Genomic DNA, 57,671 nt, shown 5'->3' with positions numbered 1-57,671 from the left:
TTTCTTTTTGAAACTCTGGCATATAGCGGATACTTATAAGCCGGGCAACGGACACAGGGGCTGGATGGCGCGCATTGCAAGAAATATGTCGATTGATTTTATCCGAAAGCATAAGCGAGAAGAACTGAATGATATGCAGCAGGCGGCAGAGGAAGGCGACAGAGAGGGCGCAGGCAGCCTGTATGAGGGTGATGTGACGAGCCAGATCGAGGATGAGGTGATCTCGCAGATGTCACTGACGGAAGCTCTTTCGTATTTGAATGAAAAGGAGAGGGAGGTCATCAATCTGAAGATCATTGCGGATATGACCTTTAAAGAAATAGCGGAGCTTTTGCAGACGCCGATGGGTACGATCACCTGGCGGTATCAGAGTGCGATCAAAAAGCTTAGGAGATGTGGATATGAGTAAGAAGTTTGAAGAAGCGTATAAAGAGTACTTAAACAGCCAGGCACCGGATCTGTGGGGACGGATCAATGACCGTTTGGATGCGGAACAACAGGATCGTCTGGGAGGAACGGCAGACGATAACGTAATAGAAATGTCACAGCGCAAGCACCGACGCGCAAAAAAGAACCGTAGCAGATACATTCGTCTGTATGGTGCGATTGCAGCCTGTGTGGCAGCCCTCATTCTGGCAGTCCCGGTTCTGCGCATCGTTAAAGGCAGCTCCGGTAGTCAAATGGACAATTACGAGCTGGCAAAGGTAGAAAACGGCGAAATTGAAAATATCACGGAAGCGTCTGCGGAAGAAGAGGCTCCATCTGCTGATGCAACTACACAGATGGCGGCTGCGGATACCGCCGAGGCAGAGACAGACGGAGTCAGTGTTGTAGAAACAAATGAAGTTGCTGCACAGGAAAGTGAGCAGGCGCAGGAGCCTGCGGATGAAGCAGCAGTCACCAGTGAAGAGGATGGCAATCCGGTGGATATGCTTGGAGGTGATGCGCTGGCGGCAGAAGCCGGCGATACAGGTGTTTCTTTTTATAAAGATATCAAGGTGAAGATCCTGACAGCCGATGTACAGGAGGATGGTATTTACTATACGGCGGAGATAACAGCAAGCGCATATGAAGATGTTTTCTCAGTAGGAACAACCTGCAGCCTATATGCAGATACAGATGCACAGCAGCTTGAGGCGGAGCAGGAATACACCCTGACTTTGGCGAAAGGGGAACGTGCAGAAAGTTACAAAATAGTGCAATAAACACGTAATGATCTTGATGAAATTAGTATGAAAAGATACGCGCGATATCATTTTTGCTAATTTTGCATGAAAAGCGACCACTTTTGTAAAAACCCTTTTCAAATTGTATAAAAATGCGTACAATGAAACGCGTAAAGGGGTTAACGAGAATAAAATATACTTGCAACATTTGCAATAAAGTGACCGCGTGTTTGAAATAATAGCAGGCGGTCATTTTATGTTATGGCGATGAGGAAAATGCATGATGTAGCCACAGCTTATAAGGGAAAGGATGATGCAGTGATGGAAAGAAGAAGTTTATTGATCAAAGACACAACAAGAGAAGAACGGATCCGAATCGTACAGGAAGGGCTGAACCAGTGCGGCGGAGCCTGTGATTTCTGCAATGGCTGTGAAAATCTGGGCGGTGGTCCGGTAGATGCTTTTTATGAGCCATATATCAACGGGGAAAAAGAACTGCGGCAGCTGAACGAAGAATACCGGAGCAATACCGGGATGATCAGGTGATCGGCTATGGGTGCACCGGAAATAACAGCCTCAACAGAGGAAGAAAGAAGACAATATATTAAAGAAAAGTATAAATGCATCGCGGACTGCGATATGTGCGGTCTGTGTACGGTATTCAGGGGAAAAGAACCGGAGCTTGCTTACGCAGATTATATCAGCGGTAAGAGAAGTTTTCTGGAGGTATCGGGGGATTATCGGTGAAAAAATTCATTTGACTTTTTGAAAAACGAGAAATATAATAAGGCATTGAACGAGTAGCAAATCTGCGTAAATCCAGTTTGTTACTCGTTTTTGTTATGGCGACGAGGAAAATGCACGCATTTATGCGGTGCATTTGACGACCGCTAATCAGAGCGAAACTCGCAAAGCGTGTTTCGTCTCTGTGTTCATCATATGCCATGAAAAAGTGTGTAGCTTATCAGCGTAAGTCCAACTTGTGTGATAAGTGCACACTTTTTTTGTAGAAAAGGAGGATTCAGTTAAAATGGCAGAGCGTAACAAAATGAAAGATATGCCGGTCAATAAGCTCATGGTGCAGATGGGAATACCGATGATCTTATCGATGGCATTGCAGGCGGTTTACAATATTGTGGACAGTGCCTTTGTCGGAAACATGAAGGTGGGAAGCGAAGCAGCATTGAATGCGCTCACACTGGTATTCCCGGTGCAGATGCTCATGGTGGCGGTCGGAATCGGAACCGGTGTGGGAACCAATGCACTTCTCGCAAGAACGTTAGGGCAGGGTAACTCGAAAAAGGCTGCAAAGGTGGCAGGGAACAGTCTGTTTCTGGGTGCTATTATTTATGTGTTCTGCTTATTGTTTGGCATTTGGGGCGTAAAAGCATATATTTCGTCGCAGACGATTGACCGGGAAGTCTTGACAATGGGTGTCAGTTATCTGCGGATATGCTGTGTATTTTCATTGGGTATCGTATTCTTTTCCCTGTTTGAAAAGCTGCTGCAGGCGACAGGACGTTCCCTGTATTCCACGATCGGACAGGTCACAGGAGCCGTGATCAATATCATTCTTGATCCGATCATGATCTATGGGATTGGCCCTGTACCGGAAATGGGTGTGAAAGGGGCAGCTTATGCGACTGTGATCGGGCAGATCGTATCAGCAGTGCTGCTTTTTGTTTTCCATGTAACATTAAATAAAGAATTTGCGCATGGAGTAAGCTACATGAAACCGGATGCAGCGATCATAAAGGAAATTTATGCGATCGGACTTCCGGCGATCATAGCGCAGGCACTTATGTCTGTGATGGTATATGTGATGAATTTGATCCTGAAATTCAACCCTGCTGCACAGACGGCTTACGGTCTGTTTTATAAGGTGCAGCAGTTTGTATTGTTTCTTGCCTTTGGGCTGCGTGACGCGATCACGCCGATCATTGCATTTGCTTACGGAATGCACAGCAAAAAGAGAATCCGGGATGGTATCCGATATGGCCTTATTGATACGGCGGTTCTTATGGTCATTGGCATGGCGATCACGGAACTTTTTCCAGGCGCGTTTGCGACGTTATTTAATGCCGGACAGTCCAGAATTTATTTTATAGAAGCGATGCGGATAATCTCGCTCAGCTTTATCTTTGCGGGCATCAACGTTGCCTACCAGGGAATTTACCAGGCACTGAACGGCGGATTGGAATCACTTGTGATCTCATTGCTCAGACAGCTTGTTATCATACTGCCGCTGGCAGGCATCTTTTCTGTGATCGTCAAAAACGGACAGGCAGATGTGTCGCTTATCTGGTGGGCATTTCCGATCACAGAACTGATAGCATGTCTGGCAGGCTATGTATTTTTAAAGCGGATCAGAAAGACGAAGGTTGACAGTTTAAAATAGGGAGGAATCAAAATGGCAGTGAAAATTATTACGATCAGCAGAGAGTTTGGAAGTGGCGGACGCTTTATCGGCGAAGAAGTGGCAAAGAAACTCGGGATACAATATTATGATAAAGATATCATCGGACAGATTGCAGAGCAGTCGGGATTTTCGCCGGAGTACATTCGGGAACATGCAGAATTATCTCCGAAGAAAGGGGTATTTGCCTATGCATTTGCGGGGCGCGACAGCATGGGAAAGTCTGTGGAGGATCTGGTATATGAAGCACAGAGAAAAGTCATTCTGGAAATTGCGGAAAAGGAAAGCTGCGTGATCATAGGAAGGAATGCGGATTTTATTCTGCAGGGCAGAGCGGATGTTCTCAATGTTTTTATCCATGGAGATCTGCCTGAAAAAACAGAACGGATCTGCCGGCTGTATCATGTCACAGAAGCTGAGGCAGTAAAAATGATGGCGGATATCGATAAACGCCGTATGACGAATTACAATTTTTATACCGATCAGAAATGGGGCATGGCAGGAAATTATACACTGTCACTGAACAGCTCGCAGCTTGGCTATGACAAATGCCAGAAACTGATCATGGACTGTATACAGTAGTTTTTTTGTTCAAGGTGCGAAAGTGAGAAAGACAAAACGGATTTTTTGAACGGAAAGATTAAACCAATCTATTTGAAATATCTGCTGACGGCGTTTGGCAGTGATATGATCACATCCGTGTATTCGATCGTGGATACAGCGATGGTCAGACAGTATCACGGATCGAGAAATTCTACCAAAAGGAATGCCTTAAATAAATTCTTCACAGATGGAAAGATATTTATCTGTATAAATGCTGCGTTTTTCCCAGATGACATCAAAGTCATGCTGCATTTTAAAATCTGTCAGGGGGATTTCTCTTAAAACACCGGACTGTAATTCATTTTCGACAGCAATTTTATACAGAAAAGATATCCCGCAATCTCTTTTTAACAGACCGATGATCGTATGCATATTTTCCACTTCGGTATAATGGATAAAATCGGAAATCTGTAAGCCACGGGCAACTAAACTCTGTTCCAGAATATTTCTGGTACCGGAGCCTTTTTCACGGACAAGAAGACGCTCCTTTACCAGATCTTTGATCATATGCGGATCGTCTGAAACGAAATGATGTGATGCAGCACAGACAGCAATATAGTCCTCTGTGCTGTATTTTTTATGGGAATAGACTTCTTTCGGATAGTTCCCTTCCACAATAGCCATGCTGATCCGGCCACTGTCAAGCAGCTTCAGAAGCTGGGAAGTATTTCCATAATGCAGGTGGATATTGATTTCGGGATGATGGATCAGAAAGTTAGCAAGTTTATCAACAATAGCATATTCCCCGATCGTCATGGTAACTCCGAGCGACAAAGATTCTATGCCGGTAGAACTGCTTTTTAATTCAGCCATGACAGCTTTTTCATCATTTTTCATTGTCAACAGATGTTTGTGCAATATTTCACCGGAGCGGGTAAGGAAAAGCTGTTTGTTTTGATAGTGAAAGAGTGACGTATGATATTGCTCTTCTAAAAAGCGGATATGCTGGGAAACAGCCGGCTGTGTGATATTTAGTTTTCTGGCGGCTGCAGTAAAATTCATTGTCTGGCATACTGTGAGAAATGTCTCTGTTCTAAAATCAAGCATAGGATCTCCTCGACGATAAAAAATATTTATTGTTCAATAGAATTATATAATTTTACCTTATTGTTGTCCAGTGATACAATCTCTTACAGAAAAGAAAGAGAGGTTATCAACAAATGAATTTTATGAAGAAAAACGGAGCTGGCATTCTGGTCTGCCTTGCTATAGCCATTCCATCGTGGCTGCTTGGAAAGGCATTTCCGGTGGTAGGAGGAGCAGTGATCGCGATCATAGCGGGTATGATCATTGCAATGTTCTGGAATAAGAAGGGAAAAGCTGAGGCGGGGATCAAATGGACTTCCAAGATGATCCTGCAGACGGCGGTTGTACTGCTCGGATTTGGCATGAATCTTGGAGTGATCTTCCAGACAGGAAAACAATCCCTGCCGATCATCCTCTGTACGATCACAACATCACTTGTTATCGCGTGGATCCTGCAAAAAGTGCTCAAAGTACCTGCCAATACATCCATCCTGGTAGGTGTGGGATCTTCTATCTGCGGAGGCTCGGCAATCGCAGCGACCGCACCTGTTATTGATGCGGACGACGATGAAATCGCACAGTCGATCGCGGTCATTTTCTTTTTCAATGTGCTTGCGGCAATTTTCTTCCCGCTACTCGGGAAAGTGATTGGATTTGACACGCTGCATGGAGATGCATTTGGTATTTTTGCGGGAACGGCGATCAACGATACATCATCTGTCACTGCAGCAGCATCTACATGGGACAGTATGTGGAATCTTGGAAGTGAAACGCTGAACAAAGCGGTTACGGTGAAGCTGACAAGAACGCTTGCTATCATACCGATCACACTCGGTTTATCTCTGATACAGGCGAAGAAAAGCGCGAAAGAAGAAAAGCAGACGGCAAAGTTCAGCTTAAAGAGAGCATTTCCGATGTTTATCCTGTATTTTGTGATCGCAGCGATCATTACAACAGTCTGTGTACATATGGGCGTCGATGCAGGTGCATTTCAGCCGCTTAAAGAGCTGTCCAAGTTTATGATCATAATGGCGATGGCAGCGATCGGATTGAACAGTAATGTGATCCGGCTGATCAAAACGGGCGGAAAACCGATCCTGGTAGGTGCTTCCTGCTGGTGCGGCATCACGATCGTAAGTCTTGTTATGCAGCATGCGATGAAAATCTGGTAATTGCTTGTTCCTGAAGAAATAAAAGATAATTTTATATGGCAAAATACGCGGAAATTGCAGAAAATCCATGAAAAAAGAGCCAGAGAATGTTACAATACGTGTGTGCGATCAGAAGAAATATGATTGAAATCTGCACACGGAGGAAACCAATGATAGGATTTGGAACAGTGATTAACAGTGTCAGTATAGTGGCAGGAGGCATTACAGGACATTTTGCAGGAAAATTATTCAGGCAGGAGCAGCAGGAAGCATTAAACAAAGCCTGCGGCGTCAGTGTCCTTTTTATTGCGATCGCCGGTGCAATGGAAGGCATGCTGCAAATAGACGGCTCTACGATCAGCAGTGGAAAATCTATGCTGGTCGTGCTTTGCCTTGCACTTGGTACAATGATCGGAGAACTGATCGGTATTGAAAACGGATTTGAGCAGTTTGGTGAATGGCTGAAAAGAAAAACCGGAAACAGCGGTGATGTCGGCTTTGTCAATGCATTTGTCACAACTTCTCTTACAGTATCGATCGGTGCTATGGCGATCGTCGGTGGGATACAAGATGGACTTCTTGGCGATTATTCCACACTGGCAGTCAAGTCAGTTTTGGATTTTATCATTGTGGCTGTTATGACCTCTTCCATGGGAAAAGGAGCAGCCTTTTCTGCGATTCCGGTCTTTGTTTTTGAGGGTTGTATCACACTGCTTGCAAAGCTGGTTTCACCTGTCATGACAGAAGCGGCGGTGGCTTACTTATCGCTGATCGGATCGGTGCTGATCTTCTGTATCGGTATCAATCTGGTATGGGGCAAGAAATTAAAGGTTGCCAATATGCTTCCGGCGGTTCTGCTGGCGATCGGCGCAGCCTATCTGCCCTGGCATTTTTAAGATTGTGATATGCACGAAAAAAGTGATGAAGGAAGGAACCCAGATATGAAAAAGAAAATCGCGGTGCTGTTTCCGGGGATCGGATATCATACAGACAAGCCATTATTATATTACAGTAAAAAGCTGGCAAGGAAACGGGGATATGAAATCGTAGAAGTGAAATATGGATCATTGCCATCCGGGGTAAAGGGAAATGCCGAAAAGATGCGTAAGGCTTTTGAACTGGCGCTTACTTATACGACGGAGCAACTTTCGGGAATCGATTTTGCAGCTTACGATGAAGTGCTCTTTATTTCCAAAAGCGTTGGAACCGCTGTGGCAGCAGCTTATGCAAATCAGCTTGCAATTTTCCCTGGACAGATTTATTATACGCCGGTTGTGGAATCGTTTGATGCGATCGGACAGACCGGGATCGTATTTCATGGAACGGCAGATCCATGGGCGGAGACGGAGAAGATCAAGGCAGCATGCAGGCAGAGAAATCTGCCACTATATCTGACGGAGCATGCAGATCACTCGATGGAAACGGGAGATGTGGAGCAGGATCTTCTGATCATGAGGGATATCATGCAGAAGACGGCTGCGTATATGGATGAGAGTGAGAGATAGAAAATCTGTTTCACGGGCTTACTTGTTTTGGCTTGTGAACTTTCCGGGCGTGGTATTGTAATACTTGTGAAAAATCTCACAAAAATAGCTGGTATTTGAAAAACCACATGTATATGCGATCTCTGTAACGGACATGGTTGTGTTTTGGAGCAGAAAAACAGATTTTTCCAGACGATACCTGTTTAGATATAGCATAGGGGAAGTATGCAGGTATTTCTGAAAAAGGGAGGTACATTTTGTCTTACAACAATTCCCGGCATATGAAATATCTTTAAGCAGAATTTTGCCGGGATAATTCTTTTGTACATATCCGATCATGGCAGTTAAGGCCAGAATATCTGCAGTATTTTTATGGTAATCAGGAATAAAATTCATATTTTCAAAAAGCAGTCTGAAAATATGAACAGTTTTTTCCAGAATGATATATGGCTGTATGGCATCCGTATTGTTTTCGTAAAGCATTGCAAGATCTTGCAGAACAGAATTCTGCCATTGCACAGCCGGACTTAATTTCTGATAGGGGAAATTTCTGTTCTGTAGTAAAGGATTCAAACAATTCTCTGTAAAATAAGTATTTACGGAAAGTAACTTGGGAGAGAGCAGAATACAGATGAAAAGGCATTCTGTATGGGCATCGGAATAGCCATAATGAAAGCAGTGGCTGTTTACGAAAATCCCTTCTCCTGTCTGCAAAGAAAGCTTTTGCCCATTGACATCATAAGACATATGACCGTTTAAAATCAGAATAAATTCCAGATCATCATGCCAGTGACTGACTGCACGAAAATCAGGATAGCTTGAGAGCTGTCCTTTTTTGATATAGGCGGGAAAATCCGGATTGTTATAGGCAACATTTTCAGATGCGTCTGAATTTAAAACAGTACTTGGACATATTTCCATCAGTTTTTGTCTCCTGTGCGAACGATTGTTATATTATTATGGTTGATTTTGATAGAAATATCAATTAGGATTGTATATTTTTATAATGAATAGAAAAGTTTCCCTTATAACGGAATCGGAGGATCAGAATATATGGATATGAAAAAAAGAAGAGATATGCAGCTTTTATATGTCACCGATGAAGCAATTATGGAAGAACAAAGTGTCTGCCGAAAGAAATTGCAGAAATTAAATTTTGCAGATCGTTCCAATTTTGATGAAATTGCAGAAATAGTAAAAGATCTTCTTGGTAAGTCAGGAAAGGATTGTACCATTAACCCTCCTTTTTACTGTGATTATGGTTCGCATATTGAGGTCGGTGAGAATTTCTTCGCAAACTATAATTGTACCATTATAGATGTGGCAAGGGTAAAGATTGGAAATAACTGCTTTATGGCACCTAATGTAGCGATTTATACAGCCGGGCATCCGGTTCACCCGGATACACGAAATACGATGTTTGAATATGGGAAGGAGGTAACGATTGGAGATAATGTATGGCTGGGAGGAAACACGGTAGTGTGTCCGGGCGTACATATTGGAGATAATGTGGTGATTGGTGCGGGAAGTGTTGTTACAAAAGATATCCCTGACTGGTCGATCGCAGCAGGGAATCCATGCCGTGTGATCCGCAAAATTACAGAAGATGACAGAAAAAAAGTGTTCCATAAGGAAGAAATTGATGAGGAAGCATGGGATTTGATATATGATATGCGTACAGGATCAAATATATTATTATAAAGATCGTGTGATTGATGAACGTGATCTGGAAGAAGAACGCAGATTACGATAAGAAAGAGAAGTGAAGGTTGGGAGATGTCATAATGCGTAAAACAGAGTGGATGAAAAAAATAATGATCATAGTTATCGGTTCGATCATTGCTGCCTATGGCATTACACTTGCAATGTATGCGGGATTCGGTGGTGCAACCTTGGCGGTATTATGGCAGGGAATCTCTAAAACTTTTCACATCAGTATAGGTATGGCATCTTTGATCGTAGCTGTAGTGATGCTCGTATTTGTATTATTTTATGACAGGTCACAGATCCATATTGGTACGGTCCTTTATCAGATCGTATATAGTTTCTGTGTAGATTTATTTGCAAAGGTACATGTATACAGCACACATATGTGGATCAATGCACTGCTTATGCTGCTGGGAATCATGCTTTTTGCGATCGGAACCGGCTTTTACGCAGCAGCTTCTCTGGGACGCGGTTCCTATGAGGCACTGACATTTTCCCTTGCGGAAAAGAACGGCTGGCAGGTAAAAGCAGTACGGATCCTGCTGGATGCAGTAATGGTTATTAGCGGTGTTTTATTAGGTGGAAAGTTTGGAATCTGTACGATCGTAACAATCCTGATTTCCGGACCGATCATTCAGTTTACAGCATCAAAAACAAAAGCTGTATTTCATATTTGAGTGTTTTTCAGGGGTTATTCTGCATGCGGGAAGTGGGCTATATAGCACGCAGCCCCTCCCTGTCAAGAACCTGTATTTTCCTGTATTGCAGGCGGACAAGCCCTCGTTTTGCAAAATCTGCAAGCACTCTTGCGACCGTGGTGCGGTGCAGGTTCAGACAGACGGCCAGTTCTTCTTGTGTATAAGGAAGCGTATGATCGATGATGCCAAGTTCTTCCTGATCCTGCTTTGTCAGGTCAAGCAGATAGCTAGCAACTCTTTTGGCACTGTCATTGATCGTGAGCCTTTTTATCTGATTACATAATTGCGTGTAATTTTCGGTCAACAGTTCAAAAATGATCTGGTTCAGCTCGCTGTGTCTGCAAATATGCGGATAGAGTGACTTGATCGGACAAGTGATCAGGGTGGTGTCTGTGACAGCAGATATGGTTGCCTGCTGCAAATGACTCAGAAAAGCAGCTTCTCCGATCAGTTGGCCTTCTCCGATGATGCGGTATGTGATCTCTTTTCCATTTTCACTGATGTAGAACATCCGCACTCGTCCGGATTTTACGAGATACAGATTGGAAGACTGATCTCCCTGCATATACAGGACATGACCTGACCGAATCACAAATTCTGTGCCCACTTCTTCAAAAAGCGGATAAAATTTACTGGATAATTTTGCCATAGATAGTTCCTCATTGTTTTGTGAAATTGTAGCATGTGCTACAGTTTCTTTTTTTATAGTATACTATACTCTCTCCAAATGATAAACAAGGGAGAATACTTATGAAAAAACAATATTGGCTGGCAGCGTATACAATCTTTTGCTGGGGCACTTTACCGGCGGTGACAAAACTGACACTGACTGATATTTCCAATATGCAGGTGTTGTTTATCAGTTCGCTGATTGCAGCAGGATGTCTTTACACTTATCTTTTTTGCAGCGGACGGATCCGGATGTTTTCCTCATTGTCCTGGGCTGATCTTTGGCAGTTGATCGGTTTGGGATTCCTCGGGAACTTTCTGTATTCAGCGTTTTATTATGCGAGTTTACGGCGGCTTTCAGCAGCCGATGCATGCAGTATCAATTATCTCTGGCCTATTATGGCAACTATTTGTGCGGCTGTAATGCTGCACGAAAAAATCAAAGCGGCAGACTGGCTGGCAATCCTGCTTTCCTTTTCAGGTGTTGTGCTCATTTCAACCAGAGGAAAGGGTCTGGTACTGGAGGATATGGTGGGAGTCCTATTATGTATTGCAGGTGCCGTTTGTTACGGGATCTTTAATGTCCTGAATAAAAAGAAAGGACTGGATCAGATATTATGTACAGCAGTGTATTTTACGGTTACTGCGGTTTGTTCCTTCCCGTTTCTGCTTGCATCCGGTGAGATAGCGCCTATGTCCGGTTGCACATGGGCGGGAATGTTATGGCTGGGGCTGATTATTGATGCACTGGCGACTTTTGCATGGGGCAGGGCGCTTCAGCTGTCCGAGGTTGGTATTCTTTCTAACCTTGCCTACCTGACTCCTGTTGTGGCTGCGCTGCTTTCCTATGTGATCTTGGGTGAAAAGGTTGCGGTGTGTTCGGTGGTGGGAATGCTGCTTGTTCTGGTCGGCATGTGTCCACTGCTTTCTAATTGATCATATTTTATCTATAAGAACCTCGCTCGCTTGTTCCCATACAGGCCGTGTGCTACACTTTATTTCGTAGGCGGAAATGAGATAAAATATGGAGGGACAAAAGACGATGTCTAAAGAGGAAAATAAAACATATCGCGTGGAAAAAGACGGTTTTTTTGGAGAACTGTTCTGCCCGTCAACAGACCGATATCCGGGGAAAGCACTGATCTGTTTCAGCGGCAGTGATGGCGGAATCGAACTGGCTAAAGTGCTGGCAGAAACATTTCGGGCGCAGGGGCTGACAACTTTAGCTCTGGCATATGTACTGGAAGAAGGACTTCCCAAACAGTTTTCCCGTGTACCGGTTGATTGTCTGGAGGCAGCAGCAAAACGGCTGCACGATATGGGCTATGAAAAAATCGGTCTGTGGGGCATTTCCAAAGGAGCGGAGCTGGCACTATTAGCAGGCAGCCTTTTACCGGGACTTGTCAATGCAGTGGTTGCAGTTTCACCGATGAATACCGTATGTCAGGGATTTGTTAAGGAAAAAGGCATCGCTTTTATACCGGGCAGCAGTTGGAGTTTCCACGGGAAAGAAATTCCTTATTCCTCTTATGTAACAGAGAAATTCCCACTTGGACAGATCTTGCGGAAAAGTATCCGGATCAGGGATGTAACAATGACCGATCTTTATCTGCCGCTTGTGCAGAACCCGAACCCTGACGCAGTGATCCGGGCAGAGAAAATCACGGGACCGATTCTGCTGATCTCTTCTAAAATGGACAATATGTGGCCCTCGGAGGAAGCAGCAAAGCAGATCATGAAGCGGTTACAGGAGCATGATTTCCCATATGCATACCAGCATCTGAGTTATGAGTATGGCGGACATATGTTTGTACCGATGGAATTTGGACAGACAAAGATGTTTAAAGGCGACCGCGGTAAGAATAAAGAACCGGGGCTGAAGGCACGACTGGATTCGCTTCAGAAGACACTGGAATTTGTTTCACAGTGGTAAATTATTGTTTATCAGGATAATAAAATGCGGAAGGCTTTTGAACAAGCCTTCCGCCTCTGTTTTTAGTTGAAGCTTTGGGGATCTGCATATTTATCTTCCGACCATGCATATCCATTGTCATATTTGACAGTCAGATAGGAAACATCATTCCCATCTACCAGTTTCACATAACAGATACCCTCATCGTCAAAACGATCCGTGATCTCTATTTTCTGGTCGTGATAATATACCCAGACTGTACCATCTTCTTCATATTCCACTTCCGGTGCATTGAGCTGATCCTGAACTTCTTCCATGAGCTCTTCCTCGGTAAGCGGACGCTCTTTTCCGTTCCATTCGTAAGCAACGCCACCACCGCTCATGACGGAGTTTTCTTTATCTCCTGCCAGATAGATATCATAACTGCCGTCTGAGTTCAGCTCTAAGGTTGCACTTGTCTGATCACCGTTCAGCCAAAGCTGCACTGTCCGCTGGATTCCACCGACATTCATTGCATAGGCAGTTCCTGTGCCACCAAGTAATAACACACTTACGGCTGCTGCGGCTGCCACTATTTTTGTAATATGTTTTTTCTTTGCCATTGCCATCTTTCTGACCTCCAATTCATTAAGCCCGGAGGTCTGTAAACCTGAAAATGCCTGTTTGTATTTTTCTTTATTTGTCATCGTTCCATTCCTCCTGTAACTGACTTTTCAACATTGTTCTTCCGCGTGACAATCGTACTTTCACGTTGCTTTGCGACAACTTTAAAATATCCGCAATTTCTGCAATGGAATAGTCCTCGTAGTAAAACAGATGGATCACGATCCTGTATTTTTCGGGCAGCTTCATGACCGCTTCAAACAGATCCTGTGAATCCCCGGTTTCAAACGGGATCTGCTCCAAATAGTCTTCCCAAGGGACTTTATGGTTTCTCCAAAATGTCAGATTTGCATTTTTTGCTTTATTGATCACGACGCGTAGCAGCCAGGCGCGGATATGCTGTTCACTTTCAAACTCTTTTTTGCTGATATGATATTGAATGAATGTATCCTGCACAGCGTCCTCTGCATCTTCTGCATTTTTACAGACACTAAATGCGGCTGCATACAGATTCTTCTGATAGCACGTGATCAATTCCTGTAACGGTTGTCTCATACGAACTCCTTTGTTGTTGCATTTTCCTGAAAGACCTTTCACTTATCATACATGTGAAAAAGGAAAAAAGTTACATAAAAATATAAATTGTGCGGTTGACTAATACTATTTGTATGAAAAGTGGCCGAATAGACTTTAAAATAATGAAAAACGGACAGAAAGGTGTTGCAAAACACCGGAAATATTAACATAATAAAGAAAAAACGAAAACATAGTGCTGTATACAGCACAAAATGAATGACACATTTATTAAAAGAGAAAATAGGAGGGTATTTTATATGATTTTGTATCACGGAAGTAATGTTATTGTAGACAAGCCGAAGCTCATTAAACAAAATCGTTATCTGGATTTCGGTTTCGGATTCTATACTACAACCAACCGTGATCAGGCAGTGAACTTTGCACAAAAAGTCACAGATCGCCGAAAAACAGGGGAGGCTACTTTAAATGTCTATTCAATAAATGAGAATATAGCATTCAAAGAGTGTAGCCTGCTTTGCTTTGATGAACCGGATGAAGCGTGGCTGGACTTTGTGGCTGCAAACCGTCAAGGGGAATATCAGGGAAAACAGTATGACCTGATTTATGGCGCAGTGGCAAATGATGATGTGTATCGTACAATTGCCCTCTATATGACAGGGGTATTAGACAAAGAGCAAACATTAACGGCACTTAAGATTCGGAAATTGTTTAATCAACTGGTGTTTGCAACAGAAAAGGGATTTCCATACTTACATTTTGAGGGGAGGGAGCTTGTATGAATGAGGATCAATTCAGTGCAATGCTAGCTGTTATTGTGCCACCTATTATTGAACAAATTACAAAAAACAGTAATGTGGATGTTGATAAGGCTATTGCCAGTTTTTATCGTTCCAGACTTTATCAGGAGCTTTCGGACGAAAAGTCCAAGCTATGGCACTATAGTGCATTGACGTTATATACTATGTATCAGGATGAACTTTTAACTGGTTCTTATGATTACCCGGAGGAGGCGTAAGAGATGAGCAAAGAATCCAACTTCGTGATTTATTGCATGGAAAGGTATCGTTATTATAAAAGACTTTCGGGTGCAGAAGTAGCAAAGATCTTTGAAACATATGGTATTTATGGATATATTACAAAATATTTTGAATCACTGCATACAATGGGAGACCGTTATATTGTGCAGGATATTGATGATTATATCAGGGGGCTAGTTATGTAGGTCGGGATTAATACAAACGCAAGATAGTACGATTTGGAGGAAAAAGGGATATGGCAGAGACAGAAAACAGTAAAGATTTGATAAGCGTGTTGTGGAGCGGAGCAGATATATTACGATCCAAAATGGATGCAAATGAGTATAAAGACTATTTGCTTGGAATTGTATTTTATAAGTATCTTTCGGATTCGTTTTTAATCAGAGTATACGATTTGATTTATGATGAAAAACCGGATAGCTTAAGGAGTGCATTAGAGGCATATAAAGAGGCTCTGGAAGATGAAAGTGCTGAAGAATTAAAAGAGCAGATAAAATCAGAATGCCACTATGTAATAGAGCCGGATCTGACATATACATGTTTTGCAGATGCAGCACGGAATAATTCATTTAACCGCGAGCAATTACAAAAGGCATTTAATAATATAGAACAGAGTGATCCTTTGTTTGCCGATTTGTTTACTGATATAGACTTATATTCCAATCGGTTAGGAACAGGGGATCAGAAGCAAAGTGATACGATTTCTAATCTGATAAAAGAGATTGACAAAGCAGACCTGCTTCATTCAGATGCAGAGATACTTGGTAATGCATATGAGTATTTAATTGGGCAATTTGCTTCAGAAACAGGTAAAAAAGCCGGTGAGTTCTATACGCCTCAGGCAGTTTCAAAAATTTTGACAAAGATAGCAATTGCAGGACAGGAGAAGAAAAAAGGATTATCCGTATATGATCCATGTATGGGTTCAGGTTCCCTGTTATTGAATGCAAAGAAATATGCAGTGGAGCCAAATTATATCAAATATTATGGACAGGAATTAAATACCTCTACCTACAATCTTGCGCGCATGAATATGTTTCTGCATGGTGTAGTACCTGAAAATCAGACGCTTCGGAATGGTGATACATTGGATGGAGACTGGCCGACCGGAGAAGAAACAGATTTTAATATGGTACTTATGAATCCGCCATATTCTGCAAAATGGAGTGCAGCAGCAGGATTTTTGCAGGATGAAAGATTTAGCGACTATGGAGTACTTGCCCCGAAATCAAAAGCGGATTATGCCTTCCTGCTTCATGGACTGTATCATTTGAAAAGCGATGGAACAATGGCAATCGTATTACCACATGGAGTCCTTTTCCGTGGTGCAGCAGAAGGAAAAATCAGAGAGAAACTTCTTCGTTCCGGCAATATTTATGCAGTGATCGGTTTGCCTGCTAATCTGTTTTACAACACTTCGATTCCAACATGCATTCTTGTGTTAAAGAAGCATAGAGAGGGAAGGGATGTTTTATTTATTGATGCATCTCAGAAGTTTGAAAAAGGGAAAAAACAGAATGCAATGACGGATGTACATATCGATTCTGTCATGAACCTCTATAATGACAGGAAAACTGTGGAAAAAGAGGCCTATTTGGCAAGTTTTGAGGATATTGAGAAAAATGACTTTAATTTAAATATTCCTCGTTATGTCGATAATTTTGAAAAAGAAGAAGAAATCGATCTGGATGATTTATTGACAAGCATTTCCAACACAGATAACGAAATCGAAAAAACACAGGCAGAGTTTTTATCACTTCTTAAAGAACTGACATCAGATGATGAAAAGATTATGTCATCACTGCATAGCCTTGTTGAAAAGATGGAGGAGTGATGAATATGGGAAAACCGAAAATTAGATTTAAAGGGTTCGATAACGATTGGGAACAGCGTAAGTTTGGAAGCTTGTTAGATGAAACGAAAAATAAGACGTCTGTTGAGGATGAAGACACATTGCTTTCTTGTGCTATAAATGGTATGTATCTTAATTCTGAATTGTTTAGCCATTTTAGAGGGGCATCCAATGTTGGGTATTTAAAAGTTAAAAAAAATGATTTGATTTTGTCAGCACAAAATTTACATCTTGGAAATTGCAATGTAAATTTACGATTTGAACATGGCATAATATCGCCTGCTTACAAGGTTTATGAACTTGTTGATTGCAATCCGTTGTTTATGCAAGCATGGGTAAAAAGGGATAGTACCAAAAATTTTTTCCTGCGGGCATCGACCGAGGGCGCAAGCATTTGTAGAAAAAATATTGTTTGGGAAGAACTGTATAAACAAGAATTGTTGGTTCCAGACATTGAAGAACAGAAGAAGATCGGAGCATATTTTGATTATCTCGATCACCTCATCACTCTTCACCAGCGAAAGTGTGAAGATACAAAAAAACTGAAAAAATACATGTTGCAAAAAATGTTTCCTCAAAATGGGTCAAAAGTTCCAGAGATAAGATTTAAAGGTTTTACTGACGATTGGGAACAGCGTAAGTTAGATGATGTAGCCGAATTTAGTAAGGGCAATGGATATTCTAAGAGCGATTTAATAGAGTCTGGAACCCCGATTATCTTGTATGGTAGACTATATACAAAATATGAAACTAGCATTTCTGATGTGGATACTTATGTAGAGGCAAAAGAGGGAGCTGTATATAGTAAAGGCGGAGAAGTTATTGTACCAGCATCAGGTGAAACAGCAGAAGATATTGCAAGAGCTGCAACCGTTGATAAATCAGGGATTTTGCTTGGCGGAGACTTAAATGTTGTGATGCCGAATAAGGATATTAATTCTGCTTTTATGGCAATTTCTATTTCTAATGGAAATTCGCAACGAGAATTGGCAAAAAAAGCACAGGGAAAGTCAGTAGTTCATATCCATAATGAGGAGATAAAAAATTTGATTGTTCCATTCCCAAACAGGATGGAACAAGACAAAATAGTAGATTATTTTATTAATCTCGATCACCTCATCACTCTTCACCAGAATAAGTGTGAAGAATTGAAAAAAATAAAGAAATACATGCTTCAAAACATGTTTGTTTAGGAGGATATGGAATGGGAAAGATTATATTGTATCATGGTACTCCAAACAAAATAGTAACACCGGTATTTGGCGGTGGAGAGGAAAAGCATGATTATGGAAAAGGCTTTTATTTGACTGAGAATATTGAGCTTGCCAAAGAGTGGGCGGTTTGCAGACCACAGGAGGCAAATGGATGGGTGCATAAGTATGAATTGGATTGCGATTCACTGAAAATATTTGATTATCAAGAGGCTTCTATCATGGCGTGGTTGGCAGAATTGATGAAGCACAGAGCTGCGGCAGAGTCAAAAAGATATAAAATATTGGCTGCAAAATTTATAGACAAATATGGCATAGATACCAGCAATTATGATGTGATTAAGGGCTGGAGAGCAAATGCGTCATATTTTTATATAGCCAAAGAGTTTGTAAGGGATAATATTGACGTCGAGATCCTAGAAGAACTTCTTTCTTTGGGAGGTCTGGGAATTCAGTATTGCATAAAATCGGAGCTGGCATATGAAAATTTACGCGAAATAAGAGATGGATTATTGTCAGTTGCATATAGTGAATTTAATCAGAAATACAACCAAAGAGATGACAGTGCAAGAAAAAGAATGCGTGATTTAGTGAATTCAGATGCTAATAAGGTGACAAATGTGTTTAGCACACTGATTTAAGAGGTGAATGGGTATGGGAGCATATTCGGATGCGTATTTAGGTGAGGTCGTTGAAAACCAAGGCAAGTTATTTGACTATGTGGCAGAGACCTTCCCTGATAAAGATACAGAGGATTTTATTAATGCATACATGGCAAGTAAAACCAGAAGATATATTGATGAAGCACAGGCTTATGTGAACACAATGGATGCAGAAGAACTGTGGAGATATTTTACTGAGAATGAAAATTATCATATGAAATCGGGGAAATCCATGACCGGATTTATGCCGGATTGGATTGGTGAGTTTTATGCATATTATCAGTGGTATTATGATCTTCCTAGTGCAGAAGTCGTTCGGAAGATACCGGTAGATTTTCTGCAAAAAGCATATGCAGGACTTCATGATCTGGATTTAGATCTGGCGGTGCAGAAAGTGGGAGCGGTGTCATGAAAGTTGTGTGTTTTCATAATCCTGATGAAGAAAATGGTTTTTTGAGTAATTGGTATGTATCAAAATTTGAAGTGGATGGAAGGATGTTCTCTTCCATGGAGCAGTTTATGATGTATCGGAAAGCAATCTGTTTTGTGGATGAGGCAGTAGCGGAACAGATACTGAAAACTGATGATGTTGCACATATTAAGGAACTAGGACGCATGGTGTCCGGTTATAATGAAAATGTGTGGAATGGGATGCGGCAATTAATAGTGTATGAAGGATTAGTTGCAAAATTTTCGCAAAATGAGGAACTCAAAGAAAGGCTGTTGCAGACGGGGGGTGCGTTATTGGCTGAGTGTGCGGTGCATGATCGGATATGGGGGATTGGGCTGTCAATGAAGGACGAAAAGAGATTTGATATATCGCAGTGGAGAGGAGAAAATCTTCTGGGATATGCATTGATGATGGTTCGAAATAAGATAAAATAACTTGGATACATCGTAAGTGTGGAAAATTCAAAACTGTCAAATATAAAACTTGGGAACAGCGTAAGTTCTGTGATATCGCTACAAGAGAGTCTTATGTTTGTATATCTGCATCAGATATTCCAAGTGTAGAATATGAGGATGTGGTGACAGAAGAAGGGCGGTTAAATAAAGATATCTGTTCAAAAGAAACGGTAAAATCTGGGATTAAGTTTGATGGCTCCCAGGTGCTTTATGGAAAGCTTCGTCCATACTTGCATAACTGGTTAAACCCAGATTTTAAGGGGGTTGCAGTCGGTGATTGGTGGGTGCTGAAGCCCAATAATATGGACAAAAATTTTCTTTATCGCCTTATTCAAACAAAGCAATTTGATAATATTGCAAACCAGTCATCAGGCTCAAAAATGCCACGAGCAGATTGGAACTTAATATCTAATTCGGAGTTTGTGGTGCCACTTTCAAAAGAGGAACAGAGTAAGATTGGTGGATATTTTGATTGTCTCGACCACCTCATCACTCTTCACCAGCGAGAGTGTTCAACTTGATAAAATGATCGAATGAACGCTTGGGAACAGCGTAAGTTTGGAAGCTTGTTAGATGAAACGAAAAATAAGACGTCTGTTGAGGATGAAGACACATTGCTTTCTTGTGCTATAAATGGTATGTATCTTAATTCTGAATTGTTTAGCCATTTTAGAGGGGCATCCAATGTTGGGTATTTAAAAGTTAAAAAAAATGATTTGATTTTGTCAGCACAAAATTTACATCTTGGAAATTGCAATGTAAATTTACGATTTGAACATGGCATAATATCGCCTGCTTACAAGGTTTATGAACTTGTTGATTGCAATCCGTTGTTTATGCAAGCATGGGTAAAAAGGGATAGTACCAAAAATTTTTTCCTGCGGGCATCGACCGAGGGCGCAAGCATTTGTAGAAAAAATATTGTTTGGGAAGAACTGTATAAACAAGAATTGTTGGTTCCAGACATTGAAGAACAGAAGAAGATCGGAGCATATTTTGATTATCTCGATCACCTCATCACTCTTCACCATCGTAAGCTTATTTACGTGAAAAACACCTCAAAATTCACACAAAATGATATAATAAGAGAAAAAATATAACTATTAATGTACTTTATGACAGGGGGATAACAATTTATGGCAGAACTTGAGTCAGTAATAGAACAGAAATTAATTGATCAGTTGGTTTATGGTGAGTCCCAATGGATCTATCAGCCGGATCTGAAAACAGAGGACGACTTATGGAATAATTTTCGATATATTCTGGAGCAGAATAATAAGGACAGGCTGGACGGAGAGCATCTGACAGATGCAGAGTTTGAACAGGTGAGGAATCAATTGCAGTTTTCATCATTCTATAAAGCCGGGGAATGGCTTGTTGGTGAGAATGGCAAGGTAATGGTTCATGTTCAGCGAGATACTGAGAAACTTCATCTTGTCGTTATGAATCATGAGCATATTGCAGGTGGCAGCAGTGTATATCAGGTTATAAATCAATATAGAGCTTTAAAGGATGATGAAGAAACAAAAGCACAGGATAGAAGATTTGATGTGACATTGATGATCAATGGGTTGCCAATGATCCATATAGAATTGAAAAATAAACAACATTCCTATATGGATGGCTTCTGGCAGATTAAGAAATATATTGGAGAAGGAAAGTTTACAGGTATTTTCTCGGCTGTTCAGATGTTTGTAATCAGTAACGGAGTTGATACAAAATACTTCAGCGCGGCGGGAGACACAGAACTGAATCCTAAATTTGTAAGTGGGTGGCTGGATGAAAAAAACAATCCGGTATCGGATTACTTAGAATTTGCCAAAAGTGTACTCCGTATTCCGGCAGCACATGAAATGATAGCAAGATATACTGTTCTGGACGAGGACGCAAAGCGTCTGATATTACTTCGACCTTATCAGATTCATGCAATAGAAGCAATTAGGGAGGCATCTAAAACAGGGAAGTCGGGATATGTGTGGCATACGACCGGTTCAGGAAAAACGCTGACTTCTTATAAGGCAACCAGAAATCTTTTAATGGATATTCCTACTATTGATAAGGCTATTTTCCTGATTGATAGAAAAGATCTGGACACACAGACAACGATGGCATTTCAGGCATATGCAAATAATGATCTGATTGATGTGGATGAGACAGACAATGTTTCTGATCTTAAGAAAAAGCTGAAATCCGATGACAGACAGGTAATTGTTACTACAATACAAAAACTGCAAAGATTAATTACCAAAAGATTGGAAGAAGGAACACCAGAGTATACAAAGATAAAAAATCTCCGAATTGCATTTGTCGTGGACGAGTGTCATAGAGCTGTAACACCGGGGACGAAGAGGGAACTGGAAAGATTTTTCGGAAAATCCTTGTGGTATGGATTTACGGGAACACCTCGTTTTGCAGAAAATCCATATCCGAAGTTAGGTGATTTGCCTCGGACAACAGAAGAATTATATGGAAAGCGTCTGCATGAGTATACCATTCAAAATGCGATTAAAGACAATGCTGTATTAGGGTTTCAGGTAGAGCATGATGGACCCAAAAACATGGTAGACGAAACGGACAGCCGAATTTACGAGAATGAAACACATATGTTGAAAGTGCTGGATGTGATTTTGAATAAATCTTATCATAAGCTGGGCTTCCAAAATGGTAAAGGAAAAACTTACGAGGGCCTGTTAACAACCAGTTCAATCCAATTAGCGCAGAAGTATTATGAATTACTGAAGAGAGTGAAAAATGGTGAGACATCTCTACAGATAGATGAGAGGATCAGACAGGTATTGCCGGATTTCCCTAAGTTTGCGATTACATATTCTGTAACAGAAAATGACGAAAGTTCCCATTTGAACCAACAGAAAATGCGTGAGTCATTAGATGATTATAATAGCATGTTCAATACGAAATATGATCTGTCACAGATACAGGCTTATAATGGTAATTTAAATAAGCGTTTGGCAAGAAAAGACTCCAAATTTAAAAGTAGAAGCGAGCAACTGGATCTTGTTATTGTGGTAGATCGTCTCCTGACAGGTTTTGATGCACCATGTATGTCGACTATGTTTATTGACAGACAGCCAATGGGGCCGCACGATTTGATACAGGCGTTTTCAAGGACGAATCGTATATTTGATAAAAATAAGGCATATGGACAGATTGTGACTTTTCAGGCACCGAAGCTCTTTAAGGAAAGTGTTGATAATGCTGTGAAATTGTATTCTGCGGGAAGCACGGGAACGGCACTTGTGGCTGAATGGAAAGAAATAGAACCTGCTTTTCGGAAATCATTGAAGGCACTTCGTGCATCTGCAGAAAAGCCATCAGAAATTCCGGGGATGTCACGCAAAGAAAAGATTGTATTTATAAAAATGTTTCAGAATTTTGATAAGCTGTTCGCACAACTGAAGGCGTTTTCCCAGTATGATGACAGTATGTTGGAAAGTTATGGCATTACGGAAGATGAATATGAGGATTATGCGGGACATTATTTTAATGTGAAAGCAGAAATTCAGTCAGAATCAGATGATCCGGCAGATTCGGATACACCGGAGGTGGATCAGGATTATGAGTTAATGGCATACAGTCATACAAAAATAGATTATGAGTATATTATCAATCTGATCCAGAATATCGTAACGCCTGATGATGATTCGGAAGTAACACCGGAACAAAGAAAGAAACAGATTGAAGAAGTGAAGCAATATATTGAGGATCTGCGGAAAGATAATTTTCAGGTTGCTGATATCATGGACAGCCTTGTGTATGAAATAGAGCTTGACAAGGATAAATATAAGGGGCAGTCAATTTTAAATATTGTTGAAAATATGAAACGGGATTGCATTGAGAAAATTGTTAAGGATTTTTGCCTGACATGGTATGCGTCTAAAGATGATGTTATGTACGCGGCAACTCATTACAGAAATGGAGAAATCCCAAATGAAAATGCAATTAAGATAACATCCGATTTTGCCGGATATAAGGCTGCGCAAGAGAAGGCAATACCAAAGTTCAAATATTATACACAGCTCCTTTCAGCATTAAAGAAAACACTGGATGAGGAAATAAAGCCTCTGATCAATAATTAGGCACATTGATTTGCGGGAGAAAATAGTCTTTACTATTCATATCAGCGTAAGCACAAATAAAATGGAGGTAGCTTATGCGAAACGATATGGATGGAACAGAATTATTTTGTAATTATTATAAGCAGTGGATTGAAGTATACAAGAAGGACGCCATAAGAGAAGCGACGATGGCAAAATATCTGATGACGCAGAAATGGGTTGAAAAACTGGTTCCCAGACTGAAGGTATCTGATTTAACAAGGACAGTGTATCAACAACTTCTTAACGATTATGCAAAAGAGCATGAAAGACAGACGACGCTTGATTTTCATCATCAGTTGAAAGGTGCCATTCTTGATGCGGTGGATGAAGGGCTGATAGACAGAGATCCGACCAGAAAAGCCATCATCAAAGGAAAAACACCAAAAGTAAAGAAGATAAAATATTTAAATCAATTTGAGTTACATACGTTAATTGCACATCTGGATATTAGGGAGAACCCCAACTGGGACTGGTTTATATTATTGGTTGCAAAAACAGGAATGAGATTCTCGGAAGCACTTGCAATTACACCGGCGGACTTTGATTTTGCAAGACAGACTTTATCTGTAAGCAAAACATGGGACTATAAAGGAGAGGGAGGATTTCTGCCTACAAAAAATAAATCGTCTGTTAGGAAAATTCAAATAGACTGGCAGATTGTTGTGAAGTTTTCGGAACTGGTTAAAAATTTGCCCGAGGATAAGCCAATATTTGTAGGGGAGGACAAAATATATAATTCAACAGTTAATGATGTCCTTTCAAGGCATTGCAGAGAGTGCGGGATATCCGTGATTTCAATCCATGGTCTCAGACATACACATGCTTCTCTTTTATTATTTGCAGGTGTTTCGATTGCCAGTGTTGCAAGACGACTGGGGCACGCCAGTATGACAACTACACAAAAAACATATCTGCATATTATACAGGAGCTGGAAAATAAGGATGTGGACTTAGTCATGAGAACATTATCCGGTTTGTAAAATTGCTGTTATAAACAAAGCTTACGCTGATTGAGAAAATAAACACTATCACGCACAAAAGATGCACCATACAGGAAAAACGCTCTGAATCGAAAAAAATACTTGCAATCCATTTTTCAGGGTGCTAAAATCTGAACCAAGAAATGCAGAGAAGGAGACTCTTGTCAGGAAAAACGACAGGAAAGTGATGCCACCGACTGAAAGCATCCGCGCGGGAACTGATAAAGGGAACACTCCGGAGCAGATTATTCGAACCTCTATAACGGGATATAGAGCTAGGGTAATACGTGACACGCGTTAAGTGGAAGAGTGGAGAAGATCTAGGAAAAGGTATTCGGCTGAAGTCTTCTCAATGCGGGTGGTACCGCGGATTTAGAATATCCGTCCCGGGACAATGATTTGTCCCGGGACTTTTTAGTTGTGTGATACATCAAGGCCGGGACACTACAGAAGGAAAGACAGGAGGAGCAACATGAAAGCAAACATGTACAGAGATGTTTATTTAAAAGACATCACGGAAGAGCAAATTGGTCAGACCCTGAAGGTCAGCGGATGGGTAGAAAACATCAGAGATCACGGCGGTGTATCCTTTATCGATCTCAGGGATATGTATGGTGTCCTGCAGGTTGTCCTGCGTGATACATCCCTGCTTACCGGTATTGTAAAAGAGGATTGCGTATCCATCACCGGTATTATCGAAAAGCGTGATGAAGAAACTTATAACCCGAAGATCGCGACAGGAACGATCGAGCTGGAAGCAAAGACGATCCAGATCCTTGGCAAGGTATATAAACCACTTCCGTTTGAAGTCATGACATCCAAGGAGATCCGTGAAGATCTTCGTTTAAAATATCGTTATCTGGATCTGAGAAACCAGAAGGTAAAAGACAACATTATTTTCCGTAGTCAGGTGATCAGCTTCCTGCGCCAGAAAATGACAGAAATGGGATTTTTAGAGATCCAGACACCGATCCTGTGTGCTTCCTCACCGGAAGGTGCACGTGATTATATTGTACCGAGCAGAAAGTACAAAGGTAAATTTTATGCACTGCCACAGGCACCACAGCAGTATAAACAGCTTCTGATGGTATCCGGCTTTGATAAATATTTCCAGATCGCACCGTGTTTCAGAGATGAGGATGCAAGAGCAGACCGTTCACCGGGCGAATTTTATCAGCTCGATTTTGAAATGAGCTTTGCAACACAGGAAGACGTATTTGCAGTCGGAGAAGAAGTGCTCTCCGCTACCTTTGAGAAATTTGCACCGGAAGGCTATTCCGTTACACAGGCACCATATCCGATCATCAGCTACAAACAGGCTATGCTGGAGTTTGGTACGGATAAACCGGATCTTCGTAACCCGCTTCGTATTATCGATGTGACAGAGTTCTTCCAGAGATGTACTTTCAAGCCGTTTAAGGGAAGAACCGTCAGAGCCATTAAAGTAAACCAGCAGATGTCCAAGGGCTTCCATGAAAAGCTTCTGAAGTTTGCACAGTCTATCGGAATGGGCGGACTTGGTTACCTTGAGGTAATGGAAGACATGAGCTACAAGGGACCGATCGATAAATTCATTCCGGACGATATGAAGGTAGAAATGAAAGAATTGGCAGGTCTTTCCGCCGGAGATACCATTTTCTTTATCGCTGATAAGGAAGCACGTGCTAACCTTTATGCTGGACAGATCAGAACCGAGCTTGGTGAAAAGCTTGACCTGATCGAGAAGAACGCTTATCGATTCTGCTATATCAACGACTTCCCGATGTTTGAGCTGGATGAAGAAACAAAGCAGATCGGCTTTACCCACAACCCGTTCTCTATGCCACAGGGTGGACTGGAAGCATTAAAAACACAGGATCCGCTTACGATTCTGGCATATCAGTACGATATTGTATGTAACGGTGTGGAGCTTTCTTCCGGTGCTGTCCGTAACCACGATATGGAGATCATGGTAAAGGCATTTGAAATTGCAGGCTATGATGAAGAAACACTGAAAAACAAATTTGGCGCATTGTACAACGCATTCCAGTTCGGCGCACCGCCGCACGCAGGTATGGCACCTGGTGTAGACCGTATGATCATGCTGCTCCGCAATGAAGAAAATATCCGTGAAGTCATTGCATTCCCGATGAGCGGATCTGCACAGGATCTGATGTGTGGTGCACCGAATGATGTCACAGAACAGCAGCTTCGTGAAGTACACATCAAGGTAAGAGATTAAGAGTGGAGGTAATCTGATGGCAAACGTGATCAGTGACGAAACAATCGAATATGTAGGCATTCTGGCAAAGCTTGCCCTTTCCGATGAGGAAAAGGAGCAGGCCAAAAAGGATATGGCAGATATGCTTGATTATATTGATCAGCTCGGTGAACTGGATACAGAAGGCGTAGAGCCGATGAGTCATATTTTTGATACTTGTAATGTATTCCGTGAGGATGTTGTCACAAACGGAGACGACAGTGAGAACATGCTGAAAAATGCACCAGAGGAAAAAGACGGTATGTATCTGGTACCGAGAACATTTTAAGGAGGCTCCGAAATGAACGATATTTTAAAATTAACGGCTGTGGAGCTTTCCACGAAGATCAAAGCAGGCGAGCTCACGGCAGTGGATGCGGTAGAAGCTGTTTTTGCGCAGATCGCAGAAAAGGAAGAAGATCTGCACTGCTATGTGACATTAGATAAAGAAGGCGCACTTGCACAGGCAAAAGAGGTACAGGAGAGGATCGAAAAGGGAGAACTGACAGGACCGCTTGCAGGTGTTCCGGTTGCGATCAAGGATAATATGTGCACAGAAGGTATGCTGACAACCTGTTCTTCCAAGATCCTTGGCAACTTTATCCCGACTTACTCTTCCGAGGCAGTTCTGAATCTGCAGAAAGCAGGGGCAGTTGTGATCGGTAAAACGAACATGGATGAGTTTGCCATGGGTTCCACAACAGAAACTTCTGCTTATGGTGCAACGAAGAATCCATGGAATACAGAGCATGTACCGGGAGGTTCTTCCGGTGGTTCTGCAGCAGCGGTAGCAGCGGATGAATGCTTCTTTGCACTTGGTTCCGATACAGGCGGATCCATCCGTCAGCCGGCTTCCTACTGCGGCGTTGTCGGTATGAAACCAACTTACGGAACCGTATCCCGTTACGGACTGATCGCCTATGGTTCTTCTCTGGATCAGATTGGACCACTGGCAAAGGATGTAACAGACTGTGCGACTATTCTGGAAGCCATTGCAAGCTATGATGAAAAAGATTCTACCAGCCAGAAAAGAGAAGATACAGATTTTACAAAAGCACTGGTAAATGATGTCAAGGGAATGAGGATCGGTATTCCAAAAGATTATTTCAGCGAAGGCCTGGATCCTGAAGTCAAAGAAAAAGTATTAGCAGCAGCTAACCTTTTGAAAGAAAAGGGTGCGATCATCGAGGAGTTTGATCTGGCACTTGTGAAATATGCGATCCCAACCTATTATACGATCGCAGATGCGGAAGCAAGCTCCAATCTGGAACGATTCGACGGCGTGAAATACGGATATCGTACAGAATCCGCAGAGGAACTGCATGCCATGTACAAGCAGACACGTTCGGAAGGTTTCGGAGCGGAAGTCAAGAGAAGAATCATGCTTGGTTCGTTCGTTCTCAGCTCCGGTTATTATGACGCATACTATCTGAAAGCATTAAAGGTAAAAGCACTGATCAAAAAGGCGTTTGATGAGGCCTTTGCAAAATATGACATGATCCTTGGCCCTGTTGCACCAACAACAGCACCAAAGCTCGGACAGAGTCTTTCCGATCCGATCAAGATGTATCTAGGCGATATTTATACGATCTCAGTCAACCTTGCAGGACTGCCGGGCATCAGTGTTCCGTGCGGAACAGATGCACAGGGACTGCCGATCGGTCTGCAGTTGATCGGAGATTGCTTCGCAGAGAAGAAGCTGATCCAGGCTGCCTATACTTATGAGCAGGCAAGAGGTAAATTCGGAAGGGAGGACGCATAAATGGCAAAGCAATATGAAACCGTCATTGGTCTGGAGGTTCATGTAGAGCTGGCGACCAAAACAAAAATTTTCTGTGGCTGTTCCACTGCTTTCGGTGGTGCACCGAATACCCATGTGTGTCCTGTCTGCAGCGGAATGCCGGGTTCTCTGCCCGTTTTAAATAAGCAGGTATTAAAATACGCGGTTGCAGTCGGTATGGCAATGAACTGCGACATCACAAGATATGCCAAATTTGACCGGAAAAACTATTTCTACCCGGATAACCCGCAGAACTATCAGATTTCCCAGTTGTATCTGCCGATCTGCCGTAACGGGTATGTGGAGATTGAAACAGAAGCAGGCAGCAAGAAGGTAGGAATCCATGAGATCCATATGGAGGAGGATGCAGGAAAGCTGATCCATGATGAGTGGGAAGACTGCACACTGGTAGATTATAACCGTTCCGGTGTTCCGTTGATCGAGATCGTATCCGAACCGGATATGCGCAGTGCAGAGGAAGTCATTGCTTACCTGGAAAAGCTGCGTATGCTGATCCAGTATCTCGGTGCTTCCGACTGCAAGCTGCAGGAAGGCAGTATGCGTGCAGATGTCAACCTTTCCGTACGGGAAGTCGGACAGAAGGAATTCGGAACTCGTACAGAAATGAAGAACCTGAACTCCTTTAAAGCGATCGCGCATGCCATTGAAGGTGAGCAGGCAAGACAGATCGACCTGATCGAAGCAGGCAAGGCGGTCGTACAGGAAACAAGACGCTGGGATGATACAAAGGGTGAGTCTTATGCAATGCGAAGCAAAGAAGATGCACAGGATTACCGTTATTTCCCGGATCCAGACCTGACACCGATCGTTGTTTCGGATGAATGGCTTGCACAGATCAAAGCAGAGGAACCGGAATTCAGACCGGAGAAGATGCAGCGTTATAAAGAAGAATTTGATCTGCCGGACTATGATATCGAGATCCTGACAGGCACCAAGAAAATGGCGGATCTGTTTGAAGAAACAACCGCGATCTGCAACCAGCCGAAGAAGGTCAGCAACTGGCTGATGGTACAGACAATGCAGCTTTTGAAGGAGAACAGCATGGATCCTGAGGACATTCGTTTCTCACCGGAGCATTTAGCTTCCCTGATCAAGCTTGTAGATGATAAAGCTATCAACTCCAGCGTGGCAAAGACTGTTTTTGAAAAGATGTTTGCAGAAGACATCGACCCGGAAAAATATGTGGAAGAAAACGGACTGAAAACCGTCAATGATGAAGGCGCACTCCGCAAGACGATCGAAGATGTGATCACAGCTAACCCGCAGTCAGTCGAAGATTATCACAACGGAAAAGAAAAGGCGATCGGATTCCTTGTCGGACAGACGATGAAGGCAATGCACGGCAAAGCCGATCCGGGCATGGTAAATAAGGTCCTGAAGGAACTATTGTAACTTCAAAATAGAAAAATAATAAATATAAATGAAAAATCCCGGGGATGTATCTAAGCAATCGATAGTGTAGACGACCGAGATTTGCTTCGCATTTGCTGGGCGGAGAGACCACCACGCTTTTGGGTAAATGTAACGGATTTACCATGTAAATCCGTTATGCAGCCTCTGTGCATCGGCAAAGCCGATTTTACATGCACAGAGGTTCGAGTGGCTGGAGCCCATGCAAAATATGCGTTAAGCAAATCGCAGGGTAGTCAAACGTGATTGCGTAGATACATTCCCGGGATTTTATATTATACATATTATCATTTACGATTCCGCCAGTTCATACAGATACCGGATAAAATCAATTCCCACATCCAGCGACTTGGAAGACGCCGGCAGTGCGATGATCGGGCGCGAATCTTTTGTATATAGGGATGTGATCGCAGGCAGATCGTCTGCATAAAAGCCGATGGCATATGTTTTACCATTGTCATAGGTAAACTCATAAAGCCGGTCTTTGACCTTTTCGTATAGATCCGCAGGAAGCTGTGCTTTCAGATCGCACAGGTAACCCTGCGAAGCGAAATCATCTATGATCCATGTATTGCCGATCAGCACATCATAATCACCTGTTTCGATATAAGCCTGCAGTGTCTGTGAATTGGCGACGGAGAGTGATCCGGTTGCTTCTTCGGGGATAGACAGCTTGGTGTTGATGGAGACAGGCGTCTGGGAGGTATCCACATTTCTGCTTTCGGCGTAGCCTTCCATAAGCTCCTGACTCTGCTGTGATTTTGTAATATCACAGTTGACGAGCGCGACATAGACATATTCCTCAAATGAATTTTTGTAGAGCGTAAGCCCAAGGTAGCAGAGAAAGGCGATGACTGCAACTGCAAGCGCAACCCATTTCCACTGGTAATACCAGAAATATTTAAATCGTTCCCAGTGGGACATTTGTTTTACCCGTTCCTTCTGGGCGCGGATCTCATCTTTCATCATAAGCTATCGTCTCCTTCTATGCAGCAGGACTTGCTGCGATTTAACCATTTTCATCCTTCTTATGATACTTGCAGCCATTTAAAGTGTCAACGAAGCAGACTGATATTTCACAATCTTTTCATGACTGGAATACAGATTCTTTATAATTTCCTATAGCTTTTCAGTCTTTTTTGTACTAATATAAAAGAGAACGAAAATAAAACAGCAGGTGATAAAAATGAATGATACTTACGTAGAATTACTGATAAGAAGAAAACACAGCATTTTGCCGGTGCTTCTTCGTAATCTTCTGATCGTGGCAGGAGTGCTTGCACTTCTCGCAGCGTTTTTACTGACCGGAAGCATTGTACTGTTTTTAGTCGGTGCAATCTTGTTGGGACTGGCATATCTGGTAAATTTCAACAAAATAATAGAATATGAATATCTGTATCTGGACAAGCATCTGACGATCGACAGGATCCAGAATCAGTCCAGAAGAAAGACAGTGGCAGAATATGACCTGACAACAATGGAACTGTTTGCGCCTGCTTCATCAGGCAGAATGGCTGCATATCAGGGCAGAAATGATATCAAAACAGTAGATTATTCCACAGGGGAAAAGGACAGCAGTCCATACGCCCTGATCATTAAAGTAAATAATCAGCTGCAAAAGGTTTTGCTTGAAGTAAATGATGAACTCTTTGAGCAGATCAGCAAGGTGGCACCCCGTGTTACTTTCCGGGATTGACGAAGCGATTCAAGTTTGATAAACTTGCCGATAAGAAAAAACTAACACAAGATCATGGAGGAAAAGAAAAATGGCACAGATTATTGGTGACGGCATTACATTTGACGATGTTCTTTTAGTACCGGGTTACTCTCAGGTAATCCCAAATCAGGTAGATTTAAGTACGAATCTGACAAAGACGATCAGATTGAACATTCCGATGATGAGTGCAGGTATGGACACAGTAACAGAGCATCGTATGGCAATCGCAATGGCCAGACAGGGTGGTATCGGAATCATCCATAAAAATATGTCGATCGAGGCACAGGCTGAAGAAGTTGACAAGGTAAAACGTTCTGAAAACGGTGTCATTACAGATCCATTTTCTCTGACTCCTGAGCATACATTGAAAGATGCAGACGAGCTGATGGCGAAGTTCCGTATTTCCGGTGTTCCGATCACGGAGGGACGTAAACTTGTTGGTATCATCACAAACCGTGATCTGAAATTTGAAACGGATTTTAGTAAAAAGATCAAAGAATCCATGACTTCCGAAGGGCTGGTTACAGCAAAGGAAGGCATTACATTGGAAGAGGCAAAGGCAATTCTTGCAAAGGCAAGAAAAGAAAAGCTTCCGATCGTAGATGATGATTTTAATCTGAAAGGTCTTATTACAATTAAGGATATTGAGAAAACAATCAAATATCCTCTTGCAGCAAAGGATAAACAGGGCAGACTGCTTTGCGGTGCCGGTGTCGGTATCACAGCAAATGTACTTGACAGAGTGGCAGCACTTGTTGAATCCAAGGTTGATGTAGTTGTTCTTGACAGTGCACACGGACATTCAGAAAACGTACTCAGATGTCTGCGTATGATCAAGGAAAATTATCCGGATCTGCCGGTTATTGCAGGTAATGTTGCAACAGCAGAAGGCACAAAGGCTCTGATCGAAGCCGGCGCAGATGCGGTAAAGGTTGGTATCGGACCTGGTTCCATCTGTACAACCAGAATTGTATCCGGTATTGGTGTACCGCAGATCACAGCGATCATGGATGCATATTCCGTAGCAAAAGAATATGGTATTCCGATCATTGCAGACGGTGGTATCAAGTATTCAGGCGATATGACAAAAGCCCTTGCAGCAGGCGGCAGTGTCTGCATGATGGGTAGTATTTTTGCAGGATGTGACGAAGCGCCTGGTACTTTTGAACTATTCCAGGGCAGAAAATATAAAGTATACCGTGGTATGGGTTCTATTGCAGCAATGGAAAACGGAAGCAAAGACCGTTACTTCCAGTCAGATGCAAAGAAACTGGTACCGGAAGGTGTGGAAGGTCGTGTAGCATATAAGGGAAGTGTAGAAGATACTGTATTCCAGTTAGTTGGTGGTATCCGTTCCGGTATGGGATATTGTGGTACACCTTCTATCCCTGAACTGCAGGAGAGAGGCAGATTTGTGAAGATTTCCGCAGCAGCCTTAAAGGAAAGTCATCCACATGATATTCATATTACAAAAGAGGCACCAAACTACAGCGTAGAACAGTAGAAAGTGCCAAAAGAACAATGTAAGGTGAGGTTAGGTTCATGCAGGCATTTGATCGTGAAAAGTTACAGAAAATACAGGATGGGATAGCAGAACTTGCAGGAATATATCTGTACTGTGTTGATGCGGACGGAAACGCTGTTACAAAGCTGTCAGGTGAACCGAAAGAAGGAGAACGATTACTTCAGCTGATCGGTAAAGAAAATATAGAAGCATTGTATAACAGACTGTGCAGTTCATCTCTGGAAGACCAGATCATAGAAGACACATCTTACGAGAATGTTAAGACAGCAGCTGTTACGGTAAGAAAGGAAGGCAAGCCAACTATGTGTTGGCTTGCTTATTGCGTTTTAGAAAAGGAATTCACAAAGAGAGGGCATTATGCGGACGGTTTCCTGCATGTGACAAGCGAGAGTGCATTTACACAGGCACTTGACCTGCTTCGCATGTGGCTGACAGAAGAGGAAAAAGAACAGGCAGAAAAATGGGGACTTGGCAGGATCGTAAAGCTTCTTCTGGACCGAAGCCCATTTGAACAGCTGGCAGGACAGTTGTTGCAGCTGATGCAGGAAAAGCTGACAGTCAGCAATATGCAGTTGTTGAAACTTTCCAAAGATGGGAAAATGTATTCTGTTATAGCTGAGACTTCCGCATATCCGTCTCTCTTACAGGCAGCATGCGGAGAAACAATGAAACCGGAACCGGTATGTGGCAGTGAAGCGGTGATCATATCCGGTGCTGAGGAGGCAGATGGACAGACAGCGGTATTTTTGAAAGAGGCAAAGATCAGTTCTCTGATCACGGTTCCGATCAGTATCCGTGGCACGATCAGTATGTATCTCTGCGTGCTTATGGCAAGGCAGGAGCATAAATGGTCGGCTGAGGAGATCCGGTATACGACAGATATGGCAAAGGTGCTGCAGAGTATACTGGATAACAGGATCGCCCGTAATTCTATTGTAAGTTCCTATCAGTCTCTGACACAGATTTTAAATACAGTGGGGAGTTGTATTTACGTAAGAGATAAAGAAACCGGACAGGTGCTGTTTTGTAATGATCTGATGCAGCACGAATTTGAACAGGAACTGAAAAAGGGTACGATCAACAGATTGCTGGAGCAGGCAGAAAGTGCTCTTGTGAAGAATGGTTATTATGAACTGAAGCATCCTTCCAGAAAGCACTGGTACGATCTGCATCAGACAGAGATTGACTGGGTAGATGGCAGAAAAGTATCTTTCAGTGCATTATATGATATTACAGATAAAAAGCTGTACCAGCGCAAGATCGAGCAGCAGGCATACACAGATTTCCTGACAGGATTGTATAACCGTATGTGTTGTGAACGGGATCTGGCGCAGTATATTGAAAAAGCAGAGGCTGATAGTGGACGGGGCGGACTGCTTTATCTGGATCTGGATGATTTCAAGCATATCAATGACGGTCTGGGGCATCAGTACGGAGATGTGCTGCTGAAGTCCATTTCCCACAGCCTGCAGCGGATCCCTGAGATACATAATACGTGCTACCGTATGGGCGGTGATGAATTTGTCATTGTCGTACCGCCGGAAAGCATTACAAGGTTTGACGGAATTGTGGAAGAGATCAAGGCAATCTTCTCCAAACCATGGTTCTTAAAAAATGCGGATTATTACTGTACAATGAGTATGGGTATCTGCTATTTCCCGGAGGATGGCAGCAGCGTGCAGGATCTGATCAAGAAAGCGGATATCGCTATGTATGAAGCCAAAAAGAGTGGCAAAAACAGAGTGGCGGTATATTCCGATAATATCAGTTCCATTTCCAATAAACGATTGGATATGGAAAAAAATATGCGTGATGCGACAGCAGGTGATTACAGAGAGTTTGAGGTTTATTATCAGCCGATCATTGATATCCAGAAGGAAGGAACGCCATGTGTGGGTGCGGAGGCACTGGTCAGATGGAATTCCGCAACGCTCGGCTTTATTCCGCCATCCGATTTTATTCCGCTGGCAGAGTATCTCGGACTGATCAATCCGATCGGAAACCATGTCATGAAGGAAGCATGCAAGGCATGCAAATACTGGAATACACACGGACATCCTGAGTTTAAGGTCAATGTCAATCTGTCTGTCGTGCAGCTTTTGCAGACGGATATTGTAGAAACCATAGAAGAAACGATTCGCCAGTCTGGGATTGATCCACACAATCTGACGCTGGAAGTAACGGAAAGTCTTGCAATCAATGATATGGAGCGTATGAAAAAGATCCTGAATCAGATCAGAGGTCTGGGCGCGCGGATCGCGCTGGATGATTTCGGAACAGGCTATTCTTCCCTGAACCATATCCGGGAGATCCCATTGGATGTGATCAAGGTGGATCAGAGCTTTGTATCGGATCTGACGGAGGACTCTTATTCTCAGTCGTTTATCAAGATGGTTGCGGAGCTGGCAGGTGCGATCGGTGTCAGTATCTGTATCGAGGGAATTGAAACAAGAGAGCAGTACAAGGTACTGGAGGGCATGAAGGTGCGGCTGGTGCAGGGTTACTATTTTGACCGCCCGATGACGCGTAAAGATTTTGACGAGAAATATATTTAATTTAAGCCGCATTTATGCTATCATAAGGAGAAATGACAAAAGAAAAGCGGCAGAGGATTTGACACGAGGAGGAGCTTTATGGAAAATAACGAGATGACAGAAAAGACAGAAGAAAAAGAAGTTGTTTCCAGAAATTTTATTGAACAGGAAATTGATAAAGATCTGGCAGAGGGCGTTTATGATACGGTACACACCAGATTTCCACCGGAACCGAACGGATATCTGCATATCGGACATGCCAAGAGTATTCTTTTGAACTACGGACTGGCACAGGAATACGGCGGAAAGTTCAATATGCGTTTTGATGATACCAATCCGACAAAAGAAAAGTCAGAATTCGTAGAGTCTATCAAAGCTGATATCAAATGGCTCGGGGCTGACTGGGAAGACCGTCTCTTCTTTGCATCCGATTATTTCGATCAGATGTATGAAGGCGCAGTAAAACTGATCAAAAAGGGCAAAGCATATGTTTCCGATCTGAGTGCGGATGAGATCCGTGCTTACAGAGGCACACTGACAGAGCCGGGTAAGAAAGATCCATACAGTGACAGAAGTATTGAAGAAAATCTGGAACTGTTTGAAAATATGAAAAACGGTATGTATGAGGATGGTGCAAAGGTACTGCGTGCCCATATCGATATGGCATCTCCGAATATCAATATGCGTGATCCGATCCTGTATCGTGTGGCACATATGACACACCATAATACAGGCGATAAATGGTGCATCTATCCGATGTACGATTTTGCACATCCGATCGAAGATGCGATCGAAGGAATCACACATTCTATCTGTACACTGGAATTTGAAGATCACCGTCCATTATATGACTGGGTTGTCAGGGAGCTGGAGTATCCGCATCCACCGAGACAGATCGAATTTGCAAAGATGTATCTGACAAATGTTGTGACCGGTAAGCGTTACATCAAGAAGCTGGTAGAAGATAAGATCGTAGATGGCTGGGATGATCCGCGTCTGGTATCGATCGCAGCACTCAGAAGACGAGGCTTTACACCGGAGTCCATTAAGAAGTTCGTAGAGCTCTGTGGTGTGTCTAAGGCTAACTCATCAGCAGAATATGCAATGCTGGAGTATTGTGTCAGAGAAGATCTGAAGCTGAAACGTCCGCGTATGATGGCTGTGCTTGATCCGATTAAGTTAGTTATCGACAACTATCCGGAAGGTCAGACAGAAATGCTGGAAGCTGCCAATAACATGGAAAATCCGGAGCTTGGTTCGCATCAGGTACCGTTTGGCAGAGAATTATATATCGAACGGGATGACTTCATGGAAGAACCGCCGAAGAAATATTTCCGCCTGTTCCCGGGCAATGAAGTCAGACTGATGCATGCATATTTTGTAAAATGCACAAGCTTTGAAAAGGATGAAAACGGAAAGGTAACAGTAGTACATTGTACCTATGATCCTGCGACAAAGGCGGGTTCCGGTTTCACAGAACGTAAAGTAAAAGGCACCATTCACTGGGTTCCTGCAAAGGAAGCAGTAAAAGCAGAGGTGCGTTTATATGAAAACCTGGTAGATGAAGAGAAGGGTGTTTACAACAAGGAAGACGGCAGTCTGAATCTGAATCCGAATTCGCTGACTGTCCTGAAAGACTGCTATATAGAACCGGCGATCGCAGGCGCAAAAGCTTACGAGAGTTTCCAGTTCGTAAGAAACGGTTTCTTCTGTGTGGACTATAAAGATTCCAAAGAAGATGCGCTGGTATTTAACAGAATTGTTTCTCTGAAGAGCTCCTTCAAGCTGCCAAAGGCGTAATGGAGGAGGACAAAAATGGGTATCTTATCGGGGCTGAAACAATTTGGACTGGGGGAATTGGAAAATGCTTCTTTATATGAGAAGCCGGATCCAAAAGATATCAAAAAGGATACAGATGCTCCTGTAATAAAAGAAGCAGATATATTGTTTGATAAAAAATATGTCTGCCCGATCTGCGAGGCAGAATTTAAATCCAAGACGATCCGTGCAGGTAAGGCGAGAAGGCTGGGAACAGATCAGGATCTGCGCCCGAGATATGAAGGGATCGATGTGGTCAAATATGATCCGATCGTTTGTCCGCATTGTGGCTATGCAGCACTTGGCCGCTACTATGAGCTGACATCCAGCATGCAGGCAAAAATGATCCGCGCGGGAATCTGTGCCCATTATAAGCCGGTGCAGATGGACGGTGAGATCTATACGTATGAGCAGGCACTGGAACGTTATAAGCTGACGCTGGCAAATGCGATCGTCAAGAAGGCAAAAGCAAGTGAGAAGGCTTATATCTGTCTGAAATCATCCTGGCTTCTGCATGGTATGCTGGAAGAGACAGCAGAGACGGATCCAAAGCCGGAACTTTTGCAGGAAGAGCGGGAATATCGTCAGAGCGCGCTGGAAGGTTTCCTGGCAGCAAGACAGTCGGAAGCTTTTCCAATCTGTGGCATGGATGAGCTGACGGTAGATTATCTGATCGCAGTGCTGTCTATGGAATTTGAACACTATGATGTGGCAGCAAAGCTTTTATCCGGTATTCTGGTATCGCCGGCTGCAAATAAACGGATCAAAGACAGAGCAAGAGATCTGAAGGACGATTTGAGGAAAAAAATGAAGGAACAGAAAAATGGATAATCTGCTGATCGTATTAGATCCGGACAATAAAAAACATTTATATGAACAGATATATGATCATATCAAAAAAGAAATCAGAGAAGGGAAGCTGCGCTATGGAGAGCGGCTTCCCTCTGCTCGTTTATTGGCACAGCAGCTCCAGATTTCAAGATCGACCGTGGATCTGGCATATGGACAGCTTGTCTCTGAGGGATATTTGGAAGCAAAACCCTGTCAGGGATATTTTGTCAGCCATGTGGAAGATTTGTACCATATCAGCCGGGAGAGCGACGGAATACAGGAAGAGGAACAGAAAGAGACACAAAGACAGCAGACGGATGACAGCTTTCTCTGCGATTTTTCGCCGAATACGATCGATATGTCTTATTTTCCGTTTTCCACATGGAAGAGAATCCACAGGCAGGTGCTTCTGGATGAACAGGAAAACGTACTGCGTAAAGGGAATCCCAAAGGCGATGAAAGACTGCGCCGGACGATCGCACATTATCTGCATGCTTCCCGCGGCGTTAATTGCAGTCCGGAACAGATCATCATCGGTGCGGGAAATGATTATCTGCTGCTGTTGCTGCAAAAGCTGTTTGGAGAGATGCGGACAGTTGCAATGGAAAATGAAACATATCTGCGTGCCTACCGGATTTTCTGCAGTAATGCTTACCGGATCTGTGTGACTGATATGGATGAAAAAGGAATGCGCGCTGCTGCGTTGGAACAGACAGAGGCGGATCTTGCCTATGTGATGCCTGCGCACCAGTTTCCGACCGGAGCCGTGATGCCTGTGGGAAGACGGCTGGAGCTGCTTGCATGGGCAAAGGAGAAGGAAAACAGATACCTGATCGAGGACGATTATGACAGTGAGTTCCGATATAAGGGAAAACCGATCCCTGCCCTGCAGTCTTTAGATCAGCAGGAGAAAGTCATTTATATGGGGACCTTTTCCAAGTCGATCGCCCCCGCGATCCGTGTCAGTTATCTGGTGCTTCCCAGACGGCTTCTGACGCTTTACGAGCAGAACTGCAGCTTTTTGTCTTCTACCGTATCACGGATCGATCAGGCAGTTTTGAACAGGTTTATTGCAGAAGGATATTTTGAACGGTATCTGAATAAAATGAGAAAGGTATATCGTCAGAAACAGGAAAAAATGCTGGAATGTCTGGAACCGTTCCGTGACCTTTTTACGATCACGGGCGAAGAGGCGGGACTGCATATGCTGCTTATGCCAAAGGATGAAGCAGTGACGGAGCGGCAGCTGATACGGAAAGCACAGCAGCAGGGCTGCAGAGTGTATGGGCTCTCCGATTATCAGATCATAAAAAAAGAGACCCATCGGGTCATGCTTGGTTATGCCTCCCTTTCCCTCTCCGAGATAGAAGAAGGAATGGGACTGCTTGAAAAAGCATGGCTTTAGATCTCTTCCGGCTTTGGAGCTGTCAGCTCCAGATAATAATTGGTCTTAGTTGCTGTAAAATAAGGATACGCCCAAAGGATACCGATCCCAAACGTCAGTACAACGAGAAGCCAGATCCCGATAAAGCTGACCAGCAGGTAGAAATAACTGCCGGCGTGTCCTTTCATTAAGGCTCTGCTGTGCTTTAAAAGCTGCAGTGCTGATTCATCCGGGTAATCCGTGATCAGGTAAAGAGCCTGCGAATACCAGATCGACAAAAGGATTGACATCACAAGAAAGAAGATGCCGGTTGCTGCAACGAGCAGGGACAGGTAATAGTTTTTGGTATACGCCATAAGCAGGCATGACAGGATAAACGGAATGCCTGTCAGAAGACACAGACCAAAGATGATCAGATGTACAAGGATCGCATGGTCTGCCAGTCCGTGAAAGCCTGTCCACATATCTTTGACATAATAGGGAAGACCACGGGCAATGTTTTTATAAAGCTGGTTCTGTCCGGTGATGAAGATCGCGGACAATAACAGCAGGATAAAATAGATCAGGTAATAAATGCCCATGCCTGCACCTGTGTTTAAATTGACCTGTGCCTGTGCAAAGGTCATGCAGCCGGATAAGAAAAACTGCATGATCAGATAGGCAAGGATCACTGTCTTATATTTCCCGAGAAGCTGCTGTCTGGCATCTGCCTTTAAAGCAGCAGAAGATTTTATCTGTTTCATTTCTGAATTGTCTCCCAACGTAATTAGCAGGCAAGATCAAGATTCTGCCCTGTATAACGCAGGCTGTCCTGGATCTTTTTCTGTTTTTGATATGGATTTTCCTCATTTGTGTAGGAAATTTTGGTGGTGGTTTCGCCACCGGCAATATAGCTTGTACCGCATTCCGGGCAGATGGCAGTCCTGAGACTGACACTTGCCTGCAGCACTTTGCCACCATCCGTAGCGGCCTTTTTAAACGCATTGGAGACATGCTCCTGTTCATGCGCGCGAACAGCCGATGCGGAAGCGGAAGGCGAAATATGTGAGGCGGATTTAAAGGATACCATCTCGTCGGATCCGTCCTGGTACTTACGCTCCTTGCAGGTTTCACACTCTGCAGGGGAGGATTTACGCCCGGGCGCAGTTACCTCAGACTCACCGGGATTTTTCACAGAGCCTGTCTGTGTCTGTATTCCGTAATAACCGCCATATGGCTGAAAAGCACCGATCGTCATACTCATAGATCCAGTCCCCTTTCTTTCAGCATATCGTCAAAGGTTTCACCGTACATCTGCTGTGACATATCGTTAAGCTGCTGTCTGTAATCCGGATTGGAGAACATCATATAACATGCTGCTCCTGTGATGATGACAGACAGGAAGATCCCGATTACCGAAGTGATGATGCCTGCCTTGCAGATCGCCTGCATTTTGCGCTCCCGTCCTTTGGAAAGGATGGCAAATAAAATACTGAGACCGCCCGCCGGCAATGCAATGAAAAACATGGAGCAGGTTGCGATCGCGATCATACCAAAGCAGAGAGATAATATGGTAAAGCTGTTGCTTTTAGCGGAATAAGTTTTGCCCGGCTCCTGCACAGGCTGATTTTGCATTTCTTCCATAAATAATAACTCCTGCTAAAGATCAATATAGTTTTCCTCATCATAACACGAAAATTTCATTGAATAAAGCACTTTTTTTTATTATACTTGATGGAGGGAAAACAGTCTGGCGGGTTACAGATCGGAAGGAGTCTTTCCCGGAAAGGTATGGAGGAAACATGAAAAGAAAACTGATGATGGCGCTGCTGTGTGCATCGCTGACAGTATCGCTTCTGGCATGCGGAAAGCGGGAGACTGCGGAAGAAACCGTACAGACAGAGAGCGTGGAAGAGACGGATACGGCGTCTGATGAACCGGAGGAGGCAACGGACGAAACCGAAAAAGAGGAGCCGGCAAAAGAAGAAAGCAAAGAGGATGAGCTTCCGGTCGGCAATATGATCAAAAACGGGGATTTCAAGAGCGGAACAGATAGATGGAACACCTATAAGAACGGTGGCGAGGCATCGCTTCGTACCAACGATGACGAGCAGCTTGAGGTCGATATCACGGATGTCGGCAATCTGGATTACAGTGTGCAGCTTTATTATGATGGCTTCCGTCTGGATACGGGTGTTACCTATAAATTCGCATTTGATCTTGCTGCCAGCAAACCGAGAACGGTCGTATGGCGTCTGCAGATCAATGGCGGCGACTACCATGCTTATTTTACGGACACGATCGCTGCAACAGAGGAAATGCAGCATTATGAATATGAACTGACAATGGAAGAGGTCAGTGATCCTTCTCCGCGTCTTTGCTTTAACCTCGGTACTTATGAGGGAGACGGAGATCTGGGTGAGCATATCGTGACACTGGATAATGTGGATCTGGAGATCACGGATGCTTCCAACAGAGCAGCAGAAGCGGAAGAAATCGAGACACCTGACATTAATATCAATCAGGTCGGCTATCAGCCGGGTGACATCAAGATCGCAACCTTCCGCGGCGATGAGATCGGTGACAGTTTTGAAGTGATCGATACTGCGACAGGCAAGAGTGTATTTACCGGACAGATCACCAAAGCGGAGAAAAATATTTCTTCGAGGGAAAACTGTGCAACAGGAGATTTTTCTTCTGTGATCCAGCCGGGTACTTATCAGATCAAAAATGATGCATGCGGAGAATCCTACGAATTTAAAATTGGGGACGATGTATATCGGGATCTGTTAAAGGATGCAGTCAGAATGCTGTATCTGCAGCGCTGCGGCGAAGAGCTTTCCGAAAAGCAGGCAGGTGATTTCGCACATCCTGCATGTCATACGGGAGAAGCGGTTGTTTACGGAACGGATGAGAAGAAGGATGTAACGGGCGGCTGGCATGATGCAGGCGACTACGGCAGATATGTGGTATCCGGTGTAAAAGCAGTTGCTGATATCTTACTTGCCTATGAAAATTACCCGGATGTATTCGGGGATGATATGGATATCCCGGAGAGCGGAAACGGAACACCGGATGTTCTGGATGAAGCACGTTATGAGCTTGACTGGATGCTGAAGATGCAGGACAGTGCAAGCGGCGGTGTTTATCATAAGGTAACCTGTGCTAACTTCCCAAGCACGGTGATGCCACAGGAAGAAACAGAGCAGCTTATTCTTTCTCCGATCTCGACTGCAGCAACGGGAGATTTCGCAGCGGTGATGGCAATGGCTGGCAGAGTTTATAAAGAGGTTGATGCTGCTTTTGCGGATACCTGTTTAAAGGCGGCAGAGAAAGCAATCGGCTATATGGATGCCAATGCGGATGCAGACAGAGAAGGCTTCAAGAATCCGCAGGAGATCGTGACCGGCGAATATCCGGATACCGTTGTAAAGGATGAATATTTCTGGGCACTTGCAGAGCTTTACAAAACAACCGGCGATAAGAGCTATGAGGAACATCTGAAGCAGTTTGGCAGCGTCGGCGCGACCGGCGGACTGGGCTGGGCAAATGTGGATTTCTATGGCATGTACACGTATCTGACCTGTGAACAGACCGACGCGGATTTTGCGGATAAGCTCATGAAGAAGTTCTCGTTCGCACTGGATAATATGCAGGAGGCACTGGATGCGGACGCTTACGGTTCTACCATTAAGGGCGCATATCCGTGGGGATCCAATATGACCATTGCCAACAATGGCATGCTGTATCTGATGATGGAGCAGCTCGGTACAAAAATGAAGCTGCAGAGCGGTGTAAACCTTTCCAATGCACAGCGTCAGCTTTCTTATCTGCTGGGTACAAATGCAAACAGTTACTGCTTCGTAACCGGCTATGGATCTCTGTCACCGGAGCATACACATCACAGACCTTCCCAGGCGTTGGGAGAAACCATGAAGGGCATGCTGGTCGGCGGACCGGATTCCAATCTGGAAGATCCGTATGCAAAAGCAACCCTGAAGGGACAGGCAGCAGCAAAATGCTATGCAGATAATGAACAGAGCTATTCCTGCAATGAGGTAACGATCTACTGGAACTCACCGCTGATCTATTTGCTTGCAGGTATTATGAAATAAAAAAATGGAGATATAAAATGGACATCAGTGCAAAACTAGCAGAAGAATTAAATATCAAAAAAAGTCAGGTAGAGGCAACGGTCAAACTGATCGATGAGGGAAACACCATTCCCTTTATTGCCAGATACCGGAAAGAAGTGACAGGCGCGTTAAATGATGAGATCCTGCGTAATCTCTACGAGCGTCTTACCTACCTCCGCAATCTGGAGGATAAAAAACAGAGTGTTCTGGGCAGTATCGAGGAACAGGGCAAGCTCACAGAAGAACTGAAGGCAAGGATCGAAGCGGCAGAGACACTCGTCGTGCTGGAGGATCTGTACCGCCCTTATAAGCAGAAGCGTAAAACAAGAGCTTCCGTTGCAAAGGAAAAAGGTCTGGAGCCGCTTGCTGCATACATTCTGGAGCAGAATGCAACTGCGCCGCTGACAGAGACCGCTGAGGCTTACGTGGATGCGGAAAAAGGCGTTGCGGACGCCAAAGAAGCGATCGATGGGGCAAAAGATATCATTGCAGAGCAGATCTCCGATGAAGCGGATTACCGCATCTACATCCGTAATCTGACCTTTGAAGAAGGAAAGATCGTCAGCACTGCCAAGGATGAAAAAGAACAGAGTGTTTACGAAAATTATTATGCCTATGAGGAGCCGGTCAAAAAAGTGGTCGGCCATCGAATTCTGGCGCTCAACCGTGGCGAAAAAGAAAAGATGCTGATCGTAAAGATAGAAGCACCGGAAGAACGTATCCTGCGTTATCTGGAAAAGCAGGTCATTACAGCGGATAACCCTGTGACAACACCGGTTCTGACTGAGGTCATTGCAGATGCCTATACAAGACTGATCGCACCGGCGATCGAGCGTGAGATCAGGAATGAACTGACAGAGAAAGCGGAGGACGGTGCGATCACTGTTTTTGGCAAGAATCTGGAGCAGCTTCTGATGCAGCCTCCAATCGCGGGCAGAGTTGTGCTGGGCTGGGATCCGGCGTTCCGTACCGGCTGTAAGCTGGCTGTTGTGGATGAGACCGGAAAGGTGCTGGATACAACGGTTATTTTCCCGACTGAGCCACAGAACAAAGTAAAAGAATCGAAAGAAATATTGAAAAAGCTGATCAAAAAATATCATGTATCCCTGATCTCCGTCGGAAACGGAACTGCTTCAAGAGAATCCGAGCAGGTGATCGCAGAGCTTCTGAAGGAGTTGGATACCAAGGTGGAATATGTGATCGTCAATGAGGCGGGCGCATCTGTCTATTCGGCTTCCAAGCTGGCAACGGAAGAGTTTCCGCAGTTTGACGTGGGACAGAGAAGTGCGGCTTCGATCGCCAGAAGACTGCAGGATCCGCTGGCAGAACTTGTAAAGATCGACCCGCAGTCGATTGGTGTCGGACAGTATCAGCATGATATGAACCAGAAAAAGCTGTCAGAAACTCTGACAGGTGTTGTAGAGGACTGCGTGAATAAGGTCGGTGTTGACCTGAATACGGCTTCTGCACCGCTGCTTTCCTATATCTCCGGCATTTCCAAGGCAGTTGCCAAAAATATCGTGGATTACAGAGAAGCGAACGGCAGATTTACAAACCGTAAGCAGCTTTTGAAGGTTGCCAAGCTCGGGCCGAAAGCATATGAGCAGTGTGCGGGTTTTATGCGGATCCAGGGCGGGGACAACCCGCTGGATGCGACAAGTGTTCATCCGGAATCTTATGGTGCGGTACAGCAGCTTCTGACCAAAACAGGGCTGACGATGGAAGAGATCAGACAGTCCGCAAAAGAACTGGAAAAAGCAAAACAGACCGTAAAGAAACAGCCGGTGAAAAAAGAAAAGAAGGTTGTGATCCGCAATACCGGTACAGCTATGGGAAAAGCACTGGCGCAGGCAATGGGCTCTGTCACACTGGCAGAGGATAAAAAAGAAAATAAACAGTCTCAGGCAAAAACTTCTGTTCTGATGCAGAAGGTTGGAGATAAGAAAGCACTGGCAAAGGAACTGGGCATCGGTGAGCTGACACTGGACGATATCCTGAAGGAGCTGGAAAAACCGGCAAGAGATCCGCGTGAGGATATGCCGCGTCCGCTGCTGCGCAGTGATGTCATGGATCTGAAAGATCTGAAGCCGGGCATGGTATTAAAAGGCACCGTCCGTAATGTCATTGACTTTGGTGCGTTTGTTGATATCGGTGTGCATCAGGACGGACTGGTACACATTTCCCAGATGACGGATAAATATATCAAGCATCCGCTGGAAGCTGTCAGCGTCGGAGATGTGGTAGATGTTGAGGTCATGAGCGTGGATATCCCGAAAAAGAGGATCCAGCTCACGATGAAGCTGTCCAACAAGAATAAGGGTTGACGGATAAAACATTTGCGACTATACTAAAGTGCGAAGGCGAAAGCCGAAAATAAAATATACAAATGTGAAGTTCTTCGGGGTTGGGTGCAATTCCCTACCGGTGGTGATGCCTTAGTGCGAGTCCACGACCCGGTGTATAACCGGCTGATTTGGTGCGAATCCAAAACCGACAGTAAAGTCTGGATGAAAGAAGAAATGAAAGCGACGTAACGTCGTGTTTTTCTTGTGCAATATGCCCCGTATCAGAAGATACGGGGCTATTTTGATAGCGAGGAAGGAAATCAAGCGCACGAAATGCATTTGATTTCACCCGAGCGTACAACGAGAAAATCTGGGAACGCGTAAGCGTGACTGACTGCGAAGCAGGCAGGATTTTCGAGTCAGTTATGAAGATGGTATCAAGCTGTTACAAGAAAAAAGAAGGACTCCACAAAAGGAGGACAAAATGAACAACAAAAGATTTTCACCACGCAACATGGCAATGATCGGAATGCTTTCCGCCATTTCCTTTATCCTGATGTTTCTGGAATTTTCCATTCCCATCATGCCAAGCTTTATCAAGCTGGATCTGTCCGAGCTTCCGGCGCTGATCGGTGCATTTGCCATGGGACCGGCAGAGGGCGTTCTGATCTGTCTGTTCAAAAACCTGATCCACTTAATGCGGACATCGACAGGTGGTGTGGGAGAACTCAGTAACTTTATTCTGGGTGCGATCTTTGTCTTTGTGGCAGGTCTTATTTATAAGCTGCACAAAAACAGAAAGGGCGCTCTCATAGGTTCTCTCGTGGGAGCACTTGCCATGGCAGTCATCAGTGTGATCTCCAACTATTTTCTGGTGTATCCGTTCTATACGAATTTTATGCCGATGGAAGCGATCATAGCTGCTTATCAGGCAATCTATCCGGGCACCAAGAATCTGCTGCAGGCACTTGTGATCTTTAATATGCCGTTTACGTTTGTAAAGGGGCTTCTGGATGTGCTTGTGACATTTCTGATCTATAAAAGGATCTCCCCGATCATTAAGGGAAATCGATAAGAAGGTTTCTTAAGAAAATCTTCACAAAATATAAGGCATTTCTTACGGAAATGTAAGTTGACAAGAGAAACCATTTGTATTATTGTACTACATGAATAATACAGATGGTTTCTTTTATATTTATGAAGGAAAGGAAAAATATGAGTGCATTAGTGGAAATTCAGGATATCAGTAAGATCTACAATCCTGGTGAAAATGAAGTCAGGGCACTGGATCATATCAGCCTGACCATTCAGAAGGGCGAATTTGTGGCAATTATCGGGCAGTCCGGTTCCGGAAAATCGACTCTGATGAATATGATCGGCTGTCTGGATGTGCCGACCGAGGGAACTTACATATTAAACGGACAAAATGTGTCAAAGCTGTCTGACAATGAACTGTCGGATATCAGAAATCAGGAGATCGGGTTTATCTTTCAGGGCTTTAATCTGATCGCCAATCTGACAGCGCAGGAAAATGTGGAACTGCCGCTGATCTACAGAGGAGTTCCGAAGAAAGAGAGACATGAGCTTTCCGTAGCAGCTCTCAAAAAGGTAGGGCTTGCGCACAGAATGGATCACAGACCTTCCGAGATGTCTGGTGGACAGCAGCAGAGAGTGGCGATCGCCAGAGCAATCGCACAGGCACCGCCGGTCATTCTGGCAGATGAGCCGACCGGTAATCTGGATTCGGCATCCAGTATGGAAATTCTGGATATTTTAAAGCAGCTCCATGCGGAAAACAGAACCGTGATTCTGATCACGCATGATAATGATATCGCAAAACAGGCAAAAAGAGTTATCCGCATCAAGGATGGCAAGATAGAAAGGGATTATGAAAATGAGTAAAAAAGAAAAGCAGGAAACAAAAACAGGAAAAAAGAAGATTAAGACCTGGCAGATCGTAACGGCTGTTTTTGCTGTGATCTTGCTGGTTCTTCTGGTGCGTATCGTAAAACAGTCCATGGGAGCAGTGGCAGCCGGTACACCGGTGACAACTGTGCAGGCACTGAAGGGTGATCTTACCCAGACGGTGGATACATCAGGTTCTGTGGCATCTGAGGAAAGCAAAACATATTTTGCACAGGTAGGAGCGATGATCGGAGAACTGAACGTAAAAGCAGGTGACAGCGTAAAGGCAGGGGATCTGCTTTTAAGCTACGATACGACGGATCTGGAACAGGCACTGAAACAGACGGAACTGGAAGCACAGGCCAGCGAATACGGTGCGGACATCACGGTGACAACCGTGGAGCATGCGCAGCAGAAAGCAGCACAGGCACAGACAGATTACGATGATTCTTTAAAATATATTGCCCATTATACAGAATGTGTGGGACAGCTGACAGACCAGCTCAATAAAGCCGGTGCGCTGCAGGAGGATCAGGCAGCACTGCAGGCAGAGATCAAGGAATTGACAGCTAAGGTGGAGAAGGATGATACAGATAAAGAATCTGCCAAGGCATTAAAGAAGAAAACAAAAGAGCTGGAAAAGGTAGAGAAAAAACTGGCTGAGTATGATGTGGATAATTTAAAATCCGCACTGGAAACCTGTCAGGGGGATCTGGCGGAATACAAGGCATTGAAAGAGCAGTATGATACTGCAAAAGAACAGGATCCGACAGCAGGGCTGCAGAAAAAGCAGCAGGCAGTCGTCAAGGAATCCGCACAGCTGACAGAGGAAAAGGCAAAAGCGGAGCTGGAAAAGGCAAAAGCCGGTGTAACAGCAGACTTTAACGGTATTGTGACAAATGTAGCGGCCGTGCAGGGACAGACAGCGGTAGAAGGGGCGGAGCTTTTTACGATCCAGAATGCAGATGCACTCAAGGTTTCCCTTGCTGTTTCCAAATATGATATCGAGAAACTGGAAATCGGACAGAAAGCAGACATTACGATCAACGGAAAATCCTATACAGGGGAAGTAAGCAATATCAGTAAGGTAGCATCCACGAACAATGCAGGCGCTGTTGTGATCGATACGGATATCCATATCGATAATCCGGATAACAGTATCGTACTGGGTGTGGAAGCCAAGGTTTCCATCAAAACGGCAGAAGAAAAGAATGTGCTGCTTGTACCGATTGCAGCAGTGAATTATGCCAGTGACGGTGTGTTCTGCTATGTGGCGGAAGACGGCGTGCTTGTGCGAAAAGAAGTGGAAACAGGTATCAGCAGTGATGAATATGTACAGATCCTGTCAGGACTTTCCGAGGGTGATGCGGTCATTACGGATGTGACAGGCGATATGACAGAGGGCATGGCTGTGACACCGGTCAGTGCAGACGAGGCAGATGCGCAGAATGCACAGCAGGCAGAGTAATGGGAGGCTAGTATGGCACAGCTTTTTGAATACATAAAAATGGCTCTGATGAATATCAGAAGCAATAAGGGAAGATCGATCCTGACCATGCTTGGTATCATTATCGGTATTTCCTCTGTGATCATGGTCATTTCCATAGGTAACGGTCTTTCTTCCCAGGTCAGTGATGAATTGAACAATCTGGCAGGCGGACAGCTGTATTTTTATTCCGGTGGATCGATGGGAGATACACAGCCGGATAATGAAGAAACGGTGGAATTTACCACGGAGGATTTTGATCTGATCGAGGAGAAGATCGAACATGTAAAAGGTGTCAGCCCGAACTATCAGACATATGGAACCGCACAGGGACCGAAAGGAAATTTTGATGCGTATTTGTACGGTGGTACAGTGGCACAGCAGTATTTATATAATGATCCGATCATCAAGGGAAGATATTTCACAAAAGCAGATTACGAAGCGGCCAATAAAGTATGCGTGATCCGGGAAAACAGCGCGATCGCCATGTTTGGTACGACGGATGTGCTTGGCAGAACTTTTGAAGTGACAATAGATGGTATCACGATGGAATCCACGATCGTCGGAATCCGGCAGGACAGTGCGTCCTCAGCCATCAGTTCTATGCTGACGAGTTTTGACCAGGTCGAGATGGAAGTGCCGCTGACAACAATGGGAGCTGCATTTGGCTATTATATTGATACCTTCCAGGGCTTTTACGTATTTACAGACGGACCGGAATATGCAACAGCGGCAGCAGGTGCGGTCATGCGCCTGATGCGTTCTGTGCACCACGTATCAGCGGATTCCAACAGTATCCAGATGCAGGATTTCAATGATTCCATGAGCAGTATCACACAGGTCCTTTCCTACATTACGATATTCGTTGTATTTGTAGCGGCGATCTCTTTGCTGGTAGGCGGTATCGGCGTTATGAACATCATGCTCGTATCGGTAACGGAACGTACCAGAGAAATCGGTATCCGTAAATCACTGGGTGCCAGAACGGGTTCGATCATGCTGCAGTTTCTGTCAGAATCTGCGATCATCACATTGCTGGGTGGTGTGATCGGTATTATCCTGGGCGTGCTTGGCGCCAATGTTGTCTGCGGACTCATGGGATTTACTGCATCCGTATCACCGCTGACGGTGCTTATCACAACGCTGTTTTCTTCGGGTGTTGGTCTGTTCTTCGGTATTTATCCGGCAAAGAAAGCGGCAAAACTGAGCCCAATCGAAGCACTCAGACACGAATAAACGAAAAAGTTCATGATTTCTTTATAAAAAGTGCAGGCGTATTTGCTTGCACTTTTTTTCTGTCTATACTATGATGTAGCAGAAAAGAAACAAAGCCAGACGGGAAGGAGTGCTTTCATGGCAGAAGAAATGAAAGATTTATTGCAAAATAACGCGCCGGAGCATACGGAGGCAGTGACAGAGACTGCGGCAGAAGGAACGGAAAATGCGGAAAGACCGAGAGTTTCCATGCCGGCAAAGGAAGATATTTTATACGAAGTGGATGTGCATATGAATACTTCTGTTCTTTATGATTATATGCTGCGCCATACCTATACAAGTCCGGGCGGGCTGATCGCAACGATCATTGGTGTATTTGCCATTATCTTTGCAATGAAAAATGCAGGCGTTTTATATCTGATCGCAGGTATTGTGATCATTTTATATCTGCCGTGGAATCTTTATTTAAGCGCCAAAAGGCAGGCACTTACAAATGAGGCATTTAAAAAGCCGCTTCATTATATATTTACAAAAGAAGGCATTTATGTTTCACAGGGGGATCAGGTGGAAATGCAGCGCTGGGAGAATATGCATCAGGCTGTTGCAACCGGAAAAAGCATCATCATTTATACATCTAAGGTTAATGCTTCCATATTTCCGCGTGCGGATCTTGCGGAAAATACCGTGACGGTGATCGAACTGATCTGTCGTTATATGGATCCGAAAAAGGTAAAGATCCGTCAGTAATACAGGAAAGCCGGAAAGGTGGCATATACAGATGTCACAGATTGTGGTATACTATAAATTTGTAGAAGACTGACGACAGACAAGGTGAAAATATGATACTCGATAGTTATAAAGAAGAGGATACCTTTTCCTTTGGGGAAGAACTCGGGAAAAAAGCGGTACCCGGTGAGATTTATGCACTCTGCGGTGATCTTGGTGTGGGTAAGACTGTTTTTACCAAGGGACTTGCAAAAGGACTGGGGATCACGGAATCTGTGTGCAGCCCGACTTTTACGATCGTACAGATCTATGAAGAAGGCAGACTGCCACTTTATCATTTTGACGTATACAGGATCGGAGATCCGGAAGAGATGGATGAGATCGGTTATGAGGATTATTTCTACGGAGACGGTGTCTGTCTTGTGGAATGGGCAGGGCTTATCAAAGAACTGATGCCGGCAAATACCAAATGGATCACGATCGAAAAGGATCCGGAAAAAGGCTTTGCCTACAGAAGGATCACAGTAGAAGAAGGCGGTGCAGTATGAGAATCGTAGCAATAGACAGTTCGGGGCTGGTTGCCAGTGTGGCGATCCTCGAAAATGACAGTATTCTTGCAACGTACAGCGTGAATTATAAAAAAACACATTCGCAGACACTGCTTCCGATGTTGCAGGAAATCATGCAAATGACAGAATTTGATAAATCAACCATTGATGCGATCGCAGTGGCAAAGGGACCGGGTTCTTTTACCGGATTGCGGATCGGCTCAGCGACGGCAAAGGGACTTGGGCTTGCGCTTGGAAAACCGATCATCGAAGTGCCGACTGTGGATGCACTTGCCTATCAGCTGTATGGTATGCCGCTGATCTGTCCGATGATGGATGCCAGAAGGCAGCAGGTTTATACGGGACTTTACGGTTTCAGTTCCATAGAGCAGGGAATGGAGTTTCAGGTAATAGAGCCGCAGTGCGCGATTGGCGTGGAAGAGATTATTGAAAAGATCAACAAAAGAGGGCAGCAGGTTGTCTATCTCGGCGACGGTGTGGCGGCTTATGAAGCGCTGATCAAAGAACAGACGAAGGTGCCATATGTGTTTGCACCTGCTAATTGCAACAGACAGAGTGCAGCAGCAATTGCCGTACTTGCCAAAAGCTATTATGAACGAGGCGAATATGTTACGGCAGCGGAACACAGACCGGATTATCTGAGACTGTCCCAGGCAGAGAGAGAACGAATGGAGAAGATGCAGAAGTGATCGTATTTCGTGAAATGATGCTTTCGGATGTGGAACAGATCTCTGCCATGGAAGAGGCTTATTTTTCAATGCCGTGGAGTAAGCAGGCACTGTCTGAGGCAGCAGCCGGTGACCAGACCTTTTACATGGTTGCGGAGGATGTGGCAGATGGCAGAATTGTTGCCTACTGCGGGCAGTACTGTATCATGGACGAGGGAGATATCAATCAGGTTGCGGTGCATGAGGCTTACCGCAGGCAGGGAATCGCTGCAAGGCTTTTGCGGGAATTTATGCAGGAGAGTGAAAAAAGAGGCGTTCATGCATTTACTTTAGAGGTGCGGGTGTCAAATACGGCTGCGATCCGGCTGTATGAATCCTGTGGATTTCAGATCGAGGGCACCAGAAAAGGCTTTTATGACAAGCCGAAAGAAGATGCGTATATCATGTGGAAACGTTAGCCAGTGCTAACAATAATTACCTGTGGTTATTCTTTTTTGTTCAGGCTAAAATGGAGAAAACAGAAGAAGCCTTGGAGGAACAAAAATGAAGATATACGATGAAAATAAAAAACTGAAAAAAATGTTTTGCAACCAGTGTGGCAGACAGCTCAGAACGGAAAACGGAATGCTGCTGGAAGCCGCATATGAAGGACGGCAGAACTTTGGATATTTTTCACATAAAGATGGTGTAACACACAGCTTTGACCTGTGTGAAGCCTGCTATGATAAGCTGATAGGGACTTTTGTGATCCCTGTGACGGAGAAGGAAGAATTTGAGTGGCAGGCAGAATAAGAGTTGAGGATAAGAGATGATAGATGTTTGTTTGCTGGGAACGGGCGGAATGATGCCACTTCCTTACCGCTATCTGACAGCAATGATGGCGCGCTATAACGGAAAGAGTATACTGATCGACTGCGGAGAAGGCACGCAGATCGCCATGAAGCAGAAGGGCTGGAGCCCTAAGCCGATTGATGTGATCTGCTTTACGCACTTTCACGCAGATCATATCAGCGGACTGCCGGGCATGCTCCTGACAATGGGAAATGCGGAACGGACAGAACCGCTTCTGATCATTGGACCAAAGGGGCTGGAAAAGGTTGTCGGTGCGCTGCGGATGATCGCGCCGGAGCTCCCGTTTGAACTCAGATTCCATGAGCTTTCACAGCCGTTTGAACAGATCGATATGGGAGATTACCGGATCGAGGCGTTCCGTGTCAATCACAATGTGATCTGCTACGGCTATAACCTGATCGTGGAAAGAGCAGGCAGATTTCAGGTGGAAAAGGCAAAGATACTTGGCTTACCGGTACAGCTCTGGAATCCGCTCCAAAAAGGCAATGTTGTAGAATTTGAAGGAAAAACCTATACACCGGATATGGTGATGGGAAGTCCGCGTAAGGGAATCAAGGTGACCTACTGCACGGATACCAGGCCGACCAGATCCATTGAAGAAAACGCTGCACATGCGGATCTTTTTATCTGCGAAGGCATGTACGGCGAACCTGACAAACAGCAAAAGGCAAGGGAACATAAGCATATGACCTTTTATGAAGCCGCGAATCTGGCAAAGGCGGCAGAAGTATCCCAGATGTGGCTGACACATTACAGTCCATCCCTGCCATGGCCGGACCAGTATCTGCCACAGGTGACAAAGATCTTCCCGAATGCGATCACGGCAAAGGACGGACAGACAATAGAACTCGATTTTGAAGAAGAAAACTAGAGAAACAGAAATGACGCGGATTATATAAACCGCGGGAAAGGAGAGATAGCATATGAAAAAATCACATAATATCAAAGGCATCCTTCTGGCTGTTGTTATGCTGTTTCTGATCGTGGGCTATTACTATTATCTCTCCAATCGCAATGTCTCTCAGGCAGAGGATGCGGACCGTGAACTGCAGACGCTGACAGCTACACAGGAAGTACTGACAAGAGATCTGGAAACGAATTATCCGCCGACACCGCGAGAGGTCGTAAAGTACTTCAGCCAGATCACACAATGTTTTTACAATGAAGACAATACAGAGGAAGAAGTTGAACAGCTTGGAAATAAGATCCGGGAGCTGTATGATGAAGAACTTGTAGCCAATCAGGATGAGGAACGGTATCTTTCAGCGTTGAAAAAAGATATTGAAGAGTTTAAAGAGAAAAAGAGGACGATCGTCAGCTATGCACCATCCTCCAGTGTGGATGTAGAGACCTTCACGCAGGACGGATATGACTGGGCGCGCCTTTACTGTTTATATGGAATTAAGCAGGATGGACTGCTGTATAATTCCAATATAGTATTTGTCCTGAGAAAAGATGAGAATTCTCATTATAAGATCTATGGATGGAAACTGGTACAAAAGGATAACTAGATATGGAAATGAAGAAAACGGAATTGGAAACGGAAACAAAACAAAAAGACATTCTGATCCTCGGGATCGAAAGCTCCTGTGATGAAACAGCAGCTTCCGTTGTCAAAAACGGACGGATGGTGCTGTCCAATGTGATCTCGTCTCAGATCGACCTGCATACGTTATACGGCGGTGTCGTACCGGAGATCGCTTCCAGAAAGCATATTGAACGGATCAATCAGGTGGTCACACAGGCACTTGCGGATGCTGGTGTGACTCTGGACGATATCACTGCCATCGCGGTTACATACGGACCGGGATTGGTGGGTGCGCTTCTTGTCGGTGTGGCGGAAGCAAAAGCGATCGCATTTGCAGCGGACAAGCCACTTGTCGGTGTCCATCATATCGAGGGGCATATCAGTGCCAACTTTATTGAACACAAAGAACTGGAGCCGCCATTTGCCTGTCTTGTGGTATCGGGCGGACATACCCATCTTGTTGTCGTGAAAGATTACGGAGAATATGAGATCATTGGCAAGACTTGTGATGATGCGGCAGGAGAAGCGTTTGACAAGGTGGCAAGAGCGATCGGACTTGGTTATCCGGGCGGTCCGAAGATCGACAAGGTAGCAAAGGAAGGTAACCCGGAGGCAATTCATTTTCCGCGTGCCAAAGTGGGCGAAAACGCATATGATTTCAGCTTCAGCGGCTTAAAGTCTGCTGTGCTGAACTATCTGAATGCCTGTGAAATGAAGGGCGAGTCTGTCAATACGGCAGATGTGGCTGCTTCTTTCCAGAAGGCGGTCACAGATGTGCTGGTGGAGCATGCCATGCACGCCTGTGAGCAATATGGCTTCAAGAAGTTTGCAATCGCAGGTGGTGTTGCATCCAATTCAGCTCTGCGCGCTGCGATGGAAGAGGCCTGTGCAAAAAGGCATATTACTTTTTATCGCCCGTCGCCTGTTTTTTGTACCGACAATGCGGCTATGATCGCAGTGGCAGGTTATTACGAATATTGTAAAGGGACGAGAAGCGGATGGGATCTGAATGCGGTTCCGAATCTGAAACTGGGGGAGCGATAAGTGAATACAGAAAAAACAGCAGCCATTGTATTGGCTGCAGGACAGGGAAAACGAATGCAGGCGGGTCAGCCAAAGCAGTTTATGCTGCTGGGTGGCAAGCCTGTTCTATATTATGCGCTGGCGGCGTTTGAAAAAAGTGAGGTAGATGAGATCATCCTGGTAACAGGTGCGGATGAGATCGACTATTGCCGGGCGGATATCGTGGAGCGTTATGGTTTCCATAAGGTAACGCAGGTCATCGCAGGCGGAAAAGAACGGTATCACTCTGTAGCCTGTGGGCTTAAGGCACTTAAGCAGAGCGGCTGTGATATCGTGCTGATCCATGACGGTGCCAGACCTTTTGTAACGGAAGAGATGATCCGGCAGATGATCGCGGAAACAAAGGTATATCATGCCTGCGTAACGGGAACGCTTGTAAAGGATACGATCAAGATCGCGGATGCGGAAGGCTTTTGTGCCACAACGCCTGACCGGAAAAAGGTATGGGCGGTACAGACACCGCAGTCATTTTCCTATCCTTTGGTGCTGGGGGCTTACGAAAAGCTGCTGGCAGAGGAAGAAAATCTGCTGCAGGCAGGGGTATCTATTACGGATGATGCCATGGTCGTAGAGCGGATGACTTCCCAGAAGGTAAAGCTGGTGGAAGGCAGTTATCGCAATATCAAACTGACGACACCGGAGGATATGATCGTGTGTGAAAGTTATCTGCAGGAATAAAACGTGTCGAAAAAACTGCATACGATACAAAAATGTCGTAAAACAAAAGCAATTTAAAAAAAATCAAAAAAAGTGAAAAAAGATGTTGACACTTTAGGATTCGTTTGCTAGAATAATCCTTGCGCTGACCGAGAGGTAAGCGAATGGAGAGGTATCGAAGTGGTCATAACGAGGCGGTCTTGAAAACCGTTTGTCCGCAAGGGCGCGTGGGTTCGAATCCCACCCTCTCCGGTCGGGAATTATCCCGCAGAGGTAATTTAAGATAGTAACTTATTCAGCTATTTGGAGAAGTACCCAAGAGGCTGAAGGGGCTCCCCTGGAAAGGGAGTAGGTCGTTAATAGCGGCGCGAGGGTTCAAATCCCTCCTTCTCCGTTGGTATTTCTTAACATGAATTACCTTACAGAACCTTGACAAATAAACAGCAATGCAACCCTGAAAATTCTAAAAAAGAATTGTTCAGAGAACAAAACCTAAACAAAGTAAATTAACGGTTAAACTTAGCTAGAGTTAATTTTGACCAAAGATCAAAACTTAAACATGAGAGTTTGATCCTGGCTCAGGAT

Annotated in this window: 59 protein-coding genes, 2 tRNA genes and 1 riboswitch (1 of these 62 running past the window's edge); of the genes, 52 read left to right on the top strand and 9 right to left on the bottom strand. The window is 44.1% G+C overall.

Annotated features, from left to right (window positions below):
* From KQI22_RS03420 to KQI22_RS03395, 6 genes are all read left to right on the top strand, one after another.
* Positions 1 to 409 carry the 3' portion of an RNA polymerase sigma factor gene (locus tag KQI22_RS03420; RefSeq protein ID WP_216550678.1) on the top strand. Its footprint begins 155 nt before the window's first position, so the window shows 409 of its 564 coding nt (coding positions 156-564); the start codon falls outside the window, past its left edge; the stop codon is at positions 407 to 409.
* Complete coding sequence (locus KQI22_RS03415) at positions 402 to 1,205, top strand: hypothetical protein (protein ID WP_216550677.1); 804 nt, start codon at positions 402 to 404, stop codon at positions 1,203 to 1,205. The genes KQI22_RS03420 and KQI22_RS03415 overlap by 8 nt, the downstream gene beginning before the upstream one ends.
* A 222-nt stretch (positions 1,206 to 1,427) precedes the next feature.
* On the top strand, positions 1,428 to 1,712 hold the full coding sequence (locus tag KQI22_RS03410; protein ID WP_253293492.1) for a hypothetical protein: 285 nt from the start codon (positions 1,428 to 1,430) through the stop codon (positions 1,710 to 1,712).
* 6 nt (positions 1,713 to 1,718) lie between these two features.
* On the top strand, positions 1,719 to 1,913 hold the full coding sequence (locus tag KQI22_RS03405; RefSeq protein ID WP_216550676.1) for a hypothetical protein: 195 nt from the start codon (positions 1,719 to 1,721) through the stop codon (positions 1,911 to 1,913).
* A gap of 283 nt (positions 1,914 to 2,196) precedes the next feature.
* Positions 2,197 to 3,564, top strand: a complete 1,368-nt coding sequence (locus KQI22_RS03400; protein WP_216550675.1) for an MATE family efflux transporter — start codon at positions 2,197 to 2,199, stop codon at positions 3,562 to 3,564.
* Positions 3,565 to 3,576: 12 nt separating this feature from the next.
* Positions 3,577 to 4,164, top strand: coding sequence for a cytidylate kinase-like family protein (locus KQI22_RS03395; protein WP_216550674.1), 588 nt, complete (start codon positions 3,577 to 3,579; stop codon positions 4,162 to 4,164).
* Between the two features lie 189 nt (positions 4,165 to 4,353).
* Here KQI22_RS03395 and KQI22_RS03390 read toward each other — a convergent pair whose 3' ends face one another.
* On the bottom strand, positions 4,354 to 5,232 hold the full coding sequence (locus tag KQI22_RS03390) for a LysR family transcriptional regulator (RefSeq protein ID WP_216550673.1): 879 nt from the start codon (positions 5,230 to 5,232) through the stop codon (positions 4,354 to 4,356).
* 113 nt (positions 5,233 to 5,345) lie between these two features.
* On the opposite strand from KQI22_RS03390, the gene KQI22_RS03385 reads away from it, so the two are divergent.
* The 3 genes from KQI22_RS03385 to KQI22_RS03375 all read left to right on the top strand — a co-directional run bounded on the left by KQI22_RS03385 (position 5,346) and on the right by KQI22_RS03375 (position 7,867).
* Positions 5,346 to 6,383, top strand: a complete 1,038-nt coding sequence (locus KQI22_RS03385; protein ID WP_216550672.1) for a YeiH family protein — start codon at positions 5,346 to 5,348, stop codon at positions 6,381 to 6,383.
* A gap of 149 nt (positions 6,384 to 6,532) precedes the next feature.
* Complete coding sequence (locus tag KQI22_RS03380; protein WP_216550671.1) at positions 6,533 to 7,258, top strand: DUF554 domain-containing protein; 726 nt, start codon at positions 6,533 to 6,535, stop codon at positions 7,256 to 7,258.
* Between the two features lie 45 nt (positions 7,259 to 7,303).
* Positions 7,304 to 7,867 carry an alpha/beta hydrolase gene (locus KQI22_RS03375; RefSeq protein WP_216550670.1) on the top strand — a complete coding sequence of 188 codons (564 nt, stop codon included), beginning with the start codon at positions 7,304 to 7,306 and terminating at the stop codon, positions 7,865 to 7,867.
* Positions 7,868 to 7,885: 18 nt separating this feature from the next.
* Here the strand turns inward: KQI22_RS03375 and KQI22_RS03370 are convergent, their stop codons facing one another.
* Positions 7,886 to 8,767 (bottom strand): AraC family transcriptional regulator, encoded by an 882-nt coding sequence (locus KQI22_RS03370; RefSeq protein ID WP_216550669.1) that lies wholly within the window; start codon positions 8,765 to 8,767, stop codon positions 7,886 to 7,888.
* Between the two features lie 132 nt (positions 8,768 to 8,899).
* On the opposite strand from KQI22_RS03370, the gene KQI22_RS03365 reads away from it, so the two are divergent.
* Both KQI22_RS03365 and KQI22_RS03360 read left to right on the top strand, forming a co-directional pair.
* Positions 8,900 to 9,547, top strand: coding sequence for a sugar O-acetyltransferase (locus tag KQI22_RS03365; RefSeq protein ID WP_216550668.1), 648 nt, complete (start codon positions 8,900 to 8,902; stop codon positions 9,545 to 9,547).
* An 83-nt stretch (positions 9,548 to 9,630) separates the two neighbouring features.
* Positions 9,631 to 10,230, top strand: a complete 600-nt coding sequence (locus KQI22_RS03360; protein WP_216550667.1) for a YczE/YyaS/YitT family protein — start codon at positions 9,631 to 9,633, stop codon at positions 10,228 to 10,230.
* A 37-nt stretch (positions 10,231 to 10,267) separates the two neighbouring features.
* Here the strand turns inward: KQI22_RS03360 and KQI22_RS03355 are convergent, their stop codons facing one another.
* Positions 10,268 to 10,900: a Crp/Fnr family transcriptional regulator gene (locus KQI22_RS03355; RefSeq protein ID WP_216550666.1), complete on the bottom strand. Its 633-nt coding sequence runs from the start codon at positions 10,898 to 10,900 to the stop codon at positions 10,268 to 10,270.
* A 101-nt stretch (positions 10,901 to 11,001) separates the two neighbouring features.
* Here KQI22_RS03355 and KQI22_RS03350 point away from each other — a divergent pair, with 101 nt between their 5' ends.
* Positions 11,002 to 11,856: a DMT family transporter gene (locus KQI22_RS03350; RefSeq protein ID WP_216550665.1), complete on the top strand. Its 855-nt coding sequence runs from the start codon at positions 11,002 to 11,004 to the stop codon at positions 11,854 to 11,856.
* Positions 11,857 to 11,962: 106 nt separating this feature from the next.
* Positions 11,963 to 12,853: an acyl-CoA thioester hydrolase/BAAT C-terminal domain-containing protein gene (locus tag KQI22_RS03345; RefSeq protein ID WP_216550664.1), complete on the top strand. Its 891-nt coding sequence runs from the start codon at positions 11,963 to 11,965 to the stop codon at positions 12,851 to 12,853.
* Between the two features lie 62 nt (positions 12,854 to 12,915).
* Here KQI22_RS03345 and KQI22_RS03340 read toward each other — a convergent pair whose 3' ends face one another.
* Both KQI22_RS03340 and KQI22_RS03335 read right to left on the bottom strand, forming a co-directional pair.
* On the bottom strand, positions 12,916 to 13,518 hold the full coding sequence (locus KQI22_RS03340; protein ID WP_216550663.1) for a hypothetical protein: 603 nt from the start codon (positions 13,516 to 13,518) through the stop codon (positions 12,916 to 12,918).
* Positions 13,508 to 13,990 carry an RNA polymerase sigma factor gene (locus KQI22_RS03335; RefSeq protein ID WP_216550662.1) on the bottom strand — a complete coding sequence of 161 codons (483 nt, stop codon included), beginning with the start codon at positions 13,988 to 13,990 and terminating at the stop codon, positions 13,508 to 13,510. The genes KQI22_RS03340 and KQI22_RS03335 overlap by 11 nt, the downstream gene beginning before the upstream one ends.
* A gap of 233 nt (positions 13,991 to 14,223) precedes the next feature.
* Here KQI22_RS03335 and KQI22_RS03330 point away from each other — a divergent pair, with 233 nt between their 5' ends.
* The 16 genes from KQI22_RS03330 to gatB all read left to right on the top strand — a co-directional run bounded on the left by KQI22_RS03330 (position 14,224) and on the right by gatB (position 30,170).
* Complete coding sequence (locus tag KQI22_RS03330; protein WP_253293491.1) at positions 14,224 to 14,751, top strand: DUF3990 domain-containing protein; 528 nt, start codon at positions 14,224 to 14,226, stop codon at positions 14,749 to 14,751.
* Entirely contained in the window at positions 14,748 to 14,987 is a 240-nt protein-coding gene (locus KQI22_RS03325) for a hypothetical protein (protein ID WP_216550661.1), read from the top strand. The genes KQI22_RS03330 and KQI22_RS03325 overlap by 4 nt, the downstream gene beginning before the upstream one ends.
* A 3-nt stretch (positions 14,988 to 14,990) precedes the next feature.
* Entirely contained in the window at positions 14,991 to 15,194 is a 204-nt protein-coding gene (locus KQI22_RS03320) for a DUF3791 domain-containing protein (protein ID WP_216550660.1), read from the top strand.
* Positions 15,195 to 15,244: 50 nt separating this feature from the next.
* Positions 15,245 to 16,843: a type I restriction-modification system subunit M gene (locus KQI22_RS03315; RefSeq protein ID WP_216550659.1), complete on the top strand. Its 1,599-nt coding sequence runs from the start codon at positions 15,245 to 15,247 to the stop codon at positions 16,841 to 16,843.
* Between the two features lie 5 nt (positions 16,844 to 16,848).
* The gene (locus KQI22_RS13785; protein ID WP_253293490.1) at positions 16,849 to 18,054 is read left to right on the top strand and encodes a restriction endonuclease subunit S; all 1,206 of its coding nucleotides are present in this window, start codon (positions 16,849 to 16,851) and stop codon (positions 18,052 to 18,054) included.
* An 11-nt stretch (positions 18,055 to 18,065) separates the two neighbouring features.
* On the top strand, positions 18,066 to 18,713 hold the full coding sequence (locus KQI22_RS03305; protein WP_216550658.1) for a DUF3990 domain-containing protein: 648 nt from the start codon (positions 18,066 to 18,068) through the stop codon (positions 18,711 to 18,713).
* 13 nt (positions 18,714 to 18,726) lie between these two features.
* Entirely contained in the window at positions 18,727 to 19,146 is a 420-nt protein-coding gene (locus tag KQI22_RS03300; RefSeq protein WP_216550657.1) for a hypothetical protein, read from the top strand.
* Entirely contained in the window at positions 19,143 to 19,619 is a 477-nt protein-coding gene (locus KQI22_RS03295) for an NADAR family protein (RefSeq protein ID WP_216550656.1), read from the top strand. The genes KQI22_RS03300 and KQI22_RS03295 overlap by 4 nt, the downstream gene beginning before the upstream one ends.
* A 143-nt stretch (positions 19,620 to 19,762) precedes the next feature.
* Positions 19,763 to 20,161, top strand: a complete 399-nt coding sequence (locus KQI22_RS13780) for a restriction endonuclease subunit S (RefSeq protein ID WP_216550655.1) — start codon at positions 19,763 to 19,765, stop codon at positions 20,159 to 20,161.
* Positions 20,162 to 20,173: 12 nt separating this feature from the next.
* Positions 20,174 to 20,740 (top strand): hypothetical protein, encoded by a 567-nt coding sequence (locus KQI22_RS03285; RefSeq protein ID WP_216550654.1) that lies wholly within the window; start codon positions 20,174 to 20,176, stop codon positions 20,738 to 20,740.
* A gap of 36 nt (positions 20,741 to 20,776) precedes the next feature.
* The gene (locus KQI22_RS03280; RefSeq protein WP_216550653.1) at positions 20,777 to 23,737 is read left to right on the top strand and encodes a type I restriction endonuclease subunit R; all 2,961 of its coding nucleotides are present in this window, start codon (positions 20,777 to 20,779) and stop codon (positions 23,735 to 23,737) included.
* Between the two features lie 74 nt (positions 23,738 to 23,811).
* The gene (locus KQI22_RS03275) at positions 23,812 to 24,738 is read left to right on the top strand and encodes a site-specific integrase (RefSeq protein ID WP_216550652.1); all 927 of its coding nucleotides are present in this window, start codon (positions 23,812 to 23,814) and stop codon (positions 24,736 to 24,738) included.
* Between the two features lie 472 nt (positions 24,739 to 25,210).
* Positions 25,211 to 26,959, top strand: a complete 1,749-nt coding sequence (aspS, locus tag KQI22_RS03270; RefSeq protein WP_253293489.1) for an aspartate--tRNA ligase — start codon at positions 25,211 to 25,213, stop codon at positions 26,957 to 26,959.
* Between the two features lie 16 nt (positions 26,960 to 26,975).
* Complete coding sequence (gene gatC / locus KQI22_RS03265) at positions 26,976 to 27,266, top strand: Asp-tRNA(Asn)/Glu-tRNA(Gln) amidotransferase subunit GatC (RefSeq protein WP_216550651.1); 291 nt, start codon at positions 26,976 to 26,978, stop codon at positions 27,264 to 27,266.
* 12 nt (positions 27,267 to 27,278) lie between these two features.
* Positions 27,279 to 28,739, top strand: coding sequence for an Asp-tRNA(Asn)/Glu-tRNA(Gln) amidotransferase subunit GatA (gatA, locus tag KQI22_RS03260; protein ID WP_216550650.1), 1,461 nt, complete (start codon positions 27,279 to 27,281; stop codon positions 28,737 to 28,739).
* Complete coding sequence (gatB, locus tag KQI22_RS03255) at positions 28,740 to 30,170, top strand: Asp-tRNA(Asn)/Glu-tRNA(Gln) amidotransferase subunit GatB (RefSeq protein ID WP_216550649.1); 1,431 nt, start codon at positions 28,740 to 28,742, stop codon at positions 30,168 to 30,170.
* 309 nt (positions 30,171 to 30,479) lie between these two features.
* Here gatB and KQI22_RS03250 read toward each other — a convergent pair whose 3' ends face one another.
* Positions 30,480 to 31,157 (bottom strand): hypothetical protein, encoded by a 678-nt coding sequence (locus tag KQI22_RS03250; RefSeq protein WP_216550648.1) that lies wholly within the window; start codon positions 31,155 to 31,157, stop codon positions 30,480 to 30,482.
* Between the two features lie 217 nt (positions 31,158 to 31,374).
* On the opposite strand from KQI22_RS03250, the gene KQI22_RS03245 reads away from it, so the two are divergent.
* The 6 genes from KQI22_RS03245 (at position 31,375) to pdxR (ending at position 40,018) form a co-directional block, all read left to right on the top strand.
* Entirely contained in the window at positions 31,375 to 31,884 is a 510-nt protein-coding gene (locus tag KQI22_RS03245) for a DUF6106 family protein (protein ID WP_216550647.1), read from the top strand.
* Positions 31,885 to 31,954: 70 nt separating this feature from the next.
* On the top strand, positions 31,955 to 33,409 hold the full coding sequence (gene guaB, locus KQI22_RS03240) for an IMP dehydrogenase (protein ID WP_216550646.1): 1,455 nt from the start codon (positions 31,955 to 31,957) through the stop codon (positions 33,407 to 33,409).
* 38 nt (positions 33,410 to 33,447) lie between these two features.
* Entirely contained in the window at positions 33,448 to 35,985 is a 2,538-nt protein-coding gene (locus KQI22_RS03235) for a sensor domain-containing phosphodiesterase (protein ID WP_253293488.1), read from the top strand.
* 78 nt (positions 35,986 to 36,063) lie between these two features.
* Complete coding sequence (locus KQI22_RS03230) at positions 36,064 to 37,764, top strand: glutamine--tRNA ligase/YqeY domain fusion protein (RefSeq protein WP_253293487.1); 1,701 nt, start codon at positions 36,064 to 36,066, stop codon at positions 37,762 to 37,764.
* Between the two features lie 15 nt (positions 37,765 to 37,779).
* Positions 37,780 to 38,613, top strand: coding sequence for a DUF2225 domain-containing protein (locus KQI22_RS03225; RefSeq protein ID WP_216550645.1), 834 nt, complete (start codon positions 37,780 to 37,782; stop codon positions 38,611 to 38,613).
* A complete protein-coding gene (gene pdxR, locus KQI22_RS03220; protein WP_216550644.1) occupies positions 38,606 to 40,018 on the top strand; it encodes a MocR-like pyridoxine biosynthesis transcription factor PdxR in 1,413 nt (470 codons plus the stop codon). The genes KQI22_RS03225 and pdxR overlap by 8 nt, the downstream gene beginning before the upstream one ends.
* On the opposite strand, the gene KQI22_RS03215 is transcribed toward pdxR, so the two are convergent.
* The 3 genes from KQI22_RS03215 to KQI22_RS03205 are packed head-to-tail and all read right to left on the bottom strand — an operon-like array spanning position 40,015 to position 41,620.
* Positions 40,015 to 40,740, bottom strand: a complete 726-nt coding sequence (locus KQI22_RS03215; RefSeq protein WP_216550643.1) for a DUF975 family protein — start codon at positions 40,738 to 40,740, stop codon at positions 40,015 to 40,017. The genes pdxR and KQI22_RS03215 overlap by 4 nt on opposite strands.
* Before the next feature lie 23 nt (positions 40,741 to 40,763).
* Positions 40,764 to 41,240, bottom strand: a complete 477-nt coding sequence (locus KQI22_RS03210) for a hypothetical protein (RefSeq protein ID WP_216550642.1) — start codon at positions 41,238 to 41,240, stop codon at positions 40,764 to 40,766.
* Entirely contained in the window at positions 41,237 to 41,620 is a 384-nt protein-coding gene (locus KQI22_RS03205) for a hypothetical protein (protein ID WP_216550641.1), read from the bottom strand. Before KQI22_RS03205 ends, KQI22_RS03210 begins: the two co-directional genes overlap by 4 nt.
* A gap of 158 nt (positions 41,621 to 41,778) precedes the next feature.
* Between KQI22_RS03205 and KQI22_RS03200 the strand changes: the two genes are divergently transcribed.
* The 17 genes from KQI22_RS03200 to KQI22_RS03120 all read left to right on the top strand — a co-directional run bounded on the left by KQI22_RS03200 (position 41,779) and on the right by KQI22_RS03120 (position 57,480).
* On the top strand, positions 41,779 to 44,091 hold the full coding sequence (locus KQI22_RS03200) for a glycoside hydrolase family 9 protein (RefSeq protein WP_216550640.1): 2,313 nt from the start codon (positions 41,779 to 41,781) through the stop codon (positions 44,089 to 44,091).
* Between the two features lie 17 nt (positions 44,092 to 44,108).
* Positions 44,109 to 46,436: a Tex family protein gene (locus tag KQI22_RS03195; protein ID WP_216550639.1), complete on the top strand. Its 2,328-nt coding sequence runs from the start codon at positions 44,109 to 44,111 to the stop codon at positions 46,434 to 46,436.
* A 66-nt stretch (positions 46,437 to 46,502) separates the two neighbouring features.
* Positions 46,503 to 46,635, top strand: a riboswitch (FMN riboswitch).
* Between the two features lie 246 nt (positions 46,636 to 46,881).
* Entirely contained in the window at positions 46,882 to 47,472 is a 591-nt protein-coding gene (locus tag KQI22_RS03190) for an ECF transporter S component (RefSeq protein ID WP_216550638.1), read from the top strand.
* 140 nt (positions 47,473 to 47,612) lie between these two features.
* Positions 47,613 to 48,299 carry an ABC transporter ATP-binding protein gene (locus KQI22_RS03185; protein ID WP_022003703.1) on the top strand — a complete coding sequence of 229 codons (687 nt, stop codon included), beginning with the start codon at positions 47,613 to 47,615 and terminating at the stop codon, positions 48,297 to 48,299.
* Positions 48,292 to 49,770, top strand: a complete 1,479-nt coding sequence (locus KQI22_RS03180; protein ID WP_216550637.1) for an efflux RND transporter periplasmic adaptor subunit — start codon at positions 48,292 to 48,294, stop codon at positions 49,768 to 49,770. The genes KQI22_RS03185 and KQI22_RS03180 overlap by 8 nt, the downstream gene beginning before the upstream one ends.
* Before the next feature lie 12 nt (positions 49,771 to 49,782).
* Positions 49,783 to 51,024: an ABC transporter permease gene (locus tag KQI22_RS03175; protein WP_216550636.1), complete on the top strand. Its 1,242-nt coding sequence runs from the start codon at positions 49,783 to 49,785 to the stop codon at positions 51,022 to 51,024.
* A 117-nt stretch (positions 51,025 to 51,141) separates the two neighbouring features.
* A complete protein-coding gene (locus KQI22_RS03170; RefSeq protein WP_253293486.1) occupies positions 51,142 to 51,750 on the top strand; it encodes a YcxB family protein in 609 nt (202 codons plus the stop codon).
* A 92-nt stretch (positions 51,751 to 51,842) separates the two neighbouring features.
* A complete protein-coding gene (gene tsaE, locus KQI22_RS03165) occupies positions 51,843 to 52,277 on the top strand; it encodes a tRNA (adenosine(37)-N6)-threonylcarbamoyltransferase complex ATPase subunit type 1 TsaE (protein ID WP_216550635.1) in 435 nt (144 codons plus the stop codon).
* Positions 52,274 to 52,987: a tRNA (adenosine(37)-N6)-threonylcarbamoyltransferase complex dimerization subunit type 1 TsaB gene (gene tsaB / locus KQI22_RS03160; RefSeq protein ID WP_216550634.1), complete on the top strand. Its 714-nt coding sequence runs from the start codon at positions 52,274 to 52,276 to the stop codon at positions 52,985 to 52,987. Before tsaE ends, tsaB begins: the two co-directional genes overlap by 4 nt.
* A complete protein-coding gene (gene rimI / locus KQI22_RS03155; RefSeq protein WP_216550633.1) occupies positions 52,984 to 53,424 on the top strand; it encodes a ribosomal protein S18-alanine N-acetyltransferase in 441 nt (146 codons plus the stop codon). The genes tsaB and rimI overlap by 4 nt, the downstream gene beginning before the upstream one ends.
* Positions 53,425 to 53,509: 85 nt before the next feature.
* Positions 53,510 to 53,758, top strand: a complete 249-nt coding sequence (locus KQI22_RS03150) for a hypothetical protein (RefSeq protein WP_216550632.1) — start codon at positions 53,510 to 53,512, stop codon at positions 53,756 to 53,758.
* A 16-nt stretch (positions 53,759 to 53,774) separates the two neighbouring features.
* Positions 53,775 to 54,689 carry a ribonuclease Z gene (locus KQI22_RS03145; RefSeq protein ID WP_216550631.1) on the top strand — a complete coding sequence of 305 codons (915 nt, stop codon included), beginning with the start codon at positions 53,775 to 53,777 and terminating at the stop codon, positions 54,687 to 54,689.
* A gap of 52 nt (positions 54,690 to 54,741) precedes the next feature.
* On the top strand, positions 54,742 to 55,329 hold the full coding sequence (locus KQI22_RS03140; protein ID WP_216550630.1) for a DUF6715 family protein: 588 nt from the start codon (positions 54,742 to 54,744) through the stop codon (positions 55,327 to 55,329).
* A gap of 2 nt (positions 55,330 to 55,331) precedes the next feature.
* Positions 55,332 to 56,390, top strand: coding sequence for a tRNA (adenosine(37)-N6)-threonylcarbamoyltransferase complex transferase subunit TsaD (gene tsaD, locus KQI22_RS03135; protein WP_330623252.1), 1,059 nt, complete (start codon positions 55,332 to 55,334; stop codon positions 56,388 to 56,390).
* Complete coding sequence (gene ispD / locus KQI22_RS03130; RefSeq protein ID WP_216550629.1) at positions 56,391 to 57,107, top strand: 2-C-methyl-D-erythritol 4-phosphate cytidylyltransferase; 717 nt, start codon at positions 56,391 to 56,393, stop codon at positions 57,105 to 57,107.
* Between the two features lie 145 nt (positions 57,108 to 57,252).
* Positions 57,253 to 57,338, top strand: a tRNA-Ser gene (locus tag KQI22_RS03125).
* A gap of 53 nt (positions 57,339 to 57,391) precedes the next feature.
* Positions 57,392 to 57,480 (top strand) — tRNA-Ser (locus tag KQI22_RS03120).
* Positions 57,481 to 57,671 lie beyond the last annotated feature (191 nt).

Origin of the sequence: Kineothrix sp. MSJ-39 (assembly GCF_018917935.1) — a bacterium.
Classification (GTDB): domain Bacteria; phylum Bacillota; class Clostridia; order Lachnospirales; family Lachnospiraceae; genus CAG-194.
This window is presented reverse-complemented; position numbering and strand designations above follow the sequence as displayed.

Coding starts and splice junctions, on each gene's coding strand:
- KQI22_RS03380 (WP_216550671.1), top strand. CDS start 6,533: ATGATAGGATTTGGAACAGTGATTAACAGTGTCAGTATAGTGGCAGGA.
- KQI22_RS03400 (WP_216550675.1), top strand. CDS start 2,197: ATGGCAGAGCGTAACAAAATGAAAGATATGCCGGTCAATAAGCTCATG.
- KQI22_RS03235 (WP_253293488.1), top strand. CDS start 33,448: ATGCAGGCATTTGATCGTGAAAAGTTACAGAAAATACAGGATGGGATA.
- KQI22_RS03180 (WP_216550637.1), top strand. CDS start 48,292: ATGAGTAAAAAAGAAAAGCAGGAAACAAAAACAGGAAAAAAGAAGATT.
- KQI22_RS03320 (WP_216550660.1), top strand. CDS start 14,991: ATGAGCAAAGAATCCAACTTCGTGATTTATTGCATGGAAAGGTATCGT.
- KQI22_RS03200 (WP_216550640.1), top strand. CDS start 41,779: ATGAAAAGAAAACTGATGATGGCGCTGCTGTGTGCATCGCTGACAGTA.
- KQI22_RS03285 (WP_216550654.1), top strand. CDS start 20,174: ATGAACGCTTGGGAACAGCGTAAGTTTGGAAGCTTGTTAGATGAAACG.
- KQI22_RS03305 (WP_216550658.1), top strand. CDS start 18,066: ATGGGAAAGATTATATTGTATCATGGTACTCCAAACAAAATAGTAACA.
- KQI22_RS03195 (WP_216550639.1), top strand. CDS start 44,109: ATGGACATCAGTGCAAAACTAGCAGAAGAATTAAATATCAAAAAAAGT.
- KQI22_RS13785 (WP_253293490.1), top strand. CDS start 16,849: ATGGGAAAACCGAAAATTAGATTTAAAGGGTTCGATAACGATTGGGAA.
- KQI22_RS03330 (WP_253293491.1), top strand. CDS start 14,224: ATGAATGACACATTTATTAAAAGAGAAAATAGGAGGGTATTTTATATG.
- KQI22_RS03370 (WP_216550669.1), bottom strand. CDS start 8,767: ATGGAAATATGTCCAAGTACTGTTTTAAATTCAGACGCATCTGAAAAT.
- gatC (WP_216550651.1), top strand. CDS start 26,976: ATGGCAAACGTGATCAGTGACGAAACAATCGAATATGTAGGCATTCTG.
- tsaE (WP_216550635.1), top strand. CDS start 51,843: ATGATACTCGATAGTTATAAAGAAGAGGATACCTTTTCCTTTGGGGAA.
- KQI22_RS03225 (WP_216550645.1), top strand. CDS start 37,780: ATGGGTATCTTATCGGGGCTGAAACAATTTGGACTGGGGGAATTGGAA.
- KQI22_RS03170 (WP_253293486.1), top strand. CDS start 51,142: ATGGCAGAAGAAATGAAAGATTTATTGCAAAATAACGCGCCGGAGCAT.
- KQI22_RS03295 (WP_216550656.1), top strand. CDS start 19,143: ATGAAAGTTGTGTGTTTTCATAATCCTGATGAAGAAAATGGTTTTTTG.
- KQI22_RS03355 (WP_216550666.1), bottom strand. CDS start 10,900: ATGGCAAAATTATCCAGTAAATTTTATCCGCTTTTTGAAGAAGTGGGC.
- KQI22_RS03210 (WP_216550642.1), bottom strand. CDS start 41,240: ATGAGTATGACGATCGGTGCTTTTCAGCCATATGGCGGTTATTACGGA.
- KQI22_RS03140 (WP_216550630.1), top strand. CDS start 54,742: ATGAAAAAATCACATAATATCAAAGGCATCCTTCTGGCTGTTGTTATG.
- KQI22_RS03415 (WP_216550677.1), top strand. CDS start 402: ATGAGTAAGAAGTTTGAAGAAGCGTATAAAGAGTACTTAAACAGCCAG.
- KQI22_RS03300 (WP_216550657.1), top strand. CDS start 18,727: ATGGGAGCATATTCGGATGCGTATTTAGGTGAGGTCGTTGAAAACCAA.
- KQI22_RS03275 (WP_216550652.1), top strand. CDS start 23,812: ATGCGAAACGATATGGATGGAACAGAATTATTTTGTAATTATTATAAG.
- KQI22_RS03190 (WP_216550638.1), top strand. CDS start 46,882: ATGAACAACAAAAGATTTTCACCACGCAACATGGCAATGATCGGAATG.
- KQI22_RS03365 (WP_216550668.1), top strand. CDS start 8,900: ATGGATATGAAAAAAAGAAGAGATATGCAGCTTTTATATGTCACCGAT.
- tsaB (WP_216550634.1), top strand. CDS start 52,274: ATGAGAATCGTAGCAATAGACAGTTCGGGGCTGGTTGCCAGTGTGGCG.
- KQI22_RS03375 (WP_216550670.1), top strand. CDS start 7,304: ATGAAAAAGAAAATCGCGGTGCTGTTTCCGGGGATCGGATATCATACA.
- KQI22_RS03345 (WP_216550664.1), top strand. CDS start 11,963: ATGTCTAAAGAGGAAAATAAAACATATCGCGTGGAAAAAGACGGTTTT.
- KQI22_RS03325 (WP_216550661.1), top strand. CDS start 14,748: ATGAATGAGGATCAATTCAGTGCAATGCTAGCTGTTATTGTGCCACCT.
- KQI22_RS03395 (WP_216550674.1), top strand. CDS start 3,577: ATGGCAGTGAAAATTATTACGATCAGCAGAGAGTTTGGAAGTGGCGGA.
- KQI22_RS03390 (WP_216550673.1), bottom strand. CDS start 5,232: ATGCTTGATTTTAGAACAGAGACATTTCTCACAGTATGCCAGACAATG.
- KQI22_RS03250 (WP_216550648.1), bottom strand. CDS start 31,157: ATGATGAAAGATGAGATCCGCGCCCAGAAGGAACGGGTAAAACAAATG.
- KQI22_RS03340 (WP_216550663.1), bottom strand. CDS start 13,518: ATGACAAATAAAGAAAAATACAAACAGGCATTTTCAGGTTTACAGACC.
- KQI22_RS03230 (WP_253293487.1), top strand. CDS start 36,064: ATGGAAAATAACGAGATGACAGAAAAGACAGAAGAAAAAGAAGTTGTT.
- aspS (WP_253293489.1), top strand. CDS start 25,211: ATGAAAGCAAACATGTACAGAGATGTTTATTTAAAAGACATCACGGAA.
- KQI22_RS03215 (WP_216550643.1), bottom strand. CDS start 40,740: ATGAAACAGATAAAATCTTCTGCTGCTTTAAAGGCAGATGCCAGACAG.
- KQI22_RS03145 (WP_216550631.1), top strand. CDS start 53,775: ATGATAGATGTTTGTTTGCTGGGAACGGGCGGAATGATGCCACTTCCT.
- KQI22_RS03205 (WP_216550641.1), bottom strand. CDS start 41,620: ATGGAAGAAATGCAAAATCAGCCTGTGCAGGAGCCGGGCAAAACTTAT.
- guaB (WP_216550646.1), top strand. CDS start 31,955: ATGGCACAGATTATTGGTGACGGCATTACATTTGACGATGTTCTTTTA.
- KQI22_RS03360 (WP_216550667.1), top strand. CDS start 9,631: ATGCGTAAAACAGAGTGGATGAAAAAAATAATGATCATAGTTATCGGT.
- KQI22_RS03385 (WP_216550672.1), top strand. CDS start 5,346: ATGAATTTTATGAAGAAAAACGGAGCTGGCATTCTGGTCTGCCTTGCT.
- KQI22_RS03280 (WP_216550653.1), top strand. CDS start 20,777: ATGGCAGAACTTGAGTCAGTAATAGAACAGAAATTAATTGATCAGTTG.
- KQI22_RS03410 (WP_253293492.1), top strand. CDS start 1,428: ATGGCGATGAGGAAAATGCATGATGTAGCCACAGCTTATAAGGGAAAG.
- KQI22_RS03405 (WP_216550676.1), top strand. CDS start 1,719: ATGGGTGCACCGGAAATAACAGCCTCAACAGAGGAAGAAAGAAGACAA.
- KQI22_RS03350 (WP_216550665.1), top strand. CDS start 11,002: ATGAAAAAACAATATTGGCTGGCAGCGTATACAATCTTTTGCTGGGGC.
- KQI22_RS03185 (WP_022003703.1), top strand. CDS start 47,613: ATGAGTGCATTAGTGGAAATTCAGGATATCAGTAAGATCTACAATCCT.
- gatB (WP_216550649.1), top strand. CDS start 28,740: ATGGCAAAGCAATATGAAACCGTCATTGGTCTGGAGGTTCATGTAGAG.
- pdxR (WP_216550644.1), top strand. CDS start 38,606: ATGGATAATCTGCTGATCGTATTAGATCCGGACAATAAAAAACATTTA.
- KQI22_RS03335 (WP_216550662.1), bottom strand. CDS start 13,990: ATGAGACAACCGTTACAGGAATTGATCACGTGCTATCAGAAGAATCTG.
- KQI22_RS03315 (WP_216550659.1), top strand. CDS start 15,245: ATGGCAGAGACAGAAAACAGTAAAGATTTGATAAGCGTGTTGTGGAGC.
- gatA (WP_216550650.1), top strand. CDS start 27,279: ATGAACGATATTTTAAAATTAACGGCTGTGGAGCTTTCCACGAAGATC.
- KQI22_RS03175 (WP_216550636.1), top strand. CDS start 49,783: ATGGCACAGCTTTTTGAATACATAAAAATGGCTCTGATGAATATCAGA.
- tsaD (WP_330623252.1), top strand. CDS start 55,332: ATGGAAATGAAGAAAACGGAATTGGAAACGGAAACAAAACAAAAAGAC.
- KQI22_RS03150 (WP_216550632.1), top strand. CDS start 53,510: ATGAAGATATACGATGAAAATAAAAAACTGAAAAAAATGTTTTGCAAC.
- KQI22_RS03245 (WP_216550647.1), top strand. CDS start 31,375: ATGAATGATACTTACGTAGAATTACTGATAAGAAGAAAACACAGCATT.